This window comes from uncultured Sphingomonas sp. (genome assembly GCF_946477935.1).
GTDB lineage: Bacteria > Pseudomonadota > Alphaproteobacteria > Sphingomonadales > Sphingomonadaceae > Sphingomonas.
In genome coordinates, this window is record NZ_CAMLAC010000006.1 from 1 (window position 1) to 43,666 (window position 43,666).

A 43,666-nucleotide genomic window follows, 5' to 3' on the forward strand; every position below is an offset into this window, starting at 1 on the left:
GTCGAATAGAGCGCGTCGAAGTTCAGCCGCCCCTTGGTGAAGCCGGCGCGCACCGCCAGCTGCCAACCGGAAAACTCGCCGTCATATTGCAGGCCGATATTGCCATATTCCATGTGCCGGCCATCGGCCAGGTCGCGCGTCTGGCTCTGCACCAAGCCCGCCGCGTCGCGGTACTTCAGCGTCACCCCGCGAAAGGCGGGCGAATTGAGCGTGCCGCGGAAGAAGTCGATATACGGGTCCAGCGACACGGACGGATTGCGCGGGTCGGCAACCGGGATCGGCAGGTAGAAGGTGTTGTGGTCGTTCAGGTAATTGACGCTCAGCCGCACCGATCCATTGTCCAGGTCGTGCTTGATGTTGGCGCGGATCTGGCCGCCCCGGTCATTGGCGAAGCCGTTGTCGCGCTGCCCGCCGTCGCGGCGCAGAAAGCCGCCCACCGCATAATAGGTCCGCTCGCCCAGCGGGCCGGACTGCACCGCGTCCAGCCGGTACAGGTCGGTCGTCCCCGCCGTCACCTGCAACTTGCCGCGCGGCGTGTCGGTGCCGGTGACGGTGATGTTGTTGATGATCGCCGCGGCCTGGCTGGCGAAGATCGGCGCGGGGCCGCCGCGCACCACCTCGACCCGCTCGGTCATCAGGTCGTAGCGGTTCAGGCTGTCGCCGCGGAAGAAATTGCCGTTGATGTCGTGGAACAGCGGCAGGCCGTCCTGCTGGAACACCGCATAGCCGTCGTCGGTCGGGATGCCGCGAATGCGGGTGACGTTCTGCACCTCGCCGCCCGTCGCCTCGACCTGGATGCCGGGCAGCTTGCCGAGCAGGTCGGCGAAGTTGAGCGGGGCCAGCCGCCGCACATCGTCCTGCCCCAGCGAATTGACCGCATAGGACACGTCGAAGCGCCGCTGGCGCCGCGCGGAGCCGGTGACGATGATGTCCGCTGCGGACTCGTCCCCTTCGGCCGATGGGCCGGTTCCGGTCTGCGCCGCCGGTGTCTGGGCCGCCGGTGTCTGCTCTGCTTGTGCCTGCTCCTCTTCCGCCTGCGCTGCGGGCGCGGGGCCGGTCTGCGCCCCGGCGATCGCGGGCGACAGCGCCAGCGACGCGGCGCCGATCGCAGCGAGGTGGGTGCTGCGCAGCAGCGCGGACTTGGCAGAACGGATCATCATCTTCCCCCAGGTGTTCGGACCGTCACGGCGTTCGGTGGCGGCCCCCCTTGCCTGTTACCGCTACAGTTTCATGAAACGGCTGGAAGTTCATCTGAAAATGTCGTCGATTCAGTGGGATGTTGCCCAAATGGCGCTATGACCCGCGGGTCGTGACGGTCAGCGTACCGCCGCGCAGCAGCGTGGCATGATCGATTCGCCAGCCGCTGAGCGCACGCCCGTCGAAATCGGCGCGCACGATCCTGCCGCCGCGCGGGCCTGCCCGGCGGATGACCAGCGTCCGGCCATTGCCCAGGTCGATCCGCGCCTGCGCCGCCGCGGGCACCGTCACCACATACCAGGGCTCGCCCGTCACCAGCGGATACAGCCCCAGCGTCGCAAACACGTACCAGGCGGTCATCCCGCCCGCATCGTCGTCCATCCCGTCGGCAAAGCCCTGCGGCGCCAGCGCGAAGCTGCGCCCGACGAACGGCACGGCGCGCTTGCCGCTATTGGTATAGGGATGCGCGATCGGCTGCGTCAGGATGGTGCGGACCAGATCGGCGGTGCGTTGCGGCGCGCCCAGCGCGGCGAACAGCCAGGGGACGTGGATGTCCGGTTCGTTGGTCATGTTGAACAGGTCGGCGTCGAAGAAGTGGCGCAGCTCGCCCAGGAACGCCTCCCGCCCCACCGTCTCCACCATCCAGTCCAGATCGAACACCGGCGCCCAGCGATATTGCCACAGCGTGCCCTGATACAGCCCGCGCGCCTTGACCGTGTCGCCGTCCGCGCCGGGCGACTGGAACACTTCGCGCCACATCGGCCGATAGGCGCGCGCCCTGGCCGCGAACGCCTGTGCGGTGCGCGTGTCGCCCAGGTCGGCGGCAAGCTGCGCGGTGCCCCAGTCGTCATACGCCGCCTCGATCTGCTGGTCGGGCGTTTTCCGCTCCAGCCCGGCACTGTCCTTCACCATCCCGGCCAGCGCGGCGCGGGCGTCGAAGCCGGTGATGCCCTTGCGGCGCATGTCGAGCAGCGCGATGCCGGCATGTTCGGTGCGCACCGTCAGGAACGGCTCGTGCATCGTCGCCCATTGCGGCTTGCCGCGCACATACAGGTCGGCGAGCGAGCGTGCGATATCCGCGCTGCGGCCGCGTTGCAGCAGCGCGAGCAGCGGCATCTGCGTGCGGTAATTGTCCCATAGCGACCAACTGGCATAGCGCGTCTCGCCGGGGGCGGAGCGCGCGATGCTGCCGTCATTCTCGCGGTGGCGCCCGTCCGGATCGTCGATCGCCACCGGCGTCTGGTACACGCGGAACAGCGATGTGTAGAACAGCGCGCGCTCGTTTCGCGTGCCGGTCAGCGTCACTCCGCCCAACACCCGGTTCCACGCCGCGCGCGTCCCCGCCGCCACGCTGGCGAAGTCGCGCGTGCCCAGTTCGCGGTCGCGCACCATCGCCGCGCCTGCGGTGTCGACCGTCGACAGCCCAGTCCGCACCTCCACCGCATCGCCTGCACGCACCGCGATGGGGAAGGCCAGCACGTCGCCTTCGCGCGTCGCCTCGCCGTGGAGCGGGCGGCCGTTCAGCGTGACCCGGCTCGCGGTGAACAGGCGGTACTGCCCCTGGTCGCACACCGTTCCCGCCACCAGTTCGGCGCGCAGGTCGTCGCTGCCTGTTTCGCGCCAGTCTGCCGCGATCCGCTTGGCATAGGCGTGGCGCGGATCCAGGCGCAGCACCACCGTGCCGGCACGCGGCACCGTGAAGCGCAGCAGCCCGCCGCCGCGCGTCGCGGTCGCATCGGCGAGGATGCCGTCATCATATCGCACGCTGTAACGGCCCGCCTGCGTCGTCTCGCTGCGCTTGTCCATCGTAGCGGTCCCGGTCGCACCGGCGCGGCGCAGCGAGACCAGCAGATCGCCACCACCGCCGCCGCACCCAACGCCGACACCACGCGTATGGGAGAAGCCGCGCAGCCGCGTCGCGGCATGATCATAGCCCGCATGATTGGTGGGATCGGTATCCGGCCCCAGCTGCACCATCCCAAAGGGGGCCACTGCCGCAGGCGACAGTTGGCCATAATCCGCAAGGGTTCCTACAAACGGATCGACCAGATCGGCAGGGGTGCTGTCGGCGAAAGCTGGCGTGCTGATGAGAAGGAGGGGCACTGCTAGGTATCTCATGAGCTGTACGTGCCTTTTGTGGCTTCAACCGGGTTGGTACGGTCGCTGTTGGGTGACCGCAATTTTTTAGCCTATCATAATGACATAATGTCACGGGCCTTTTGCTGTTTTCTGAATGCAAGACGATGCCCTGCTCCACGACGGCAATCATGACCCAAAACCAGACATTCGCACCCTTCCTTCCCCTACGTCCCCCAACTTCAGACGCTTGTTCATCTTCGCGTTGCGAAAACTTTGCGGCCGATGAACTGCCCTGATGGCGGTAACGAGGATCAGACACGCATATCGGCGGCGAGAGGGCGTCAAAGCGGGGAACACGCCACGATGAGCAAGGAGGCGCTTAACCCCGAATTGCAGGCCGCACTCGACAAGCGCGCCGCTTTACGGAGGACCGCGTAGAAACGGCGGAAATCCTAGAAGCTTTGGCTGAGGCTGGGCTACAGGCTGGCCTGGGTTATACCGCCCGATCGAAAAGCCGGTCATGCTTCGCATCGATGCTGACGTGGTCGCCTCGTTCAAGGAGCATGCCCAAGAGCGGGGATATCGGACCGAGCTCAACCGTGTGCTGCGCAGCTATGTGCTGGATGCACAGCCATGACACGGGGTTACGACACCCTCTTTCCCGCAAGCGCGTGCAACGTGCGCAACGGTGCCCATATGGGCCGGTTCGTACGGCACTACACACCAGTCCCATAACAATCGCTATTGCGACACGGTTGCAGTTATCTCGCAGGGTTTGTATCCGCCCCGAAAGGGGAATTGGTATGAAGCTCGTACTCAGCACTGTTGCAGCGACCCTCATCTCGGTTACCGGCGCAAGCGCACAGGAAACACGGGATGGTGGCGAACCATCAGACAGCCGCCGCGAAGACATCGTCGTAACGGCCGCGCGGACAAACCTGCCCGCCAGTGCCCTGCCGCTGACGGTGGATGTGATCGATCGCGAGACCCTGTCACGTCAGGTCGCGGTGTCCGGATCGGTGGTCGACGCGGTGTCGGCACTGCTGCCCGCCTTCTCGCCCACGCGAGAGAAGATCACCGGCGTCGGGGAGACGTTGCGTGGTCGCTCACCGCTCTATGCTATCAACGGCATCCCGCAGACGACGCCGATCCGCGATGGTGCGCGTGACGGCTATACGATCGATCCGTTCTTCATCGACCGTATCGAGGTCATCTACGGCTCCAACGCGCTTCAGGGGATCGGGGCGACGGGCGGGGTCGTCAACCAAGTCACGGTGCGCGCCCCCAAGGAAAATGGCTGGAGCGGTCGAACGCTTCTTCAGGGCAACAGCGGCGACGACTTCTCGGGTGCTTCACTTGGCGGCAAGGTCGCCGGCGTCGTCAATCTTCGTAGCGGACGGTTCGACGCCACCGGCGGCATCGCTTTCGAACGACGCGGAGCATTTCTGGACGGCCGCGGGAGGCGCATCGGCTATGATGGCAACCAAAGCGAGATACAGGACACCGATACGCTGTCCTTCTTCGGTCGCGTTGGCGTTGATGTGTCGGATACCGCCCGGTTCGAGGTCATCGCCAACCGCTTCCGGCTGCAAGGCAACAACCATTATGTCCCGGTAGAGGGAAGCCGTGCACGTGGCATCCCCGCGACGACCCGCCGCGGCGGAACGCCGGGACAGCCCTCCACCGGTGTCGCGCAGATGGTGTCGGCATCGCTGACGGACAGCGATCTCGCAGGCGGCGCGTTTACGTTGCTGGGCTTCTACAATCGCACGAGCGACACGTTCGCGGGCGGCATCCTCGCGACCTTCCAGGATGCGCGGATCGCACCGGTCGGCACACTGTTCGAGCAGTCACGCAACGTGTCGCGCAAACTGGGCGGCAAGGTGAGCTACGAGCGCGCCGTTCCCGGTTTGGAGGCGCTGACGCTTACCGCAGGGTTTGACGCACTGTTCGACCGCACTGCGCAGACATTGGTGCAGACGGATCGGGTATGGGTGCCGCAGACCGATTTCCGCAGCCTCGCCCCGTTTGGTCAGGCCAACCTCAAATTGTTCGACGGCATCGTCCGGCTGGCGGGCGGCGTGCGGTACGAGAATGTGCGGCTCGATGTGCCCGACTATACGACGCTGGCGACATCCGGGTCGCGCTTCGTCACCGGCGGCACGCCGGCGTTCGACCGTGCCTTGTGGAACGGCGGCGTCGTGCTGGAGCCGATGAAGGGCATCCGTGCCTATGGCAGCTATGCGGAAGGATATACGATCGCCGACATCGGCCGGGTGCTGCGCGCGGTCAGCCAGCCGAACGTGCGGATCGACGATTTCCTCGACCTGACGCCCGTCATCTCGAACAACCGCGAGGTGGGCGTCGAGGTGACGCAGGGGCCGCTCGTCGCCAGCGCAACCTACTATTGGTCGTCGAGCGAGGCTGGACAGGTGCTGGTCCGCAATGACGACGGCATCTTCAACGTCAACCGCCAGCCCGTCGATATCGAGGGGCTGGAACTGAACCTCGACGTACGCCTGCCGCTGCCCGGCCTGAAAGTCGGAACCGGCTACAGCCACGTCACCGGTCGGACGGACACCAATGCCGACGGTAGGTTCGACGCCGATCTCGACGGCGCCAACATCTCGCCCGATCGCCTGAACCTCAATCTGGACTACGGCAGCGGCCGCTTCAGCGCGCGTGCGCAGGGGCGCTGGTATCTCTCGCGTCGGTTCCAGGGGCAGCCGATCGCCAACGATTTCGTCGGCTACCGCTTGTTCGACGCCTATGTCGCCTACGAGCTGCCGGTTGGCCGGGTGATGCTGAGCGTCCAGAACCTGGGCAGTACCGACTACGTCACCTATTACAGCGATACACAGGGGCCGACCGACAATGCCCGCTTCTACACCGGGCGGGGCCGCAATTTCACGCTGAGCTGGCAAGCTGGTTTCTGATGCGCACGCTATCGCTGCTTCATCGCTGGATCGGTGCGATCGGCGGCCTGTTGCTGGCCATGCTGGGGCTGACGGGAACACTGTTGGTATGGCGAGACGACCTGACGTTCGTGACGCATGCCGGCGATCCCGTCCGTCCCGATCTCGCGACCCTGGCGCGGATCGCGACGACGCTAGCGGAGGGACCACGACCGGTCGACCGCATCACCTTTGCCGGCGATGGCTTGGGCGTCCATCAGGTCATCTTCGCGGACGGTGGCGGCGCCTATCTGAGCCAGGCTGGTGAGACGGTCGCGCGTTGGTCCTCATCGTGGCAGCGGCCTGAGCTATGGATGTTCGACCTGCACCATCGGCTATTGATCGGCGATGTGGGCGAAGCCGTAACGGGCGTCGCCGGGCTGGTCGGTCTGCTGTTCGTCGTTACGGGGATCATCCTGTGGTGGCGAACGCGCGGGCGCTTTCGCCTTCGGCTCTGGCCGGCGACGATGAAGCCGGGCGCGATCGTGCATCACCATCGCAACATGGGTGTCGTAACCGCCCCGCTGCTGATCGTGTCGCTGGTGACGGGGGCGCTGATGGTCTTTCCTGCACTCGGTGGCCCGCTGCTGGCGGAATCACGTCCGCGACCGCCAAGCCTCGCCTTGGCCCAGGAGGGGTGTGCTCGCCCGAACCTGACGCCGCTGCTCATCACGGCCGCCAGCATGTTTCCCAGTGCTGAAGTTCGCCGCCTGCAATGGCCGCAAAAGACAGGCGCCCCCCTCGTGCTGCGACTTCGCCAATCGTTCGAATGGACACTCAATGGGCGAACATTCGTTTATGCTGATCCGTCCACGCTCGCGATTGTCGGCCTCGCCCATCCGGCGACGGGTGACGCTGCGGCCTCCATCCGCGAGAAGCTCTATCCGGTCCATGCTGCCAAGACTGGCGGTATCCTATGGAAACTGGCGATGAGTGTCTCCGGCCTTGCGCTAGCACTGCTCGGTAGCCTTGCCGTTTACGGGTTCTGGCGAACGCAGTGGAATATCGGTCAGGCAAAACGCAGGAAGTGGAGAAGACGCTGACACGTTGTCGGCCTGCTGCATACCACCGGCATCACGATCCTACGCTTGCCAGACTAACGAACGACCCAGTAGCAGACATTCTGTGTCTTTTACGCGCTGCCCAACTTCGGACGTCCGTTCATCTTAAAAAATGAAACGCGCTCCGCGTTACAAAAAGCCGTGGTGCAATCTGCTGTGTGTCGTACGATAAAAATATGGGATGCGCCCGCGATTGCGGGCGCATCGTTTCACCTATCTCTTCTTGTTTTCGCCCGATGCGTCCGACACCGCCGAGCCTGCGGATTTCAGGTCTTTGCCTGCACCGTTTACCGTATTGCATGCGCTCAGCGAGACGATGGTCGCCAGCATGAGGCTCAATCCCAGTTTCTTGCTCATCAATCTGCCCTTTCATTGATCTGTTGAAGGTGGGATGTGGCGGACCCGGTACGCTGGCTCCGCCACCAACACTCAGCGCAGCTTGCGGCGGGTGGCCGCCGTCGCACCGAAGCCTGCTGCTCCGGCGCCGACGAGCAGCGCCAGCACCAGCACGAAGGACGTGCCTGCAGCCGCGCCCGCAGCCTTGTCGGTCGCCGACTTGGCAGTGGCGACCGCCTGATCCTTGGTGCGAACGAACTGCTGTTTGGCCCGCGTCACCTGCGCCTGCGCTTCGGAACGGCTGATCTTGCGCTGCGCCGCAACGATGTCGACGATCCGGCTTTCCGCCTGCTGGCCTTCTGCACCGCCGCGCGCGAGGGCCGGCAGTTCCTTGGCGATTTCCTTCTGCGCCTGCTCCACGGTCATCTGCGCAGGGTCGCTAGGCGCATCGGACAGATAGGCCGCGGCTTCACTGCGGACATCGGACGGATCAATGCCGGCCACGGAGGCAGCGGCCGGGGCCGCGGCACCAACGGTGCTGCCGGCCGCCCCGGCAACCGAGCCGACGGTGCGGAATGCGCCACCGATGATGCCCCCGACCGCCGAGGTGAGCAGGTAGAGCGTCAGGATCAGCGTCACGCCCCAGACGACCAGGCCATGGACCAACGCATCGAACCGCTCATGCACCCGAGCGACGCGTGCCGCAGCGTAGCCGCCAGCCCCAGCGCCAGGACCGTGGTGATCAGCCAGAAGATGCCGGCACCAATTCCGAAGCCCGCCGCACCGGGCGTTGTCCCCTGGACCGGATCAACCATGATCAAGCCAATGCCCGCACCCAGGATGCCAAGCACGAGCTGCACTGCGACCGCAATGACGACGCCCGCAAAGATCGCGCCCCAGGAAAGCCGGGTCGGCGTCTTGCCCAGATATGCCTCATCGACCGGCAAGACGCCGGTGGTAACCTTGGTAGCCATACTTACTCCTGTTTGAACGATCGATCGCCGGGCGCTCAGCGCGGTGATCGCGATTCCTTCTGCTCACTTTTGGCGGCCTGCTTCTCGGCGGTGCCCTGTGCCTCTGCCGCATCGTCGCCGATCAGTTTGCCGATCGCTTCATGGACGGAGGCCTTGGTCTCGCGAACGCTGGCGGCCTTCGCATCGCCGGACGGCTGGTCGTCGGAGGTGCGCCGCTTGGTCATGGCTTTTTGTCTCCAGCATGGGTGTCAATCACGACACCCTCCCCGTCGAACCCACGCGCACGTGCCCAGGCCACGGCGGCGAGGCGGCGGTTGACGCCGATCTTGGCGTAGATGCGCGCGACGTGGTTACGCACCGTGTTGCTGGCGACCTTCAACGTTCGGGCAATCGTCTTGTCATCATGGCCGCGACAGATCAGCGCCAACACCTCGCGTTCGCGCGCGGTCAGATCGTCGAGCCCCGGACCGTCGGCAGCATTCTGCGGCGCACGTAGCCGGGTCAACTTGTCCATGACCGTGCGACTGAACCAGCTGGTGTCCTTCATCACCGCTTCGATCGCTTCAACCAGTTCGACCTCGGTCGCCTTGCGCTGGGTAATGTCCTGGAACGCCCACAGGACGCAGGTGTCATCGCCGAGCCGAATGGCCTCCGTCGACACGATGCAGTCGATCCGGGCGCCGCCCTTTGCGTGGATACAAGTTTCATACCCCCGCAGGTCGTCGCCGGCATCAATCGCCGCTTCGATATGGCGCCGGATCGTGTCGCTCTGCCAAAGCTTTACCTTGCCCAGCGGCTGGCCGATGATCTCGCTTCCGGCATAGCCCGTCATGGTGGTGAAGCTGGCATTGACCTCGCACAGCACATGCCCGTCTCGCGCGCCGATGGCCATCGGTACCGGTGCCATCTGGAAGGTGCGGGTAAAGCGGTCCTCGCTATGGCGCAGCGCGTCCTCTGCCTGGCGCCGGGGCTCCAGATCGGCGAAGGTGAACAACATGCAGGGCTCATCACCCATGTCGATCGGCTGCCCAGCGACAATGACCAGCTTGGTGCCACCCTCTAGCAATGCCAGTTCCGCCTCCATCTGCGGAATGGTGCGTCGTTCGTTCAGCCGCTCCTTGGCCAGGTCGCGCTGATCGGCCTTCCGTAGCACGTCGATGTCGTAAACCGTTTTGCCCAGCACCTGGTCGCGCTCGTGGCCGGTCATCTCCAAAAATCCCTGATTGACCTTGATAAATTGGAGGTCGCGCAATCGGCAGATGACCGCCGGTGCCGGATTGGCGTTGAACGACTGCTCGAACCGATCCTCCGCCTCGTACCGTGCGGACACGTCCTGGATGACAAGCACCAGGCAGGCCGGTTCGCCATCATCTGCATCGTTGAGTACCAAGCTGCGCACCTGATGCACCCAGCGTGGCTCGCTCTCGCCGGCGACGGTCACCTCCACCACCACCTCGGAGAAGGAGTCCCCGGCCACCACACGTTCAACCGGATAGTCATCGGCTTCGACGCGGTGGTTGTTGCGATAGCGCAACTGGAAGCGACGGCGATACTCGTCCACCGTCGCACCCAGATCGATGATATCAGTGACGCCGTGCATCGCCAGTGCGGCATCGTTGGCCCAGAGCAGGCTCTGATCAGGGTCGATCAGGATCACGCCCTCGTCCAGGCCGACGATGATCTGACGCAAATGGCGCAGATCGGCTGTCTCCCTCAGGGTCTTGAACGATGCCTCGGTCATGGTTTGCGTCAGTCGCGCCGACCATGGACGAACCAGGCGAGCGCGTAGGCACCGAGCGCCGCGGCCAAAGCCCATAGCACCGGGCTGTCTTGCACCGTTTGCGCTGCCGCCTTGCCACGCTCGGCCGTATCGGCCAGTCGTCCGGCCGCTGCCTTCACACGGTCGCCGGCCTCCTCGGCCAGATCGGGGGCGCCGTCGATGGCATCTTCAGCGATGGAGCGGGCGCGGCCATAACCATGCTGCGCCGCGCCTGCGACCTGATCGACCACGCCAGCGACTGTCCAGTCCCGGCTGTCGACGGCGTCGCCGATCCCCTTCTCGACCTTGCCTTCGACATAGCGAGCGCCGCCTTGAAACTCGTCCTTGTTCATCGTCGGATTCTTGGGAAATTAAAGGTCGGCCAAGTGGGTCAGGCCAGTACGCCGCAACCTGCGGCGGCCTTGCCCACTGCCAATGCAATGGCGGGATCTTTCATCTCACCCGCTACGCGCAGCAGGTCGCTGACCGTCAGCTTCGTTGGATCGCTATCGCCCTGGCGATAAGCGGCCGCTGCGCGCCCGAGCTGTTGCAACTGGCCAAGCGACAAGTCGCGCTGCAGACGAGTGCCGACGCAGTCCGCGCGCGGCTCGTCCAGACCGTATCGCTGGAGGCCCGTTGATATCCGGGTGGCGGGTGCCGCGCAGGCCGTCAAAGTGGTTGCGCCAAGCAGCGCGATGACCAGCAGTCGCATCAGTGGGTCCTCCTGGACCCCTGCCACGACAAGTGGCCGATCCGGACACACTAACTCACGGCAGTAATGCGTGTTCCTGGTATCGTTGCACCAGCTGCTAGTCCTGACCTACCAGGCTTAGCGTGGTAGCTCTCTCGCGATAGAGCTCCTCGAGGCGGGCATGGATCAGCCTTGGTCCTGCCTCGTTCGACCGTTCCGCCATCGCCCGGTGAGCTGCGGCGCGAGCGAGCAAATAACCCTGCTCCTCCACGCCAACACGCTCGATAGCGTTGGAATATGGATCGGATTGCTCGCTCATGGCTTGAGGTTAGCATCACGTAAACCGTGATTATATCGTGCCCATATACCTATGATGTAGTGCATTTCGGCTACATGGCTCCAATGCCGCGGCCTGCTTGCAGGAGCTTTGACCCATTTGCGGTCACTCAGGGCACCCTTCCGCGCTTCCCAACTTCAGACATCCATTCATCGCGACACCCGCGGTCAAAAAAAGCCCGAACGTCCGTGAGGCAGTTCGGGCTTAGGATGTATTGGAGCAGCGATGCCTGTGAGACGGTACTGCATTCCACGTGGGTTGTTGCTGTTCGAGAGCAGGCATACTGCCTTGAACTGCTGTAATAATCGATCTTACGCGACTACGCTGAGCGGTGTCCGATGATCCCGTACGACCCGATGCGATGCTGCGATTCGGCGCTCGAACGGCTTTTGGAAGATGGTGGAGATCGCGACGTGCTCCGCCACTACGGCCGACGGCGTGATCGTAAGGAGGGTATAGCCCTTGGCGTCCTGATCGCAGAACACGACTTCGCGATTAGCGTCCGCCAGCACCCGTCCCAGACCAGGCAACAGTGACCCGTAGGAGGGGCTGGTGATCGCCGTCGCACCAAATTCGGCCGCCACCAGCGTGCCTGCGTCGTCATAAAGGTCGTTCGACCACGCGGCATGGCTGTCACCCGACAGGACGATCGGTCGGGCACCGGTACGGCGAAACGAGGCGTAGAGCCGCTCCCGGGCGGCTGGATAGCCGTCCCAGGCATCAAGGTTGAACGGCAGACCTGCACGATAGCTCGCGATGCTCTGATCGAGGCGCGCACGCCACGTCACTGGAACCTTGGCCAGCATGGTGGCAAACCGACCGCCATCATCCATTTTGGCGGGATCAGGGCCAGCGACGCGCGCCATGACGACTTGATTGCCGATCAGCTGCCACGGCTTGCCGGCGCGTATGGAGGCTGCGAGGACGTTCTCCAACCATGCCTGCTGCTCTGCACCCAGCATCTCGCGGTCGGGGCGTGCCCGCTCAGTAACCGCCGCAGCGAAGAGCGCCGGATCGGGCGCTTCGCCTTTCGGTGCCACCTGTTGAGACCGGGCCAGCAGCCTCGTTTCGACCATTGCCAGCGTCATGAGCTCGCCAAATTCAAAGCTTCGGAAGATCGCCTCCCGACCTAGCTTTCTGCGTGAGTCCCGGATCGGCATCCATTCGAAATAGGCCTGCATCGCGGCTGCCTTACGTGCCGCCCAGTCACCCTCGAGAGTCGATTCGTGATTCTCCGCTCCGCCGATCCAGCTATCGTTGGCAACCTCGTGATCGTCCCATACGCAGATGAACGCCGCGCGGGCGTGGGCAGCTTGCATGTCAGGATCGGCCTTCACCTGCGCATGGCGACGGCGGTAATCGGACAGCGTTACGATCTCGTGCGGGGGATCGGGCAGTCTGTTCAGCTTGCGTGCGATCTCCGCGCCGTACCCGTCGGCGCCATACTCGTAGATATAATCTCCGAGATGCACGACCGCATCAAGCTGCGGTCGGCCGGCCAAATCTGCATAGGCATTGAACAGACCGCCGGAATAAAGCTGGCAAGATGCCACCCCGAGAACCAGTTGATCGACCTTGCCGACGGGCAGCGTCCGGAACCGGCCGACCGGGGATTTGCGGCCTGACGCATCGCTGAACCAGAACCAATAATCCCGGCCTGCGCCGAGACGATCAACCTCGACTTTGACGGTGTGGTCCGATGCGGCCCGCGCTACAGCACGCCCCGATCGACGTACCCGTCCGTCCGGACTGTCGGCAACGAACCACTCAAGCGGCACATCGCTGGCGTCCTCCCCGACGGTGGCCCGTGTCCACAGCACGGCCCCATCGCGGCCAGGATCACCGCTCGCGACACCGTGCAGGAAGTCGACGGCCTGCTGGCTCCCGGCGCCTGCCTTAGTGGGCAACGCAAGGGCCATACTGCTGCCAAGGAGGGTAATCGCGCCCCGTCGTCCAATGGTAGTCATAGGAATGATCCGCTTTCGAGGAATGTGTAACAATCAGAAGCGCGCGGTCAGCTGCCCGCCATAGAAGCGTGGTTCACCAGGGATGAAGGTTGGGATGCCGAACCCTCCGCCGGTATTACCGGCGTCGAGCAGATAGTCCTTGTTGGTGGCATTGCGGATGAAGCCCGCCAATTCGAACTGGGAGTCCGCGAAGCTGATCCCGGCACGAGCGTTTACCAGCGTGACCTGGCCTTGCGACAGCTCGGCGCGGTTGGGCAGCTCGAAGTAGATGCGGCTGCGATAAGTGACGCTGGGTGTCGCGAACAGGCGCATGCCGTTGCCGAGCGGTACGTCGAGCGTGAAACCCGCTGCCGCCTGCCATTTGGGCTGCAAGCGGAACCTCGCGCCCGAGAAAGTTGGGGCGAAGCGGCTGTTCTTGTCTATGCCGCCGTCGATGTAACCGAGATTGCCGAACAGGTTGAGCCACCGCGCGGCCCGGATATTTGCTTCGGCTTCCACGCCGAGATTGCCGGCCGACCCGGCGCTCTGCGTCAGCGTTGTGCCGTTACCCTGCTGCACGCTGACCTGAAAGCCATCGTATTTCTGGTAGAAGATTCCCAGCGAGCCCGACGCCGGACCGATACCCGCTTTGATGCCACCTTCGTAGTTCCAGACGACCTCTTCCGGCACCAGCTGACGGTTGGCGGCCGGCACGCCGGCGGCGAGACGGGCGTTAAGCTGGACGACTGGCGAACGTCGTCCTTTGGACACCGTTGCATAGATATTCACGTCGGGTGTCAGCCGGAAAAGCGCGTTGAAGCGCGGCAGCACCGCCGCATAGCTCTGCTGCGCCGTAAAGGTCTGTCCACCGGTATCGATCTGGCCCGGGATCAGCGAGGTCGCCGTCGGGTTCAGCTGCGGTCGCGGTACCCGGGCGAAATAGCCCGACTTGCGCTGTTCGATCAGCACTCGGACACCGGCAGTCAGTTCCAGCGCGGATACCGGGATCCACGTCGTGTCGGCAAACACAGAATAGCTGTCGTTCTCACCCTGGTTCTCGAAAGTCGAACTGTATGGAACCTGGCTCAGCCTGCCGCCCGTCAGCAGGCGCGTGGCGTTGGCGGCCTGGACGACCCCCGCCGCATCGATGCAGGCCAGGTTGGGCACCACCCGCCCAGCGCATTGCAGGAACGTCCCTTCCTCCGATGAAAAGGGCACGTTCTGGGAATTATCTTCGACAAAGACGTTCCAACCGAAGGAAGCCCGCCACATCGGGCTGGCGTAATTGAACCGACCCTCATGGCTCGCCTGCCAGCCCTTGGCGATTTCACCGAATTCAAGATACCAAGCGGCAGAGCCATCGGCATCGAACACCTCCGCGCTGTCGAACCGGCGATAACCGTTGACGGTGGTAAAGTTCCAACCATCGGCGAAGTCGTAGGACGCGGTCAGGTTGACGTCGTATACCTCGCGATCGAGCCCCAGTTGGTCATTTCCAAGCACTTGGCCTGACACCGGCGATCCGCCAAGATGAGCACGCCCGAATGGATTGCCGGGTCCATCCTCGGTCGGTAGGGCACGGGACACGAACGGGGTACCGCCATTACGCTGACGATCAAATGTTCCAATCAGATCGACCGTCAGCGCATCGTTCGGTCTGAAGCGCAGCGAGGCACGAACGCCGAGTTGGTCCTGGGCATAAAGCTCCTTGTCTTGGCGCGGGGACAGGTTTTCAACATATCCGTCCCTCGTCTTCCATTCGAACGCGACACGCCCAGCGATCACGTCGGAGCCGGCGTTCAGGAACCCGGACACCAGCGTCTGGTCGAAATTGCCGTAGCCGCCTGTCAAAGCTCCGGACACGCCTTGACGGGGCCGGGCCGACGTCAGGCTGATCGCGCCGACTGCGGATGCAGTGCCGAACAGAGTGGCCTGCGGCCCCTTGATGACCTCGACCCGATCAATATCGTAGATCGCCTGATAGGAGCCGCGCGATCGTGAAATGTCCACCCCATTGTAGTAGAGCGTGACCCGCGGCCCCTGTTGTGACGAACCCGAATCCGAGGTGATTCCGCGGATGACAATGCCGGGGTTGTTGGCGCTTTGCTCCTGGATGTTGAGACCTGGAACATAGTTCGATAGCTCGTCAAGATCACCGACACCAAGTTCAGCGATCCGCGCGCCTGTCACTGCGGATATAGTGATGGGAACGTCTTTCGCGCGTTGTTCGATCTTCTGCGCGGTGACGATGATCTCGTTGCCGTCACGCGCCTCATCCTTCGGAGTATCCTGCTGGATGGATGCCTGTGCCAGTGCCGGTACCGCGCCGAGCGAACACGATGCCAGCAGCGCAGCGATAATAGATGAATGTCTTTTCATGATTGCCCCCGGTTTCGAAGGGGCCTTTGGCCATGGTCCGTGACGGTCACGCGACGCTGCCGTGACAGTGCAGTGACGGCTAGCCAGATATGCTCATGATTATAACATTTCGGGCAATTTTAGGCGTTTAGACGGAACATGCCGCCTCACGTACGGATCATCGTTGGGCGCATTGTTCGCTTCCGCCGGCAGGTTCGGGCTAAGCAGACCCATTTGCGGTCACTCAGCGCGCTCCTTTCGCCTCCCAACTTCGGACACTCATTCATCAATTCGCGGTCGCGTTGAAGCGCCTTTGGACCGGCGAAAACTGAGACAAATTCGCCATCCACCGAGGCCAAGCCGAACGGCGGGTTCAACCGGGAGCAGCCGTTCACGAGCGTCTCGGTTGGGATCGAGTTTCGGGAATGCCGCGCGGTAGCTGTTTGGGCAATCCGATGTTCCATAAACGGCGTTGACTATGCAAATTGCGCCTATGAACCATTCAGCGATGATCGAGGGTGGGTGCCTCTGTGGAGCTTTCGGGTCATTGGTGTCTTGGCTGCTATTCAACGGCTTTCATGCTCTATGCCATCCATGTTGCTCGGAAGGCGGTGAAAGGTCGGCACGCAACTTCAGCCGCAAGCGGCTGGCGACCTATCTTACCTCGATCAACGCACGACCGGAGCGCTATCTGGCCGAGCCGCAACAGATCGACCGCGGCGACACCGTGGATCCAATAAGACTGTCGCCGGACGACGTTACAAGCAGTTGGCCAATGCCGCCAATGTGTTCGCATTGGTGGTCGTCACGTTGAAGCGCATGTACGACCGAAGATCCGCGTAGCGCGTGAAGTGGACGGCCGGTGCCGTCAGGTAGGTTCGCGCCAGCATCCGGGTCGCGACCTCGGTCGCGTCAATGCCGTCGCCCAGCGAACCCCACAGGAACAGCCCGCCTGCAGGCGGCACCGCGAACGGGAGGCCAATGTCTGTGATCGTGCGACGCAGCCCCATCGAGCAGCGGGCCAGATGGGCGCGCACGCGGTCGCAACGGCGGCGGTAGAGTCCTTCGTGCAGGAAACGGTACAGCAGGCGTTCCTGGATGATGGTATTGCCCAGGCCCTGGATCGGGCGGAAGTACCGGATGAATTGCATCCGGCTCTCGTCGGCGACGACAAAGCCGGGCGCTACCGCCGGTGCGATCGTATGTGAGAAACCGCCGACGTGGATGACGCGCCGCAACCCGCCGAACCGCATCAGCGGTGCCGCCGCGTACGTTCCCGGTCCCGTGGGCAGCAAATCGGCGTAGCTCGCATCGTCGACCAGCAGCAGGTCGAACTCGGCGGCGATCTCGAGAAGCTTGTGGACTTTATGCGGCGCGATGCTCGTGCCTGTAGGGTTGTGCAAGACCGAGCTCAGCAGGAACAGGTACGGACGATGCCGTTCGCACAGCGTCCGGAGCGCTTCAAGGTCCGGTCCGTCCGCCTGGCGCGGGACGCCAATGCCGCTAGCCCCCTGCGCCATCAGCACCTGCAGGTGGATGAACGAGCAAGGACGTTCGTACAGCACGCTGGTCCCCGGCCGCAGCAGGGCGCGGATCACGAGGCTCAGACCGGCGACGGCGCCGGGCGTGGTGACGAGCTGATCGAGCGGCACCTCGATCCCCTCGCCCTTCAATTTGTCGCACAACGCCTGCCGCAGCGGCAGGTAGCCCAGCGGATTACCATAGGTACCGTCGGAGCCGATCGCAGCGGTGACCGCGCGCGCCACCTTGGCGACCTCCGCCTGCGCGCTCTCCTCGTGGCGGAGGATGCCGCTACCCGGCGTCCGGTCGAGCGGGTGGTCGGAATGGATCAGCCGAGACGGGTCCAGCGGGGGAAGAACCGCGGGCGTGGTGATGGGGCGATCGGCCGGTGTCGCCTCGCGCACGTAGAAGCCCGCTCCGCGCACCGCATAGGCCTGGCCGTTCGCGATCAGCTTGTCATAGGCGCGGACGATCGTGTCGCGGCTAACCCGGTGCCGCGCCGACATCGTCCGTACCGACGGCAGGCGCTGGCCGGGGAGCAGGACGCCGGCGTCGATCTCCTCGACGACCCCGCGATAGATGCGTTCCATGATCGTCATGTCCGCAGGCGCGTCAGCGGCTGCCCTGGTCATGTTCGAACTGTCATGGTCGTCCGGGTGGGCCAGGCTCATCGTCTTTCATGCGATTGTACGGAAGGCACGCTCCGCACCTTGTGCAACACAGTCGTCATGAGCAACGCCTCGAGGACAGCAACCTCCGATCCGCAGCCCAGGGCTGCGGATCGGGGTGTCGTTCCGGCGGAAGGAAAAAGATGAGGTCGGTGGATGATGCGTCCGTCATGTTCGGCTCGTGAGGCGTAATTAACTGAATTCACTTCAAATGGGGCCGGGGCAACAAGGATAACGATCCTGCGCTCCAGCAATTGCTCCTAGAACATACCTAATGGAGAGGGGTTATCGCAATGACGATACGTCGTACCATCGCAATCCGGCTTGTAGCGACGAGCATCGTCGGCATTGGTGCCGTGACCCTGCCCTGCGTCGCCAGCGCGCAGCAGCGAAGCCTGTCGCAGCCGGCGATGCCGCTCGGAGAGGCGCTGGAGCGGATCGCCAAAGAGTTCGGCAAGCCACTCGATATCGATCCGAATGCGGTAGACGGCGTGACTGCCAACCCGGTGGTCGACGCCCACAGCGAGAAAGACGCCGTGCGGCAGGCCACCCGGGGCCTGCCGGTGGCGATGCAGATGACTCAGGACGGCCGGATCGGCATCTACAACGACATCGTCGTGGTGGCCCAGCGCGACGAGGCGGAAACCAGCGTGCTGGTGCGCCGGGCCAGCACCTCGTCGCGGCTCGGCCAGTCGCTGCGCGACCAGCCGCGCAACACGCAGGTCATCTCCTCCAAGCTGATCGAGGAACAGCAGGCGCTGACGATCTCCGAGGCGCTGGCGAATGCCGGCGGCGTCACCATCGCCACGACCCCGCAAGGAGGAAACGCGTTCTCGGTGCGCGGCTTCGGGGCGAACGGCTCGATCAACGGCATGCCTTCCACGTCGAACAACAACTTTAACGCCGGCACTATCCAGCCGCTCGGCAACATCGAGCGGATCGAGGTGCTGAAGGGCCCCGACGCGATCCTGACCGGCGGCGACAACATGGGCGGCAACATCAACATCGTCACCAAGAAGCCCAGCGCCACCGAGCGGCTGTACGCCACGGCCGAAACCGGCTCGTTCGGGCTGATCCGTGGTACGATCGACGCCAATCGGGCGCTGACCGACGATGGTCGCCTCTCCGCGCGCGTCATCGCCACAGGCCAAGACATGGACCGTAATTTTGGTGGCTATCGCGGCACCGAGGAGTATCTGTTCGCACCGTCGATCCGCTACAAGAACGCGGATACTGACATCATCCTGTCCACCACCCAAGCCCTGCAACGGGTCGGCGAGCCTCCCTATACGCTGCTTAACCTGGCGACGGGCAAGCCGGTCGAGATCGATCGCAGCAAGCCGTTCTTCGGCGGGCCGGATCAGGGCATCCGGGTCGGCACCAGCCAGTTCAACATCGACGCGACGCAGAAACTGACCGACTGGCTGACGGTCGTCGCCCGCGGTCAACATTCGGAACAGAGCTTCGCGCTTCGGGGGTACTCCCCGGTCACCGGCGTGGACGCCGCGGGCATCTTTTCCTACCTGACAGCCGGTGGAAACCAACGGGCGAATACCGACTCCATCGACGCGTTCGCGCGCGTCAACTTCAAAACCGGCATCTTCGAGCACAAGATCGTTGCCGGCTACACCTATGTGGATACGCAGACGAACAGCACCAGCGCGACCGGGGGCCAGTTCGCGCCCTACGACACCCGCAACCCGGCGAAGACGCCGATACGAGCGCTCAACGACAGGTTCGTCCCCTCGGTTTCGGTCGCCAGCGAGCAGCGCGGCTATTACGGCCAGTACCTGCTGAACTTCTCACGGTACCATCTGCTTGTCGGCTTGCGGAAGACCCCCGTGGCTGTCGAGACGATCGTCGACGGCGCATTCACCCGCGACGGAAAGCCGTCCATATCGAACGAGAAGACGTCCCCGCTGTCTCCCAATTATGGCGCGGTGATCGACCTGAGTGACAACTTGTCGGTATTCGGCTCGCTCGCCTACGGCTTCGCGCCCAACTACCAGTTGGGTGTCGACCGGCAGAAGCTGCCGGACCGGACCAGCCGCAACGCCGAGACCGGGATCAAATGGGACCTGTTCGACGAGCGCATGCTGGTCACCGCATCCTACTTCAGCATCCGGGAGATCAATGGCGTCGAAATCCTCCCACGCGTGCCGGGGGCGCCGGCCCAGCCGCGCTTCTACCGATCGGTGCCGGGTCGCCTTGCTCAAGGCGTCGACATCAACCTGAGCGGCGAGCCGATCCGGGGATTGTCGCTGATCGCGGCGTTCACGCGTACAGACTATGACCTGCTGTACGTCACGGCGGCCAGCAAGGTCGTCAACAACCTGCCCCGCGACATGTACAATTTCTACGCGTCCTACACGCGTCCCGTCGCCGACGACGTAAAGCTGGGGCTCGGCGCCGGTGTACAAGGACGGTCGGGCGCGTTCGTCGACCGGCTCGGGCTCTACAGGCTGGGGCCCGCGGTGCAGGCGAACCTCAACGGGATCCTGACGGTCGGCAAGTTCGACATCAATCTGAGCATCCGCAACGTCTTCGACCGGGACAATTACGGGACCAGCATCGATCCGTCCTACATTCCGCTCGGCGAACCGCGCAGCTTCCGGCTGTCGGTCGGCTACCGGTTCCGCTGACGTGCCAAAAGGCGAGTAGAGCGTGCTTCCACAACCCACGAAGACAGGCGAGGTCCTTCGCGAGAAGGGCCTCGCCCCGCCCCAGCCGGCGGGGCCGCGCTTTCGCCACGCGTGGCGTCTCATCAGTGCCTATTGGCGATCCGAACACTGGAAGTTCGCCTGGTTCGCGCTGATCCTGCTCGTCGTCTTTCAGTTCACCGAGGCATATTTCCTTCTTGCCATCAACCGCTGGCAGAAGAGCTTCTTCGACAGCGTCCAGCAGAGCAACGCCGCGCAGTTCGGGTCGCTGGTGCTGCTGTTCGTCGGCATCACGGCCGCGCAGGTGACCGTGTACCTGTTCGCGCGGGTGCTGCGGCAGGTCCTGTCGATCCGCTGGCGCGCCTTCCTCACCGAACGCTACGTCGATCGCTGGATGAGCCGCAACCGCTATACGGAGATCGAGCGGCTGCGGCTGATCGACAATCCCGACCAGCGCATCCACGAGGACATCAACCGGCTGACCGACATGGACGGCTCGACGACGGGGTCGACCAGCCCGGTCGCGATCGCGCTCGACATCATGGGAACGGCCGCCACGGCGGTGGCGATGATCTACGTCCTGCTGGAGACTGCGGAGGCGATCCGCTTCTCGCTGTTCGGCTGGCAGGTTTCGATCCCGGGCAGCACGGTCTGGTACGCCGCGCTGTATGCGCTGGTCACCAGCGTGCTGATCGCGTTTCTCGGTCGTCCGTTCATCCGTGCGCAGATGCGCCAGCAGCACCGCGAGGCGGATTTCCGTGCCGGCCTGATCCACGTCCGCCGCAACGCCCCGCAGATCGGGCTGGCCGGCGCGCTGCCGATCGAGCGCAGCGCGCTGCGCGACGCCTTTGCCGTGCTGAAGCGCAACTTCTACTCGGTCATCATCACCAGGACCGGGATCACCGCCGCGCAGCAGATTTTCCAACGGATCGGCGGCTTCCTGCCGCTGTTCCTGCTGGTGCCGCGCTTCTTCGCGGGCAGCATCAGCTTCGGGCAGGTGATGGCCGGGCGCGATGCGTTTGAGCGGCTGGCCTCCAACCTTTCGGTATTCGTGATGTACTACCAGACGATCGCCGAGCAGATCAGCTACATCAACCGTCTGAAGGGGTTGGACGACGCAATCGACGACGCGCGGCCGCAGGGCATATCCATCGGGGCCGGGGCACTGACGGGGGCGGCGATCGTCACCGGCGGGCTGCTGCTGCGCAAGCCCAACGGCGAGCCGCTGGCAGAGGTAGGCGACTGGACGGTGCGCCCCGGCGAGCGCTGGGCGGTGCGCGGCTCGTCCGGGGCGGGCAAGTCGACGCTGGTGCGCGCGCTCGCCGGCCTGTGGCCCGACGGCGCCGGCAGCGTCACGATCGCGCCCGACACCCACACCATGTTCGTGCCGCAGCGCCTGTACCTGCCGCTCGGCACGCTGAAGGCCGGGCTGTGCTTTCCCGACCATCCCGACACGCACGAGGATGCGGCGATCGTCGCGCTGCTGGAGCGGGTACGGCTCGGCCATCTTGCGCCCGACCTTCATGCCGAGCGGATGTGGCAGGAGGAATTGTCGCCGGGCGAGCAGCAGCGGGTGGCGCTGGTCCGCATCCTTCTCCAGCGCCCGAACCTGCTGGTGCTGGACGAGGCGACCAGCGCGCTCGACCCGGACAATGCGCGCCATTTCTACGCCTCGATCGGCGAGGCGATGCCCGATGCGACGATCCTCAGCGTCGTCCACGACGAGGCGCTGCTGACGTATCACACCCATATTCTGACTATCGTCGACGGGCGGGCTAAGGCAGATCGGCTCGGAGACGAGGCATGAGCGTATCGGGAAGCGCCCTGCGGCTAAGCGAAGCTGACCTGACGGACGCCGCGCAGTCGGCGGTCGCGGCGGCGGTCGCAGCAGGCGCCGACGGAGCCAGCGCGACCGCGCGCACCGATGGCGGCATCCGCGTGACGGTGCGCGACGGCGGCGTCGACACGGCGGTGCGCAATCTCACCCAGTCGCTTGGCATCACCGTGTTCCGCGATGGGCGCGCCGGCTCGGCGAGCACCGCCGCGCTCGATCCCGAGTCGATCCGGCGCACCGTCGCCGAGGCGACGACGATCGCCGCGGCGGTGCAGCCCGATCCCGATGCCGGCTTGCCGGACCCTGCCTGGCTCGCCTTCGACGGCCCGCAGCCGCCGCTCGCCGCACCGTCGGACCGACCGCTGCGCGCACTGATCCACCTCGCGCTCGCCGCCGCGCAAGCGGTGACGGACGCCCCGCCCGGGCAACGCGCGCGGCTGGACGAGGCCGGCATCTGGGTGAACGAAGCGCGCTCGGCGCTGGCGACGTCTGCCGGCTTGTGCCGGTCGTGGCACGCCACCGACCACGCGCTGTGGACGATGGTTCTGGCACAGGGCGCTGCGGGGGAAAGCGTCCGCGACTTCGTGCAGTCGAGCGAGCGGCGGTTCGACGCCCTCGAGGCGCCCGACGCAATCGCCGCCCGGGCGGTGGCACGAACGATCGAGCAGCTGGGCGGGCGCTCGATCCCCAGCCGGCGCGGGGCGGTGCTGTTCGACGCGCGGGTGGCGTCGGCGATCGTGTCGGACGTCGTCGCGGCCCTGGCGGGCGGCGCGCAGGTCCGCAAGGCGAGCGTGCTGCTGGATTCGATCGGCCGGGCGGTCGCGCCCGCTCATATCGACCTGACCGAAGACCCGTTCGAACCCTATGGCCTCGCCAGCGGCGGCTTCGACCCCGAGGGGATCGCGGGCAGCGCGCGGCCGGTGATCGAAGGCGGCGTGGTGCGGGGCTATTTCCTCGGCAGCGTCGCCGCGCGCAAGCTCGGGCTGCGTCCGACCGGCAACGCCGGCGGCGCGTGGAACCTGCGCTTTGCCAACCGCGATGACGGGAGCGACGCCGCGGCGATGCGGCGGCGGCTGGGCACCGGTCTCGTGGTGACGCACCTCAACGGCGGCGGCACCGATCCGGTTCGGGGCACGTGGACGCGTGCCGTGTCGGGCCTGTGGGTCGAGGGCGGCGAGGTGATCCACGCCGTTACCGACGTGACGGTGGCGGGCAATCTCGCCGACATGCTCGGGAATATCGTGGCGATCGGCGGCGACGTGTTCCGGGATGGCGCGATCCGCAGCGGATCGATCCTGATCGACGACATGCAGATCGGAGGTACGGCATGAGCACGCTCCCCGCCACCGCACTGAATACCGCCGAGGCGCGGCTGCTGGCCACCAGCGGCCTGACCCGCGACGATCTGTCGCGGACGCTGAGCGTGCTGTGGCGGCGTGGCACCGACCTAGCCGACCTGTTCTTCGAGGATACGCGCGCGCGGAGCTGGCGGCTGCAGGACGGCCGCGTCTCGGCGGGCTCGTTCCGGATCGGGCGCGGCGTCGGCGCGCGCGCGGCGGCGGGTGCCGATATCGCCTTCGCCCATTCCGCCGACCTCGGCCGCGCCGCGCTCGCCGACCTCGCCGACACCGTCGCCGCGCTCGGGCGCCGGCCGGGTGGCGATCAGGCGGACGTGGCGTTGGACATGGACGGTCCTGTCCATGCACTCTACGCGCCGGCGGAGACGACCGGCGCGACGGACGCCGCGGCATGGATCGCGCTGCTGGAGCAGGTCGACGCCGCCGCGCGCGCTGCCGATCCGCGCATCGTGCGGGTCGACGGCATGGTCCGCGCGATCGACCAGATCGTCCTCGTCGCCGATATCGACGGCCGCATCGCCGCCGACGTGCGGCCCACCGCGCAGGTGATGATGAGCGTCCTCGCCGAGGCCAACGGCCGCCGGGCGTCGGGCAACGCCGGCCTGGGCGGACGCTTCGGGCTGGAGGGCTTCACTGCGCCGCGCGTCGTCGACATGGTGAAGCGGGCGGTGCGTGCTGCAACCACCAATCTCGACGCACGCCCCGCCCCCGCCGGACGAATGCCGGTGGTGCTCGCGCCCGGCTATGCCGGCGTGCTGTTCCACGAGGCGGTCGGGCATGGGCTGGAAGGCGACCATCATCGCAAGCGCCAGTCGGCGTTCGACGGACGGATGGGCGAGCGGATCGCCGCACCGGGCGTGACGGTGATCGACGACGGCTCGTTGCCGGGGCTGCGCGGCTCGCTCGGCATCGACGACGAGGGCGTGGCGGGGCAGCGCACGGTGCTGGTAGAGGACGGCATCCTGACCGGGCTGCTCCAAGACCGGCTCAATGCGGGGCTGATGAACGCGCGCCCGACCGGCAACGGCCGCCGCCAGTCCTATGCGCACCTGCCGATGCCGCGGATGACCAACACTTTCCTAGCGCCGGGCCGCGACGATCCGGCCGAGATACTCGCCTCGGTGAAGAACGGCATCTACGCGATTGGCTTCGGCGGCGGACAGGTCGACATCGTTACCGGCCGCTTCAACTTCTCGACCACCGAGGCGTGGCTGATCGAGGACGGCCGCCTGACCGCGCCGATCGACGGCGCGACGCTGATCGGCGTCGGGCACGAAGCGCTGAAGAACATCTCGATGGTCGGCGGCGATCTCGGCCTCGACGAGGGCGAGGCGCTCTGCGTCAAGCAGGGCCAGCAGCTCGACGTCGGGGTTGGCCAGCCGACGATCCGGATCGACGACATGATGGTCGGCGGTCGCGCCGGCCGACAGGGATAGGAGCATTCATGGCAAAGGTAGCGAATATCACCGCGGCGGAGTTCGACACGGAAGTGGCCGGCCGCAAGGGGCTGGTGCTGGTCGACCTGTGGGGGCCCAATTGCGCGCCGTGCCGCGCGCTCGCGCCGATCCTCGACGATCTGGCGGAGGATTTCGGAGGCGAGGTGGCCATCTGCAAGATAGACGTCGAGGCGGAACAGGACATGATGGTGCGGCTGGGCGCGAGGGCGATGCCGACGCTGGCGCTGTTTCACGACGGTACGGAGGTCGACCGGATCGTCGGCATCTGCACCCGCTCGCGACTGACGGCGTGGCTGGAAAGTCATCTGTGACGACGGCTTTCCACGGCGATCCCTGGATCAAGTCGGACCTGCACGCGCGGCTGCGGCGCCACGCCGCCGCGGGCACGCTGGTGTTCGGCGCCACACGGTGGGACGGCGTCAGCGGCAGTCCTCTAGGCGTCTCGGCCGAGAGCGACGACTGCGCCGATTATGCGGCACGGTTCGGCTATCCGCTGGCACTCACCCCCCTGCTCGACATGATGACCGCCTACATCGCGCCCGAACGCGCGTTGGCCGACACGCTGGCGTGGGTCGAAACCGTGTCGCCCGGTGCCGACCTGTCCTGGGTACCGCTCGGGATCGCCGAGGAGATGTTGGTGCGAATGGGCGCTGCCGACCATGCGCCGTCCCGTCATGCGGCCGTGCTGGACCTGCAGCGCCGCGACATGGCCGGTGAGACGATTACCCGTGCCGACTGGACCGCGCTGCGGCGCGAGATGGAAGCCGCGACGGATGATGCCCATGGTCCCGAGGCGGTCGCGCTGCGGGCCTGCGCCATGGCCTGTTGGCCGCTACGGACCAGCCGCTCGGTCGTGGCGAGCCTCGTCCAGATGTGGCAGACGGGCGCGCCGCCTTCCCCCGACTTCAGTGTGGCGGACAGGATCCAGGCGGAGGAGACGCTGCACGCGATCATCGCCGAGATGCGGCCACGGCGCGAGGATATCCCGGGGCTGTTCCGCGATCGCGACCCAGATCTGTCGAGACGCTACGAAGCCGAGTTGCGGCGCGTCAACCTGATCGCCGAGCAACGCATCGCCGCATTGCCGCCCCTCATCCTTCACCACCTCGCCGCGGCGGGCACCCCCTGATCCGCCGGGCAGCCCCCATTTTCGACAAGGAACCGTCATGACCGACACCCTGCGCGATCCCACGCAGCTCCCCCCCTTCGCGGCGTTCACGCCCGACGTGATCGGACCGGCGCTGGAGACCGCGCTCGCCGGGCATGAGGCGACGGTGGCGCAGCTCACCGCGACGCGGCCGACCAGCTTCGCCGATGCATGGATGCCGCTGGAGCGCAGCGGCAACGCGCTCGACGCACTGTGGACGGCGGTATCGCACCTCCAGGCAGTAGCGGACACGCCCGCGCTGCGCGAAGCGCACCGGGAAGGTCAGGCGCGGCTGATCGAGACGATGACGCGCATCGGCCAGAACCGCGATCTCCACGACCTCTATGCCGCGCTGACCGCGCACCCCGAGTTCGCCGGCCTGCCGCAGGCGGACCGAGTCGCGGTGGAACGCGCGGTGCGCAACTTCACCCTCTCCGGCGTCGCGCTGGGACCGGAGGCGAAGGCGCGGTTCGCCGAAATCTCGGTCGAGCTGTCGAGCCTGTCGAACGCCTTCTCCAGCGCGGTCCTCGATGCGACCGACGCCTGGATCGAGCACGTCACCAACGACGCCCTGCTCGCCGGCCTCTCCGATACCGACAAGGCGATGTTCGCCGCCGCGGCGCAGGCGCGCGGGCTGGACGGCTGGGTGGTGACGCTCCAGCAGCCGAGCGTCACCGCGATCCTCACCTTCGCCGAGGACCGCGGGTTGCGCGAGCGCGTCTATACCGCATACGGTACCCGCGCGTCGGACCAGGGGCCGCATGCCGGCCGGTTCGACAACAGCGAGCGGATTGCGCGCATCCTGGCGCTGCGCCGAGAAGCGGCCGCGCTGCTCGGCTTCGCCAACCCGGTTGAGCGCTCGCTCGCCACCAAAATGGCCGCCAGCGCCGGCGAGGTGCTCACCTTCCTGCGCGACCTGGCGCGCCGCGCACGGCCGTTCGGCGAGCGCGAGGTCACGGCGGTGCGCGACTTCGCCGCGGCCAAGCTCGGCATCGCCGACCCCCAGCCCTGGGACATCGCCTTCGCCTCCAACCGCCTGCGAACCGCGCACCACGCGATCGACGAGGCGGAGATTCGCGCCTATTTTCCGGTCGAGCGGGTAATGCAGGGTTGGCATGCGCTGGTCGAGCGCCTGTACGGCACCCGCTTCGTGGCGCGCGACGACGTCGCGGTCTGGCATCCCGACGCGCGCTATTTCGATGCGGTCGACACCGACGGCACGGTGTTCGCCGGCCTCTATCTCGACCTCCACGCCCGCGCCGGGAAGCGCGGCGGCGCCTGGATGGACGAGGCCCGCCCCCGCCTTAACGACGGCAACGTTCGGCAGGTACCGGTCGCCTATATGGTGTGCAACTTCGCGCCGAAGAGCGAGGGCGCGCCGGCGCTTTTGTCGCATCGCGAGGTCGTGACGCTGCTCCACGAGACCGGCCACTGCCTCCACCACCTCTTCACCTGCGTCGACCGGCCGAGCATCGCCGGGATCAACGGCGTCGAATGGGACGCGGTCGAACTGCCGAGCCAGCTGATGGAGGATTTCGCCTGGGACCGCGCGGTGCTGACCGGCATGTCGGGGGATCACCGGACCGGCGCGCCGCTGCCGCCCGAATTGTTCGAGAGGATGGTGGCCGCGCGCCATTTCCAGTCGGGCATGGGGCTGCTCAGGCAGATCGAATATGCGATGTTCGATCTCATCCTCCATCTCGGCACGATGGGTGACGATCCGATGGAGGTGCTCGAGGCGGTGCGCGACGAAGTGGCGGTGGTCCGGCCGCCCGAATGGCATCGCTTCCCCCACGCCTTCAGCCACATCTTCGCCGGCGGCTATGCCTCGGGTTACTACAGCTACCTATGGGCTGAAGTGCTGGCTGCGGACGGTTTCAGCCGTTTCGCCGAGGCCGGTCTCGTCGACCGCGCCACCGGGAACGCCTTCCGCGCCGAGGTGCTTGCGCGTGGCGCCACCCGCTCTGCAGGCGAGAGCTTCCGTGCCTTCCGTGGCCGCGATGCCGAACTCACCGCGCTGCTCGTTCGCCATGGACTGGTCTGAGGCAGAGGGGAGGAACATCGGGTGAGCGCCTTCGCGCGTGTCGGTGAGGCTGAGATGCACGTCCTGCGCGACGAAGCCAGCAGCCTGCATGGCGTGATCGCCGCAGCATCACGCCAAGCTGCACTAGACCAACCCGCTCGAACGCCTGAACGGCGAGATCAAGCGGCGCACCGGCGTCGTGGGTATCTTCCCCAGTGAGGATGCCATTACCCGCCTCGTCGGCGCGCGCCTGCTTGAGCAGAACGATGAAGGGGCAGTTCAGCGGGGGCGCTACATGACGCTGGAAAGCGTCGCGCAATTGAGCGATGATCCTGCCGTCACGCTGCCGGCCATGGCAGCCTGACCAGCCCGGCCTCACCGGAGATCAATGCGATTACGCCGCTGACGCTACACCACCCCACCGGACACAACAAAATCCGAACCGCATCCGGCAGCTGTCAGCCTTCACCCTGACGAGCTTGATCGTTTTGAACGAAGACGCCTTTTCGATCGTCCACTTTGATCCATGCGAACGGTAGAGTCCGCTAGCTAGAACCAGACTTTCACCGCATAAGGAGTAAGCGACGGGATTTGATCGCTAGCTGCCGGGTGGCTTCGCCGCCGCGACGAGCCAGGCACGGTCATTCGGAGGCGCGCGGCCGCCCCTGAAAGAGGACGCTCGTTAATCGCAGCCTGGCCGCTGTTTGCTCACCCAGCGTCACCTCGCTGATCTGCATTCGTCAGACTTTCGATGACGATCGCTGTCCCCTCCGGAGACCAAGGGGAAACCTTGTGCATGATCCTCTCGAAAAGATTCGAAGCGAGATGATCGGCGAGTCATAGCTTCAGCAGTGGTAGGGACAAGTCGTCGAACCACGCTCGATCGAGCCCGGCGAACTGCCTTACGAAAGGCAGGATGGCGGCATCCGTCAGGCCCGCCTTCGTGCCGCCGAGTTGACCGCCAACACCAAATCGCGTTTCTAGATCCTGTAGAAACTCGAAGCCAAGATCGCGATGCCGGGTTGGGTCCGAGCCGTAGCGATCAGGAAATTTGTACCGGTCGAGGTGGTGCTTGAACACTTCGTCATTGGCCGCGATCAGTGCGGGATCGTCACGAGCGAGCCAATCTTCCGGGTCCCGGATACGCAGCGCCCAACGCATTATCGCGAGGCTTTCGTCGAGCACGACGCCTTCCGCCGTCACACGCACCGGCAATGTGCCCTTCGGCGACGCGGTGAACAGTTCCGCAGGCTTGTCGGAAAGCCTGACCTCCCGAAGCTCCCGGCGCACGCCACCCACGGCCAGTGCCAATCGCGCCCGCATCGCGAAGGGACAACGACGAAAGCTATAGAGAATATGGATGGCCATGACCCAGGCATACCGCCCATTCCTTGCCCCAGCCCCCCCCCGACAGGGAGGAACGCTGGACCGGCACTCGCCGGATAAATGAATTGCCGCACCTATCCGGTAATGGAATGATGCGACGATGCGGATACCAAAGTCAGCCGTCCTCGCCCTGCTCCTGGCGGTTCCCGCGAACGCCCAGATCGTCGCCCAGCCTTCGGCCGGGACCTATGTACGCGCGGTGGCGGCCGGCTATAAGGCGGCACTCTATTGCTCGGGCCACTTCAACGCCGGTCGGACCCCGGCGCAGATCGATGCCGACGAACTGACCGGCATCTATCCCGAGTATGACAATATCGTGCCGACGCTCACCGCGCAGATCGACCGCGCGCGTGGGTCCGTCGCCGTCGCCTTCGACCCCGCGCTGCCACCGCGATACGCGGTGTGGCGCCACGGCCGTGGCTGTGTGACGCTGCCGATCGGCAGCAAGGCGCCCGCGGGCAAGGCGTCGGCCGCACCACCACCGATTGCGGGGGCAGATCCCCGCCCATGGCCGCAGGGCGATGCCGGCATCGCAGTGCGGCCTTCCGCGCCGCTGACTGGAGCCATCGGCAAGGCGTTCGCCGGTGGCTATGGCGCCGGCGCGAAGACTGTCGGCGTGATCGTCGTGAAAGACGGCGAGGTCGTTGCCGAACGTTACAGCAGCGGCTTTGGGCCGTACGTGTCGAACCGGACCTGGTCGGTCGGCAAGTCGATCGCCGGAACGTTGATCGGCCTTGTCGATGCCGGCGCGCTCCAGGCGCCCGCCGCCGTGCCGCAGTGGAGCGCCGGTGACCCGCGAAGATCGATCACGCTCGACAACCTGCTGCGTATGGCGTCAGGCCTTCATAGCGACACCGCAGGCAACCGCACCGACGCAATCTATTTCGGCGGCACGGCCGTGGACGAACAGACGGTTTCCTGGCCTCTGGAGGCCCGGTCCGGCACGCGCTTCCGCTATGCGAACAACGACATTCTTCTCGCGGTTTATGCCACACGGCAGCGGATTGGCGAGGACAGGTATCGCACGTGGCCGAACGACTTGTTCGGCAAGCTCGGCATGGCGCACACGGTCGCCGAGACGGACTGGCATGGCAACTACGTCCTATCCAGCCAGCTGTGGTCGACCGCCCGCGACCTCGCGCGGCTTGGGCTGTTCTGGTCCCAGAACGGCGTCTGGGCGGGCCAGCGCCTGCTGCCGTCGGGCTGGTTGCGCACCATGACGACCCCCGGCGGACCCCAGCCGCCGAGCGGCCCCGGCTATGGCGCGACGATGTGGCTGTTCGGCCCCCAACAGGGGCTGCCGGTGGGCAGTTTTGCCGCGCAGGGTAACAGAGGGCAATATGTGATGGTTATCCCTGCGCGACATCTGGTGATCGTGAGACGCGGCGAGGATCCTGGCGCAGCGCGTTTCGACATCGCGCGCTTTGCCGCCGATGTCGCCGCAGCGCTGCCCTAGTGCCACGCTCCCCTCGCCTGACGTGCTACCGCCTCGTGAACACAGCTTGGGCAGCGTCGCCTCAATAGGCCAGCGCACAGCCGTCGGCACGCATCTCGCTCGCTGCGGCATAGACGCGGGTCGCGCCGTCCATGCGATGCTCCACGCATTCGTAGCGGCCGAAACCGCCGTCGGGCTCGCCGATCGCCCACCCGATTTCAGCAAGCCGCTGCCGCGTCGCCATCGGCACGCCAGTCTCCAGCCGCAGCAGGCCACGTGGGCCCAGTCCGGCCGCGTCCTCTCCCATCGACTGCGACGAGCCCTCATGGTGCCAGCGCGGCGCATCGCCCGCAGACTGGACTTCAAGACCATAGTCGACCCGGTTGACGATGATCTGCGTCTGCCCTTGCGGCTGCATATCCCCGCCCATCACGCCGAAGCTCATCCACGGATCGCCCCCACGTGTGGCGAAGCCGGGAATGATCGTCTGAAACGGTCGCTTGCCCGGCGCATAGATATTGGGATGGCCATCCTTCAGGCTGAACAACTGCCCGCGATCCTGGAACATGAAGCCCAGCCCGTCAGCGACCAGCCCCGACCCCATGCCGCGGAAGTTTGACTGGATCATCGACACCATCATGCCGTCCTTGTCGGCACAGCTGAAATAGGTCGTGTCGCCGTGGCTGGGCGCCTGCCCCGGATAAACGGGATCGAGGATGCGATCTGGTCGAATCAGCTTCGCACGCTGCCGGGCGTATTCCTTCGAGATAAGCCATTCGACCGGCACCTTGGTAAAATGCGGGTCGGCGTAGAAACGCGCGCGGTCTTCGTACGCGAGCCGCTTCGCCTCCGCTTGAAGATGGATCGACAATGGCGATTGGAAGCCTGCATCGCCCAAATCGAACGTCTCAAGGATGTTGAGCATCTGGAGCGTAGCGATGCCCTGCGTGTTCGCGCCCAGCGCATGCACATCCACCCCGCGATAGCCCGTCTGGTGCGGTTCGACCCATTCCGCGCGGTGGGCGGCAAGATCCTCGAACCGAAGCCAGCCTCCGATACGCTTGAAGTAGCGATCGATGACACGCGCGATGTCGCCAGCGTAGAACGCGTCTCGGCCGCCCTCCGCGATCGCACGATAGGTGCGTGCGAGGTCGGGATTGCGGAACACCTGGCCCGTTGCAGGCCCCTTGCTGTCGGCGAGTCCGTACGTCCGCAGCGCATTCGCCGTCTCTTCGATGCCGTTGCCTGGTCGGCGGAACGCGGCCATGCTGCGTCGGATGTAATAGGCGATGATGTCGGGCACGGGCGCTCCCACCTCGGCATAGGTAATCGCCGGTTCGAACAGCTGCGCCCAAGGCAGCCGGCCATAGCGTTGGTGCATCGTCCACCACGCATCGACTGCCCCCGGTACCGACACGGTCACCGCGCCCAGCGGTGGCAAGGCACCGCCCCGCGCCCGCGACCGTACCGTCTCTAGGTTGAGGCCCTGCGGCGACGCACCCGATCCCGCCAGCCCGACGACCTTGCGCTGCTTCGGATCCCAGATCATCGCATAGGCATCGCCGCCAATACCGCTGGAGGTTGGCTCCAGGAAACCGAGGCAGGCGTTGATCGCGATGGCGGCATCCACAGCCGACCCGCCCTGCCGCAGGATGTCGATGCCGGCCTGGGTCGCCAGTGGATGGGCCGTACCCACAGCCCCGTTGAGCCCATATGCCGCCGTGCGGGACGCGAAGCTCGCTCCGACCGGCCGATCGCCGGCGGTGACGTCGGGGCGCAAAAAGCGATCGGCACCCGCCTCCCAACGTTTCGGGAGCGATTGCATCGCCGGCTGAGGCGCGCCGCCCTGCCCTGGCCCTGGCGCACCCTGCCCACCGGATACCCGCGTGCTCGCTTGCTGTGGTTCCGCGAGAACCGAACCGGGCAAAAGCGCCGCACCCGGCACGGCGGCAAGAAAAGTTCGACGACGCATGATGGCTACTCCCCGGTGCTGGTGCGCATCCTCACCAAGGTGCCGGACAAGTACAAGGTGTATCCACGTGTTTCGGGGCTGCAGCTCAGTCAGCGCGCCTGCTCTGCCACGTCCGCGCTCGGATCGTCGTCCCAGATGCCAATCACACTCGAATGGCAACGAAATTGGTAGGCCTCTATCCCGCGGAAAGCCTATTCAGCATGCCGGTGGCCCGGTCTCGTAAAGCTGGCTCACGCGTGATTTCGAGCATTGCGGTAAGGCTGGCGCGGGCGGCGGTTACGTCATTGTCGATGATTTCCAGTCGGGCGCGTTCCCACCAAGGATGGGGATAGTTTGGCGCGATCGACGTCATCCGGCTGTAAAGCACCAGTGCCCGCCGACCTTTGCCAGCTTTCTCTGCCCGGGTTGCCTGATTGAGCAGCAGGCGAACAAGGATCGCCCGGTTCTCCATGGCCGCTACGTGCCGCACCGCGGACGAGACGTCGCTTTTCGCCGAGGCCAGCAGCGCGGTGATCTCTTCGACACCAACGAGCGCACCTCTGCGGAATGGATCGATGATCACAGGTTTGGCCTCATGTCCGACCATGACGAGCACATGCCCTGGCACATTCAGTATCTCGGCGGCCCAGCCGATGCGTCGAGCTGCGGCAACGTACAGGATCGACAAGCTGATCGGCAGACCGCGCAGACGGTCGATAACGCGGATCAGGTCGGCATTGTCGGGATTGTCGTACGTCTCTGCGTCACCCGAGAAGCCGAACTCTTCGGCAAACACCTGTGCGAGGCGGCCAGCACGCTCCGAGGCACCGGCGACACCGGCACCGACCCCGTCGAGGCGCGACGCAATGTCAGAAAGCGTGTCCTGATAAGGGCCAATGTCGATCTCGTCGTGATCGAGTAGCGCCAGCGCGAGCGCGGCTTCGTCCAGGACGATGTCGTCATCGTCTACCAGACCCAAGTCTTCAAAATTATCCATGCATTCCAAGATGGTGTTCGCGTTGGGTTGCGCAAAGGTGGCAGGCTTCCAGCTGTTGATCGGTCAGCCACACGGGATGCCGACCCATTTGCGGGCGTTCGCGCATCGCCAGTCGCTGCCCAGAACCTGCCGCTTGTTCATGTCGCTGATCGACCGCTCAAGCATCGGTCCCAGTACCGAAGGACAGGTTGGCTTCGGAGCCTCAGGGGCCGCGGGTTCGGCTTGGCAACTGGCAAATGGAGACTGATGCAGCCTCTTGATCGAAGTTAACTTGCTGAAGCGTATAAACATTTCTGTCGGATCACCTCTTGATCTTGGCCCGGTCTCGCGGCTCTGTTGAACTCAGGAGAGTGCGATGACCAGCAATGCCAGTTCAGATCCGCTGACGAACGTTGATGACGTCCTCATCACGGCTGAGCTGGCGAGCCGGCCGTCTCGCGCGGCGGATCATGAGGCCGAGAGCCGGGCGCTCGGCCTCCTTGCCGAGGAGATGGCCACCAATCCACGCGGCGTGCTCCAGAGATGCGCCGAACTAGTCATGGAGCTGTGTCATGCAGATTCCGCCGGCATCAGCATCCTGGAGCCCGGCGGAACGAGCGGCATGCTCCGCTGGCGGGCCGCAGCAGGCGCGTTTGCGCCCAACCTGCATGGCACCATGCCCGCCGAGGCCAGCCCCTGTGGGACCGTGATCGACCGCAATCGCGTCCTGCTCTTCCAGGAAGCGGAGCGGTTCTTCCCGGCACTGCGGAGTGTCGAACCACGCATCTACGAGAATCTGCTGACGCCCTGGCATGCGGAGGGCAAGGCGATCGGCACGCTCTGGGCCATCAAGCATACCCCCAACGGCCGTTTCGACGCGGAGGATGCTCGGGTCCTGCAAAGCCTCGCCCGCTTCACCGCCGCCGCGTTCCAGATGACCGCGGCCCTCGACGAGGCGTCAGCGGAGCGGGCGGCGTTGCAAGCGAGCGAGCAGCAGCTCCGCGACGTACTTGACTCGATGTCGGAAGGCTTCGCCCTGTTCGACACGGAGTTCAGGATCCTGGATGTCAACGCTGAGACTGTGCGGCTCGACGGACGCCGCCGCGACGAACTTGTTGGGCGTAATCATTGGGAAGCGTTCCCCGGAAGCGCAGATTCGCCGCAAGGTGAAATGTTCAAGCGGGTGATGCGTACCCGCACGCGAGAGGCGATGGAACATTCCTATAGCTGGCCCGACGGCAAAACGATGTGGGTGGATACGCGCGCTTATCCGACAACCCACGGCAACATTGCCATCCAATGGCGAGATATCACCGAACGAAAGCTCGCGGAACAGGCGCTACGAGAGAGCGAAAGCAAATACCGTACGCTCTTCGAGACCATGGGTCAGGGTTATTGCGAGCTGGAGCTCATTCGTGATGGCGACGGCCGGGCGGTCGATCAGCTGTACCTGCAACTCAATCCGGCCTTCGAGCGGATGTTTGGGATAGCCGTCGCCGACGCGCAGGGGCGAAGGGCCAGTGAGCTCTTTCCATACGTCGACCCGAAGTGGACCGAAACGTTCGACGCGGTGGCCAGGACACAAACGCCTCAGAGCTTCGAGAATGAGCACGGGGCCCGGTGGTACGAGACGTTCGTCTATCCGGCGAGCCGGGACCGGGTCGTCATCCTCTATGAGGATATCGACGACCGGAAACGCGCCGAAGAGCGGATGCGCGAAGGTGACGAGCGGCAGGCGTTCCTGCTCAGGCTGAGCGACAACCTGCGCGCGATCCCGGCTGAAGCTATCATCGAGCACGCGGTCGCAATGCTCGCCGAGGAGCTGCGGTTCGACCTTTGCTATATCGTGAGTGTCCTTCCGGAAAAGGATCGCGCCGACGTCATTCACCAGCTCCGCCGGGGTGCGGACATGCCTGAAGTTCCTGGGGTAATCCGGCTCTCCGACTACCCCAAAGCATTCCTGGAGTGGCAGCAAAGGACATTGGTGTCCGACGATATGGCGAACGATCCGGCGCTGACGGAGGTCGACCGCCGCAATGTCGCCGCCATGCGGTTCGGCGCGTTGATCGCGGCGCCGGTGCGTCGCGGCGCCGGCAACCCGATCTGGAGTGTCGTCGTCGTCATGGCGACCCCGCGACGGTGGACCGCCAGCGAGGTTGCCTTGATCGAAGAAGCGGCCGAGCGGACATGGGCCGCTGTCGAACACGCGCGCGCTGAGGCTGCGATCCGAGACAGCGAGGAGCGGTTCCGGCAATTTTCCAACGCGTCTGCAGCCGCTCTCTGGATCAGGCAGGCCGACACCCTCACGATGGAGTTCGTCAGCCCTGCCATCGCCACGATCTATGGGACCGAGCCCGACAGGCTTTTGGGCGACCTGGCCCGCTGGGCAGCGATGATCGTGCCAGAGGATCGCGAGACTGCCTTGAGCCGCCTCCAAGCTGCCAGTGCGGGCGAAACCGTCACGCATGAGTTCCGTATCCAGCGCCCGACCGACGGCGCCTTCCGCTGGATCCGTAACACCAGCTTTCCGCTCCGCGACGATCGGGACATCCCCCGGGTGGGCGGCATCGCCGAGGACGTAACGGAGGCGAAGCTGGCCGTCGAGCATCAGGGCGTGTTGCTCGCCGAGCTGCAGCACCGCGTGCGCAACATCATGGCGATGATCCGCTCGATGGCGCGGCGATCCGCAGACGGAGCTGCGGACGTTGAGGAGTATCGGACGCTGCTCGAAGGACGGCTGCTGGCTCTGGCCCGTGTTCAGGCGCTGCTCACGCGGCATGCCAACACTGGTGGCTCGCTGCGTGACATTGTCGAGAGCGAAGTCGGCGCGCAGGCCCATGGTGGCGGGCAGTATGAGCTTGTCGGACCCGACGTGCAGCTGTCGCCGAAGGTGGTTGAGGTGCTCACGCTTGCGCTTCACGAGCTTTCGACCAACGCGCTCAAATACGGCGCCCTTTCCGTCGCCGATGGCCGCCTTCGCGTAGAGTGGGCGCCGTTTGAGAAGCGCGGCCGGACGTGGCTCGGGTTGGATTGGGTCGAGCAGGGCGTGCCGCCACGGCAAACGGCGGCGCGACGCGGCTTCGGCAGCGACCTGATCGAAGGCAAGATTCCCTATGAGCTCGGCGGCAGCGGCAAGATCACCATCGAGACCGACGGCGCTCGCTGTCGTCTCGAGTTGCCGCTCAAGGAAAGCGAGAGCATCCTCGAGACGGACGCGCCGTCCCCCATCACAGTTTTTGGAGGTATGCTGGATATGTCTGGAGCACCTGACCTGACGGGCCGCAGTGTGCTCGTTGTGGAGGACGACTATTACATCGCCGGAGACACGGCCGCCGCGCTGCGCGGTGCGGGCGCCACCGTGCTCGGTCCTTGTCCCAGCGAGGACGCAGCGCTCGATCTGCTCGACACGGCAACGCCGACCCACGCTGTGCTCGATCTTAATCTCGGTGGAGGTGGGCCCCGGTTCGAGATCGCGCACGCGCTGAAGGAGCGCGGCATCTCATTCGTCTTCCTGACCGGATACGATCCAGATGCCGTTCCGCCCGATCTCGTCGATGTTGTCCGACTGCAGAAGCCAGTAACCTTCAGCCGCATAGTTGAAGCCGTCGCACAGCTCTAGCGCGGCGTCTCAGTCGGTCGACTCAGGAGCGACAGCTTCACCGTCGATCAAGAGCAGGCCGGAAGGTCAAAAAAACGTCTTGGAAGCAGTCGGCCCCTCGGGCCGCGTTGACCCAGAAGCCGACCGTGGCGACGCACTCTGCCCTTCCGATTTCCGTCTTTCGTTCATAGAACCTATCAGCCAGTCAGCCCATTTTTTGCGGCGTGTTTACCTCCCTGGCATATCATTGACTGATCAAGTTGGCTTGATGGAGATGGCTGATGGGTCACTCGTCGATGGACCCTGCATATCATGAACTCCGGCCTTGGAACGAAGGCCGACTGGTCGGCGCCAAGCGGGCTCTGAAGCAGCAGCAGGTCTGGGCCATCCGCTTTTGGCTCGATCAACACAGGCGACTCCGTGACCGAGCCCTTTTTGACTTTGCTATCGATAGCAAGCTCCGCGGCTGTGACGTGGTCAAGGTGCGCATTGGCGATGTGGTTTCGGGCGGGCGTGTGCGCGACCGCGCGGTCGTCGTTCAGCAGAAGACTAGGCGACCCGTTCAGTTTGAGTTGATGGACACGGCTCGGAAGACGATGCGTGCGTGGTTGGAGCGCCGAGGCGGCACCCTGAACGACTTCGTCTTTCCGAGCCGTAACGACTACATGGCCCATATAAGTACGCGACAATACTCGCGTCTCGTGCATGAGTGGGTCGTTGGCATTGGCCTTACTCCTCAGGATTATGGAACGCATTCGCTCCGACGTACGAAGGCTTCGATCATCTATAAGGCCACGGGAAACCTCCGCGCCGTTCAGATCCTCCTCGGCCATGCCAAAATAGACAGTACGGTGCGTTACCTCGGCGTGGACGTGGAAGATGCATTGGAGTTGGCGGAACGAACCGAGGTGTAAGCAGATCCCGCATTCTGTCATTCAGCGCGGCCTTGTCGTGTCCCGACTTCCGCAGTTCGTTCACCTTGCAAAAGTCGTCCCATCCACGGCCAAATCGGATGACCGAACATCTGGCGTTGGGGGGAAACGGTCTGGCGGCTTCCTACCAGCATCTTGCAAAAACAGCCGTTCGCGCAGAGCCTATCGCCATGCGTGTTCCCATCCTTCTCTTCTTACCGCTCGTATTGGCTTCTTGCTCGTCCGGTTCAGACGAAAGCCAACAGGCCACTTCAGTCCGCTATGCCGCAGAAGGGGGCGGGCCTGTCGCAATCAAATTGGCTCGGCAGGCCTGTAAGCACCTGCGTGAACCGCTGAGAGAACATGAAGAGTTCGACGTCGGCATTTCGAATTATGAAGCGTGCCTCGGCGAACGTGCGAACCTGACCCATCCGGCTAACCCGCAGCTTTGTGCTCTCGCGAAGAGCACAATGTCGGCTTCTCGGACATGCATCCTGGGCGAGTGATGTTCGCAAATGGGCGAGAGCGTCCACCCCGCCGCCGCCACGTCGACCCACAAGTGGACCTTCAAACCACTCGATCAGCTTGCCACAAGGCGCCGTCTGTTCATCTTCACGCTCCGATGTCACCAACGCTCACGCCAGGTCGTTACCGGCCCGAGCCATACCCGACCGGCAGGCGATCTCCGCCATCGTGTACCCCCAGCGGCAGCGCGACACGACATGCGAGCGATTGCCATGCCTGTCTCTGGCAAACGTACTCGTCGATTCCCACGCGCGACACCGCGATATCCGCCTCGTCCAGCGTGCGGATCGCAGCCTCATAACCTAGGCGCGTCGTCTGCGTGTCTTGGGAGCGCTCTGAGAGGCCCCGCGCCGTCGGGCAATGGATGTCGAGCGTCTTGAGCAGCAGCCTCGCACCGCGGCGCAGCGATGCGGCGGACGCGGTCGGGATGGAAGCCGGCGGCACCGGGCTGCAACATGCCTATGACCGGGTGAAGCAGGCCCTGTATCTCGAGACGGACCGCGGCGAGGCGGTGCGCAAGGGCGGCATCCTCTCGATCCTCGGCGTCTATGGCCTGATGGACAAGTTCCCGCTTGGCCTGCTGATGAACAAGGGCGTGACGGTCAGGGCCGCCCAGCAACATGGTCAGGCCTATGTCCCGCGCCTGCTGGAAGACGCACAGCGCGGCGCGTTGACGCCGGCCACGCTCGCCACGTACCGCTTGTCGCTCGAAGAGAGCCCCCGGGGCTGTCACATGTTCAAGCACAAGGAAGATGGCTGCCTGCGCGCCGTATTCGCGCCCTGACGTCACCAAGGCTCTGCGTCGACGCGGAAGACCGTGTGAGCGGGTAGGTCGGCCGTCGGCGGTGCAACCGACGGCCCGGATCGCCACCCGTTACTGCGCCTGCTGATCCTTTGCGGTGCGGGTGACCTCGGCCCTGCTCATCTGCGAGACGAGGACGTCGCCCGATCCGCTGAAATTGGCGGCGGGCAGCTGGGCCAGACGGTTGCCGACGGCGACCGTCACCGCCTCGACCGCGCCACTCGCACCGGCCCGCACGGCCTGTACCGTCCCGATCACGCGGCCCCGCGCGTCCGCTACGTTCATGCCGCGCGTTACGTCGAAACTGCCGGTGCCATCCGCCGCCGCGCTGCCCGCCAAGGCCAATTGCCCGGTGCCGAGACTACCGGCCGCATTGCCGCTTCCCGCCGCATTGCCGGCGCCGGCAAAAGCCTGTCCTGCCGTCGTCCGCGCGCGATCCAGCGTCGCACCACCGGCGCTCCGGACCTGCGAAACGGCGTTGCGAGCGGAGGAGACGCCGTTGCGCGCCGTGCTTGCGATCGCGTCGGTGCCGATCAGTTGCGTGTCCACCGATCCCGCCGCGGAGCCGGACCCGCCTGCCGAGCCACCGATCGAGCGTCCCGCAGGACTCGCTGCGCCGTCCAGCGCCGATCCGCCCGACGCGTTGCCGGAGGCGTTCGCCCGCCCGCTGCGGGTGTCGACTCTGCGCTGTGCCTGCACCGACCCGCTCGACGCGGCTGCACCGCTCGTGCGTCCCATCGTATCGCCGAGCATCCCGGTGGCGCTGCCAACGCCGGCTCCGCTCCGAGATCCACCCAGAGTGCCGCCGAGCATACCACCCCCGGCGCCGCCCAGCAGCTGGGCCCCGGCGGGCGAAACGGTCATCAGGCACAGGGCCGTGCCGATCAGCCACTTGGTCATCTTCAATCTCCTTCAGCTGTTGCGTGTCTGATCGGATAACGGATGGCCTGATCCGTTTAATCCCGAAAAAATCAGCGTGGCGGCGTGCGGCAGTTGCCGCACACCAAGCCGCGGCCGTAGCGCGAGCCGAGCGGCCGCGCTCCGCGATCGACGGACGCGAGTGCCGCGGCGCGACGGCCGGGGTCCGCCGAGGGGTAGGCCCAGGCGAGCGTACCCGCGACCAGCGGTGCGGCGAACGACGTCCCGCGCACCGCCACCGCACGCCCGTCGGTCGCGGCCGCCATCATGTCCGCGGCGGGCGCGGCATAATCGAGATGGGACGCCCTGCCTGCCTCGATCAAGATGCGGTTGCGCGCATCGACGCCGGTGACGGCGATGACACCCGGATAGGAAGCGGGAAAGCTCGGTGGCGATGCCGGGCCGTCATTGCCGACGGGCGCGACGATCAGCATGCCCCGCGCCTGTGCCGCCGCAACGACGCGGGCGAGCAGCGGGTTGGCCGGGCCGACCAGACTGATATTGACCACGGCGACACGCTGGCCGGCCAGCCATGCGAGCCCCTTGGCGATGGCGGTCGCGTTGCCGCCGGCGGGGTCCGTGCCATAGACGTCCGCGATGACCAGCCGCGCCCCCGGCGCCGCGCCCCGGATCGGTCCGCGCCCGGCGATCAGCGAGGCCACCGCGGTGCCATGGGCACTGGCGTTCGGCGCACCGGTGGCGAAACCGCGCTGTTCCACCGCACCGGCCACCCCGCCATCAATCACGCCGACCCGTGGCGCCGTGGCATCTGGTGCAGATGGAGCAAGGATGGCCAGCGGTGCTGAGGCGACAGCGCCACTTTCGGCATGTAACTGATCGGCGGCGACGTCCTGCGCGCCAAGTTTGCGCAGATCGCGGATCGCCGCGGAAAGGCTGCGGCCCGGCGGCGCGGCCAGACGGGCAAAACCCACCCCAAGCAGGTCGCCGCTGTCGATCACTCGATAGCCGCGCTGCGTGGCGGCGGCGATCACGTTTGCCTCGGGATCGGTCACCACCACTTCGCCGGCGCGGGCCGGGAAGCCCTGAGGGTCCCTTGTGATCCGATCCGGATACCGCCGCACCAGCGCGGCGACGCGATCGATCCTCAAGGCTTCCAGCGCGCGTCCGCCGCGCTCGGGCAAGCCCGCGACCGCGTCCGTCACCGGCCTGAGCGCCGGCGCCAGCCCACCGATATCGGGCACGGCGGGCAGCAATTGAGCACCCGCCGCTCCCGCAACTGTCAGCAGCAGCGCCGCTGCCAGCGATACGATCCTCGCCTTCATCGCCGTGAATATGCCATCATGGGGATGAAACGGCCATCGGCATCCGTTTCATCCGGTAACAAGGACATTGGAACGGCATTGGCGAGGTTCGAGGACGAGTTGCTGGCAATCCTGCCGCGCTTGCGGCGCTTTGCCCGCTCGCTGTCGCGCGACGCCGCGGACGGCGACGACCTGTGCCAGGTCGCGATCGAAAAGGCGCTCAACGCGCGCGACCAATGGCAACCGGGAACAAGGATGGACAGCTGGATGTACCGCATCACCCGCAACGCCTGGATCGATCAGGGCCGCGCCCGCACCCGCGCCGCCCAGACCCTCCTGCCCGAAGAGGCGGGCGCAGCAATCGGCGACGATGGCGCCCGCGCGCTCGAGGCACGGCTGGAGCTGGCGCATGTCCAGCGCGCGATGGCCGCCCTGCCCGACGAACAGCGGGAAGCGGTCGCGCTCGTCCTGATCGAGGGGCTGGCCTATAAGGAAGCCGCGGCGGTGCTGGACGTGCCGATGGGAACGCTGACTTCGCGGCTGGTGCGCGGACGCCAGGCGCTGCTCGCGCGGATGGGAGAGGCGGCATGACGATCGATGACGCGCTGCTGATGGCCTACGCCGATGGCGAGCTCGATCCCGTCACCGCAAAACGAGTCGAACGCGCATTGGCGGACGATCCCGCGCTCGCGCACCGTCTGGCCGAACACCGCGCCCTGCGCGAGCGGATCGGGCGTGCGTTCGCACCGATCGCGGAAGAGCCGGTGCCGGAGCGGCTTTCAGCGTTGCTGAAGAGCAACGTCGTCGTGCTGCCGCCGCGCCGTCCCTCCGTCACGCGCTGGTGGCCGGCGGGAGCGGTCGCGGCCGGGCTAGCGCTCGCGATCGGACTGGCCGCGCCGTGGCAGAATTCACCCGGCAGCGGCGATCATGCCGGCGGCGCGATTGGCGACGCGCTCGACCAGCGGCTTGCGTCGAGCGACGGCGATCCTCGGCTGCTCGTCAGCTTCCGCAATCGAGAGGGCGAGTATTGCCGTGTCTTCGCCAGCCAGGCGCAGGACGGCATCGCCTGTCGCGACAGTGACGGTTGGCGGCTGGTGCGGACCATGCCGGGGAGTCAGGCTGCCGGGACCGACTATCGTCAGGCCGGGTCCGGCGATGCAACCTTGCTGAGCGCCGCTCAGGCGATGATGGCGGGCGAGCCGCTCGACGCTGCGGGGGAGGCCAGCGCCCGGCAACGCGGCTGGCGCTAAGCCCCTCTCCGGCTACAGCCGGACGCCGAGCCGCAGTCCGGCACCCGCATCCGGCGCGCCGCGGCTCAGCCCGGCGCTGCCCTGTACCCCCAGCGACAGGCGCGGCGACAGGCTCGTCTCCAGTCCCGCGGCAACCTCCCGCCGGTTGCCGCTGGTGTCGCTGACGCGCGAGGCGTGCTGATAGGCAAGGCTGATCTCGCTCGCCTGTCCGACCCGCAGGGCCACACCGCCGCGCGCGATCGTGACATTCTCCAGCCGATAGCCGGCGGGCTGGCCCACCACGGTATATCCT

35 protein-coding genes and 2 pseudogenes are annotated in these 43,666 nt (G+C 65.6%); 19 read left to right on the forward strand and 18 right to left on the reverse strand.

Going from position 1 to position 43,666, the window contains the following annotated elements; all coding sequences use genetic code 11:
• On the reverse strand, positions 1–1,157 hold a 1,157-nt coding region (locus Q0U08_RS01495), incomplete at its 3' end, for a TonB-dependent receptor plug domain-containing protein (protein WP_298089311.1).
• 136 nt (positions 1,158–1,293) lie between these two features.
• Positions 1,294–3,300, reverse strand: coding sequence for a glycoside hydrolase domain-containing protein (locus Q0U08_RS01500; RefSeq protein ID WP_298089312.1), 2,007 nt, complete (start codon positions 3,298–3,300; stop codon positions 1,294–1,296).
• 496 nt (positions 3,301–3,796) lie between these two features.
• Here Q0U08_RS01500 and Q0U08_RS01505 point away from each other — a divergent pair, with 496 nt between their 5' ends.
• From Q0U08_RS01505 to Q0U08_RS01515, 3 genes are all read left to right on the forward strand, one after another.
• A complete protein-coding gene (locus Q0U08_RS01505; protein WP_298089314.1) occupies positions 3,797–3,913 on the forward strand; it encodes a BrnA antitoxin family protein in 117 nt (38 codons plus the stop codon).
• Between the two features lie 166 nt (positions 3,914–4,079).
• The gene (locus tag Q0U08_RS01510) at positions 4,080–6,212 is read left to right on the forward strand and encodes a TonB-dependent receptor (RefSeq protein ID WP_298089315.1); all 2,133 of its coding nucleotides are present in this window, start codon (positions 4,080–4,082) and stop codon (positions 6,210–6,212) included.
• On the forward strand, positions 6,212–7,273 hold the full coding sequence (locus Q0U08_RS01515) for a PepSY domain-containing protein (protein WP_298089317.1): 1,062 nt from the start codon (positions 6,212–6,214) through the stop codon (positions 7,271–7,273). Before Q0U08_RS01510 ends, Q0U08_RS01515 begins: the two co-directional genes overlap by 1 nt.
• Before the next feature lie 231 nt (positions 7,274–7,504).
• Here the strand turns inward: Q0U08_RS01515 and Q0U08_RS01520 are convergent, their stop codons facing one another.
• The 10 genes from Q0U08_RS01520 to Q0U08_RS01565 all read right to left on the reverse strand — a co-directional run bounded on the left by Q0U08_RS01520 (position 7,505) and on the right by Q0U08_RS01565 (position 17,884).
• Entirely contained in the window at positions 7,505–7,651 is a 147-nt protein-coding gene (locus Q0U08_RS01520) for an entericidin A/B family lipoprotein (protein ID WP_367271090.1), read from the reverse strand.
• A 69-nt stretch (positions 7,652–7,720) separates the two neighbouring features.
• Positions 7,721–8,266: a hypothetical protein gene (locus tag Q0U08_RS01525; RefSeq protein ID WP_298089318.1), complete on the reverse strand. Its 546-nt coding sequence runs from the start codon at positions 8,264–8,266 to the stop codon at positions 7,721–7,723.
• Complete coding sequence (locus Q0U08_RS01530) at positions 8,263–8,601, reverse strand: hypothetical protein (RefSeq protein WP_298089320.1); 339 nt, start codon at positions 8,599–8,601, stop codon at positions 8,263–8,265. The genes Q0U08_RS01525 and Q0U08_RS01530 overlap by 4 nt, the downstream gene beginning before the upstream one ends.
• 35 nt (positions 8,602–8,636) lie before the next feature.
• On the reverse strand, positions 8,637–8,825 hold the full coding sequence (locus tag Q0U08_RS01535) for a CsbD family protein (protein ID WP_298089321.1): 189 nt from the start codon (positions 8,823–8,825) through the stop codon (positions 8,637–8,639).
• Positions 8,822–10,342 (reverse strand): PAS domain S-box protein, encoded by a 1,521-nt coding sequence (locus Q0U08_RS01540; RefSeq protein WP_298089322.1) that lies wholly within the window; start codon positions 10,340–10,342, stop codon positions 8,822–8,824. The genes Q0U08_RS01535 and Q0U08_RS01540 overlap by 4 nt, the downstream gene beginning before the upstream one ends.
• An 8-nt stretch (positions 10,343–10,350) precedes the next feature.
• The gene (locus tag Q0U08_RS01545) at positions 10,351–10,713 is read right to left on the reverse strand and encodes a CsbD family protein (protein WP_298089324.1); all 363 of its coding nucleotides are present in this window, start codon (positions 10,711–10,713) and stop codon (positions 10,351–10,353) included.
• A gap of 38 nt (positions 10,714–10,751) precedes the next feature.
• The gene (locus Q0U08_RS01550; RefSeq protein WP_298089325.1) at positions 10,752–11,072 is read right to left on the reverse strand and encodes a hypothetical protein; all 321 of its coding nucleotides are present in this window, start codon (positions 11,070–11,072) and stop codon (positions 10,752–10,754) included.
• 627 nt (positions 11,073–11,699) lie between these two features.
• Positions 11,700–13,307 carry an alkaline phosphatase D family protein gene (locus Q0U08_RS01555; protein ID WP_298089326.1) on the reverse strand — a complete coding sequence of 536 codons (1,608 nt, stop codon included), beginning with the start codon at positions 13,305–13,307 and terminating at the stop codon, positions 11,700–11,702.
• 81 nt (positions 13,308–13,388) lie between these two features.
• Positions 13,389–15,713: a TonB-dependent receptor gene (locus Q0U08_RS01560; protein WP_298089327.1), complete on the reverse strand. Its 2,325-nt coding sequence runs from the start codon at positions 15,711–15,713 to the stop codon at positions 13,389–13,391.
• Between the two features lie 737 nt (positions 15,714–16,450).
• Positions 16,451–17,884 (reverse strand): PLP-dependent aminotransferase family protein, encoded by a 1,434-nt coding sequence (locus Q0U08_RS01565; protein ID WP_298089328.1) that lies wholly within the window; start codon positions 17,882–17,884, stop codon positions 16,451–16,453.
• A gap of 290 nt (positions 17,885–18,174) precedes the next feature.
• Between Q0U08_RS01565 and Q0U08_RS01570 the strand changes: the two genes are divergently transcribed.
• The 8 genes and pseudogenes from Q0U08_RS01570 to Q0U08_RS01605 form a co-directional block, all read left to right on the forward strand.
• Positions 18,175–20,523, forward strand: coding sequence for a TonB-dependent receptor (locus Q0U08_RS01570; protein WP_298089329.1), 2,349 nt, complete (start codon positions 18,175–18,177; stop codon positions 20,521–20,523).
• 22 nt (positions 20,524–20,545) lie between these two features.
• Positions 20,546–22,348 carry an ABC transporter ATP-binding protein/permease gene (locus Q0U08_RS01575; RefSeq protein WP_298089330.1) on the forward strand — a complete coding sequence of 601 codons (1,803 nt, stop codon included), beginning with the start codon at positions 20,546–20,548 and terminating at the stop codon, positions 22,346–22,348.
• Positions 22,345–23,706, forward strand: coding sequence for a metallopeptidase TldD-related protein (locus tag Q0U08_RS01580; RefSeq protein WP_298089331.1), 1,362 nt, complete (start codon positions 22,345–22,347; stop codon positions 23,704–23,706). Before Q0U08_RS01575 ends, Q0U08_RS01580 begins: the two co-directional genes overlap by 4 nt.
• Positions 23,703–25,169 carry a metallopeptidase TldD-related protein gene (locus Q0U08_RS01585; protein WP_298089332.1) on the forward strand — a complete coding sequence of 489 codons (1,467 nt, stop codon included), beginning with the start codon at positions 23,703–23,705 and terminating at the stop codon, positions 25,167–25,169. Before Q0U08_RS01580 ends, Q0U08_RS01585 begins: the two co-directional genes overlap by 4 nt.
• Before the next feature lie 8 nt (positions 25,170–25,177).
• Positions 25,178–25,501, forward strand: coding sequence for a thioredoxin domain-containing protein (locus Q0U08_RS01590; RefSeq protein ID WP_298089333.1), 324 nt, complete (start codon positions 25,178–25,180; stop codon positions 25,499–25,501).
• On the forward strand, positions 25,498–26,319 hold the full coding sequence (locus tag Q0U08_RS01595; RefSeq protein WP_298089334.1) for a hypothetical protein: 822 nt from the start codon (positions 25,498–25,500) through the stop codon (positions 26,317–26,319). Before Q0U08_RS01590 ends, Q0U08_RS01595 begins: the two co-directional genes overlap by 4 nt.
• 37 nt (positions 26,320–26,356) lie before the next feature.
• The gene (locus Q0U08_RS01600; RefSeq protein ID WP_298089336.1) at positions 26,357–28,381 is read left to right on the forward strand and encodes a M3 family metallopeptidase; all 2,025 of its coding nucleotides are present in this window, start codon (positions 26,357–26,359) and stop codon (positions 28,379–28,381) included.
• Positions 28,382–28,484: 103 nt separating this feature from the next.
• Positions 28,485–28,724 (forward strand): annotated as a pseudogene (locus Q0U08_RS01605) (transposase); the annotation flags it as partial.
• 473 nt (positions 28,725–29,197) lie between these two features.
• Here the strand turns inward: Q0U08_RS01605 and Q0U08_RS01610 are convergent.
• On the reverse strand, positions 29,198–29,728 hold the full coding sequence (locus Q0U08_RS01610) for a glutathione S-transferase N-terminal domain-containing protein (protein WP_367271091.1): 531 nt from the start codon (positions 29,726–29,728) through the stop codon (positions 29,198–29,200).
• Positions 29,729–29,846: 118 nt separating this feature from the next.
• Here Q0U08_RS01610 and Q0U08_RS01615 point away from each other — a divergent pair, with 118 nt between their 5' ends.
• Positions 29,847–31,202 carry a serine hydrolase gene (locus Q0U08_RS01615; RefSeq protein WP_298089337.1) on the forward strand — a complete coding sequence of 452 codons (1,356 nt, stop codon included), beginning with the start codon at positions 29,847–29,849 and terminating at the stop codon, positions 31,200–31,202.
• 61 nt (positions 31,203–31,263) lie between these two features.
• Here Q0U08_RS01615 and Q0U08_RS01620 read toward each other — a convergent pair whose 3' ends face one another.
• On the reverse strand, positions 31,264–33,153 hold the full coding sequence (locus Q0U08_RS01620) for a gamma-glutamyltransferase family protein (RefSeq protein WP_298089338.1): 1,890 nt from the start codon (positions 33,151–33,153) through the stop codon (positions 31,264–31,266).
• Here Q0U08_RS01620 and Q0U08_RS01625 point away from each other — a divergent pair.
• Entirely contained in the window at positions 33,076–33,324 is a 249-nt protein-coding gene (locus Q0U08_RS01625) for a hypothetical protein (protein ID WP_298089352.1), read from the forward strand. The two genes, Q0U08_RS01620 and Q0U08_RS01625, sit on opposite strands and share 78 nt — an antisense overlap.
• A gap of 4 nt (positions 33,325–33,328) precedes the next feature.
• On the opposite strand, the gene Q0U08_RS01630 is transcribed toward Q0U08_RS01625, so the two are convergent.
• Positions 33,329–34,129, reverse strand: a complete 801-nt coding sequence (locus Q0U08_RS01630) for a transglutaminase-like domain-containing protein (protein WP_298089340.1) — start codon at positions 34,127–34,129, stop codon at positions 33,329–33,331.
• Positions 34,130–34,484: 355 nt separating this feature from the next.
• Between Q0U08_RS01630 and Q0U08_RS01635 the strand changes: the two genes are divergently transcribed.
• The 4 genes from Q0U08_RS01635 (at position 34,485) to Q0U08_RS01650 (ending at position 39,926) form a co-directional block, all read left to right on the forward strand.
• Positions 34,485–37,727, forward strand: coding sequence for a PAS domain S-box protein (locus tag Q0U08_RS01635; protein ID WP_298089342.1), 3,243 nt, complete (start codon positions 34,485–34,487; stop codon positions 37,725–37,727).
• A 260-nt stretch (positions 37,728–37,987) separates the two neighbouring features.
• Positions 37,988–38,620, forward strand: coding sequence for a tyrosine-type recombinase/integrase (locus Q0U08_RS01640; RefSeq protein WP_298089344.1), 633 nt, complete (start codon positions 37,988–37,990; stop codon positions 38,618–38,620).
• 98 nt (positions 38,621–38,718) lie between these two features.
• The gene (locus tag Q0U08_RS01645; protein ID WP_298089345.1) at positions 38,719–39,123 is read left to right on the forward strand and encodes a hypothetical protein; all 405 of its coding nucleotides are present in this window, start codon (positions 38,719–38,721) and stop codon (positions 39,121–39,123) included.
• 395 nt (positions 39,124–39,518) lie between these two features.
• Positions 39,519–39,926 (forward strand): hypothetical protein, encoded by a 408-nt coding sequence (locus Q0U08_RS01650; protein ID WP_298089346.1) that lies wholly within the window; start codon positions 39,519–39,521, stop codon positions 39,924–39,926.
• Positions 39,927–40,016: 90 nt separating this feature from the next.
• On the opposite strand, the gene Q0U08_RS01655 is transcribed toward Q0U08_RS01650, so the two are convergent.
• Entirely contained in the window at positions 40,017–40,844 is an 828-nt protein-coding gene (locus Q0U08_RS01655) for a hypothetical protein (RefSeq protein WP_298089347.1), read from the reverse strand.
• 71 nt (positions 40,845–40,915) lie between these two features.
• Positions 40,916–42,145, reverse strand: coding sequence for a S8 family serine peptidase (locus tag Q0U08_RS01660; protein ID WP_298089348.1), 1,230 nt, complete (start codon positions 42,143–42,145; stop codon positions 40,916–40,918).
• Between the two features lie 78 nt (positions 42,146–42,223).
• On the opposite strand from Q0U08_RS01660, the gene Q0U08_RS01665 reads away from it, so the two are divergent.
• Complete coding sequence (locus Q0U08_RS01665) at positions 42,224–42,715, forward strand: sigma-70 family RNA polymerase sigma factor (protein ID WP_298089349.1); 492 nt, start codon at positions 42,224–42,226, stop codon at positions 42,713–42,715.
• On the forward strand, positions 42,712–43,374 hold the full coding sequence (locus tag Q0U08_RS01670) for an anti-sigma factor (RefSeq protein WP_298089350.1): 663 nt from the start codon (positions 42,712–42,714) through the stop codon (positions 43,372–43,374). The genes Q0U08_RS01665 and Q0U08_RS01670 overlap by 4 nt, the downstream gene beginning before the upstream one ends.
• 12 nt (positions 43,375–43,386) lie before the next feature.
• Here the strand turns inward: Q0U08_RS01670 and Q0U08_RS01675 are convergent.
• A pseudogene (locus tag Q0U08_RS01675) lies at positions 43,387–43,666 on the reverse strand (hypothetical protein); the annotation flags it as partial.

Coding starts and splice junctions, on each gene's coding strand:
- Q0U08_RS01550 (WP_298089325.1), bottom strand. CDS start 11,072: ATGCGACTGCTGGTCATCGCGCTGCTTGGCGCAACCACTTTGACGGCC.
- Q0U08_RS01610 (WP_367271091.1), bottom strand. CDS start 29,728: ATGGCCATCCATATTCTCTATAGCTTTCGTCGTTGTCCCTTCGCGATG.
- Q0U08_RS01555 (WP_298089326.1), bottom strand. CDS start 13,307: ATGGCCCTTGCGTTGCCCACTAAGGCAGGCGCCGGGAGCCAGCAGGCC.
- Q0U08_RS01590 (WP_298089333.1), top strand. CDS start 25,178: ATGGCAAAGGTAGCGAATATCACCGCGGCGGAGTTCGACACGGAAGTG.
- Q0U08_RS01505 (WP_298089314.1), top strand. CDS start 3,797: ATGCTTCGCATCGATGCTGACGTGGTCGCCTCGTTCAAGGAGCATGCC.
- Q0U08_RS01655 (WP_298089347.1), bottom strand. CDS start 40,844: ATGACCAAGTGGCTGATCGGCACGGCCCTGTGCCTGATGACCGTTTCG.
- Q0U08_RS01620 (WP_298089338.1), bottom strand. CDS start 33,153: ATGCGTCGTCGAACTTTTCTTGCCGCCGTGCCGGGTGCGGCGCTTTTG.
- Q0U08_RS01530 (WP_298089320.1), bottom strand. CDS start 8,601: ATGGCTACCAAGGTTACCACCGGCGTCTTGCCGGTCGATGAGGCATAT.
- Q0U08_RS01565 (WP_298089328.1), bottom strand. CDS start 17,884: ATGAGCCTGGCCCACCCGGACGACCATGACAGTTCGAACATGACCAGG.
- Q0U08_RS01635 (WP_298089342.1), top strand. CDS start 34,485: ATGACCAGCAATGCCAGTTCAGATCCGCTGACGAACGTTGATGACGTC.
- Q0U08_RS01670 (WP_298089350.1), top strand. CDS start 42,712: ATGACGATCGATGACGCGCTGCTGATGGCCTACGCCGATGGCGAGCTC.
- Q0U08_RS01615 (WP_298089337.1), top strand. CDS start 29,847: ATGCGGATACCAAAGTCAGCCGTCCTCGCCCTGCTCCTGGCGGTTCCC.
- Q0U08_RS01585 (WP_298089332.1), top strand. CDS start 23,703: ATGAGCACGCTCCCCGCCACCGCACTGAATACCGCCGAGGCGCGGCTG.
- Q0U08_RS01560 (WP_298089327.1), bottom strand. CDS start 15,713: ATGAAAAGACATTCATCTATTATCGCTGCGCTGCTGGCATCGTGTTCG.
- Q0U08_RS01645 (WP_298089345.1), top strand. CDS start 38,719: ATGACCGAACATCTGGCGTTGGGGGGAAACGGTCTGGCGGCTTCCTAC.
- Q0U08_RS01640 (WP_298089344.1), top strand. CDS start 37,988: ATGGGTCACTCGTCGATGGACCCTGCATATCATGAACTCCGGCCTTGG.
- Q0U08_RS01540 (WP_298089322.1), bottom strand. CDS start 10,342: ATGACCGAGGCATCGTTCAAGACCCTGAGGGAGACAGCCGATCTGCGC.
- Q0U08_RS01510 (WP_298089315.1), top strand. CDS start 4,080: ATGAAGCTCGTACTCAGCACTGTTGCAGCGACCCTCATCTCGGTTACC.
- Q0U08_RS01535 (WP_298089321.1), bottom strand. CDS start 8,825: ATGACCAAGCGGCGCACCTCCGACGACCAGCCGTCCGGCGATGCGAAG.
- Q0U08_RS01630 (WP_298089340.1), bottom strand. CDS start 34,129: ATGGATAATTTTGAAGACTTGGGTCTGGTAGACGATGACGACATCGTC.
- Q0U08_RS01600 (WP_298089336.1), top strand. CDS start 26,357: ATGACCGACACCCTGCGCGATCCCACGCAGCTCCCCCCCTTCGCGGCG.
- Q0U08_RS01545 (WP_298089324.1), bottom strand. CDS start 10,713: ATGAACAAGGACGAGTTTCAAGGCGGCGCTCGCTATGTCGAAGGCAAG.
- Q0U08_RS01580 (WP_298089331.1), top strand. CDS start 22,345: ATGAGCGTATCGGGAAGCGCCCTGCGGCTAAGCGAAGCTGACCTGACG.
- Q0U08_RS01570 (WP_298089329.1), top strand. CDS start 18,175: ATGACGATACGTCGTACCATCGCAATCCGGCTTGTAGCGACGAGCATC.
- Q0U08_RS01515 (WP_298089317.1), top strand. CDS start 6,212: ATGCGCACGCTATCGCTGCTTCATCGCTGGATCGGTGCGATCGGCGGC.
- Q0U08_RS01660 (WP_298089348.1), bottom strand. CDS start 42,145: ATGAAGGCGAGGATCGTATCGCTGGCAGCGGCGCTGCTGCTGACAGTT.